Below are 57671 nucleotides of genomic sequence, written 5' to 3'. Positions count from 1 at the left end.
TAGAACAAACAGGCTTTTGACATTATGAATCAACTTCAACAACATCATACTCAACTCATCAAAGAGCAAGCAAAATTGCTTGGATTTGATTTTTGTGGAGTCTCAAAAGCTACTTTTTTGGAAGAAGAGGCACCCCGATTAGAAAAGTGGTTAAACAATAATTACCATGGTGCGATGACCTACATGGAAAATCACTTCGATAAACGTCTTGACCCGCGTTTGTTGGTCGATGATGCTAAGTCAGTGGTGTCGTTGCTTTATAATTATTACCCAGAGGAAAAACTTTCTGAAAAGGAGGAAGACTATAAAATCTCCAAGTATGCTTACGGAATGGACTATCACTTTGTGATAAAAGACAAACTAAAGCAGTTGCTTGACTTTATTCACGAGAGCATAGGTGAGGTAGGAGGGCGTGCTTTTGTTGATTCGGCTCCTGTGATGGATAAAGCATGGGCCAAAAAATCAGGTTTAGGTTGGGTTGGTAAAAATGCCAATCTGATCAACAAAGGTCACGGTAGCTTTTTCTTTATTGCAGAACTCATTATTGATTTGGAATTAGAGCCTGATGGTCCTGTCAAAGATTTTTGCGGTACTTGCAAACGCTGTATAGAAGCTTGTCCGACCGAGGCAATCGTAGAACCTTATGTGGTTAATGGTTCAAAATGCATTAGCTATTTTACGATTGAACTCAAAGACGCAATTCCCATCGAAATGAAAGGCAAATTTGATAATTGGATGTTTGGTTGTGATGTTTGCCAAGATGTTTGTCCTTGGAATCGTTTTTCAAAACCACATAAAGAACCCCTTTTTAACCTACACCCCGACTTGAAAGATTTTACCAATAAAGATTGGGAAGAAATCACCACAGAGGTTTTTAACCAAGTGTTTAAAAAATCACCAGTTAAGAGAACTAAACTAGAGGGACTAAAAAGGAATATTGATTTTATTGGATGGAATGAGAAGTAGGAAAATTAATTTCGTTTATTTCGAATATTTCGTTTATTTTGTTTAAAATTATACAATTATGTTAGTATTAGACGAAATAAAGATACCTACAAAGCTAGAACAATTAGTAGCCATCAAATCCTATTTGTCTTTAGCATCTGTTGTTGAGACTATCAGGTCAGAGCAAACAGAAATAGAAATAGAAGAAACAAAATCCAAAATTTCAATTCCAGTCAGTGCTTTAAAAATGCTTGGTGATATACTCAAAGCTATGGGAGAAGGAAAATCTATTTCTATTATTCCTGTATCTCATGAAGTGACAACTCAAAGAGCAGCGGAAATACTGGGATGCTCTAGGCCACATTTTGTGAAAATATTAGAAGAAGGGAAAATACCTTTTACTAAAGTTGGAAAACATCGTAGAATCTTACTTGAAGATGTTTTACAGTTTAAAGCGTCCATGAAAGAGGAACAGAAAAAACACCTAATTGAAATGATGAACCTAGATGAAGAAATTGGACTTTATGATTCATAATATAAGAACTAAAGCAGTTTTGGATACAAATGTTATCTACCCTATCATAATAAGAGATATATTATTTTGGTTTGCACACTATGATTTATTTACTCCCAAATGGACAAAGCATATATTTGAAGAGTGGTCAAATGTTATGTTGAGAAAAGGTCTAACTGTAGAACAAGCACAAAATAGAATAGCACGAGCACATCTCGCATTTCCAGATGCCTTGGTCGAGCATTATGAGATGTTGATAGAAACATTGTCGCTCCCCGATCCGAATGATTGTCATGTATTGGCAGCGGCTATTAAGGCAAAAGCCCAAGTAATTGTTACGAATAATAAAAAAGACTTTCCTAGTGACTATCTTGAGCAATTTGGAACAAAGGTTTTATCTGCGGATGAGTTTCTAGAAAATATCATCGAACTTAATCCTGACGTTTGCTTAGTCGCTTTCTTAGAAATGCTCAAGTATAAAAAAAAATCCACCACTACAAGCTAAAGATATTTTACATCAATTAGAAAAAGTTTATTTGCCAAATACAGTTAAGAGGCTAGAGATGTTACTCGAAACACATTCTTCAGAATAAAATAAGGCACAAAAAAAAGCAACAATCCAAGGGAAAGTTGCTTTATTATTTTCTAATATACCTTATTATAATGAATTTCTTAAAATGATTTGCATTGGCATCTGCGTACTGGTTTTTTTGCCCTCTACCACAACAGATGCTGCAATTTTGCCAACTTCTTCCAATGGACTTGAAATTACTGTGATACCACCTGCAAGGATTTCTTTGTAACAAGAGTCATTGAGTGAAATCAAGCCAACTTCTTTTCCTAAAGTAAATCCTTGTGTTGTACTCGACTTGATTGCATATACCAAATCGGTATCATCCATCGTCAAATACGCATTTCCTTCTTCTACTTCTTCTCCTTCTAAGCCATCCAACACTTGGAAGTCGAAACCATTATTTTCGCAGAAATTACGGAAACCTGTAATCAACTCAGCATCGAAGTATTCTTCTTCTGTTAGTACCAAGTTGAGTGTTTTATATTTCTTAAATACCTCTAATTGGCTTTGCATAACATTACAAATCTCCTCACCTGAATTATTTACGATTGAAGAGTTAGTACCGTTAAGATTTTGGAGAGATTTGTCCAACAAAATCAAGCGTTCGCCAGAGATTTTCTTGAGGCATTTGATATTTTCTTCGTTTTCTTCGATAAGATGAGGCATAATCACATAGTAGTGATAATTACCTAAATGGTTGTTGATAATCTCACGGAAATTATCACTCTTGTAGTTATAAGTAAAAATATCTACAATCACTTCTTTACCTGCTGCATTTACAAAAGCATTGAAGATGGCTTTGTTGCTTTCAGTAATCTTACCAACCAAGAAAAAAACTTTAGTTTTCTTTTGTGCAGATTTTCCAGAAATAAAATAACCTTTTCTGAAGATAGAGGTAATTACCCCCAAACGATGTAACTCGGCATAAGCACGTTCTACAGTGTCTCTTGAAAGATAGCATTCTTCGCTAGCCTCGTTGATAGAAGGGAGACGCTCTCCAACTTTCAGGACTCCCGATTCAATATCGGTCAAAAGCGAGTTTACCAATTGTTGGTACTTCGGGGTTTTTGAGTCGTGCTTAATTTGGGCAAATTCTACAAAAGTCTTCATTACGTTAATTTTTGGAAATACTATAGTTTTTATAAGGTATTGGGGTACTTGACGAAAAAGGGTTTTCAAAAAACTGGTATATCACTTTATAGTACTTGCTAAAGTTATTATAGGTTTTAAATGCCTTCGAGTTGTATTGAGGTAAGACTAAAAGGGCTTGATTTAATTTTTTACTGAATTGGATAAGTACCGAAAAATTATGATAAAATCCAGTTTTTTGATAAGTCAAAGATAGACCATTAAAGTTCGATTCTGTTAGGACACATTTGGCAAATACTAGTACATATCTTGCAAAAAGTTCTTTTTTTGAATCTGGTAGGACATATATTGCAGATTGTGTAAAAAATGTCAGAAGAAAATATGGTTTTAGACAAGTGAAGTATAGAAATTTTAAATTTGTATTTTTCTGTGAATCCCCCCGAAAACAAAAAAGTCCTATACCAGAGGTAAAGGACTTTAATTAACAAAAACTTTAAAACTTCATTGAATTGTTGAAGTAAGTTTTTGAACCAAAACTTTCCATCAAAGGTAGACTTTCGGTCATCCAAGCCCTGTCCTGAAATACCCTGCTGTGGGTGGCTGTCATGCTTCAGATATCCTTTACGGCACAGTGCAGGACATTACCTATATTACATACAGTGTATTTTTGGATAAGTAGAAAATAATAAAAATTTGAAAATAGATAGCATTCCATTGTACCCGCATATACACGTGACAAAACCTCAAACTATTATCGACAATCAGACTGGTGTTGCTTCCATGAAGGTATTGCTAGTCTTTAACAAACTGAGTGATTTCAAAGATAAAATCTACCAAAGTTTTCTCGAAAAATTGGGAGAAAAAGCTCATGTCGATGTATATGTTCATCAGGTTACGCCACTGTCAACCCAGCACTTTGATCAAGTGATTCGTGAAAGAATTACCGAATATGATCATGTGGCGGTGTTGTTGCATTCGTCCTATCTTCATGAAGATGTTCTGAAAACACTTAATAGTATTCCTAAGGAAAAACTACTAATTTTGGATAAAAGAAATGAATTTATCCGAGGCGAATATGCTTGTGTGTATCACGACTTCGAGGAAGGAATTCAGCGGATATTTACAGAAATGAATGATTCATTAAGTAAATACCAAACCATTAATTTGGTTGTAAACGAATCCAATACTATTGCTAAGTCACTAGAAGAAGGAATTCAGAAGTTTGCCAAACAATATTCTTTTGACTTTCATGTAATAAATGAGATAAAAGAAGAGGTTGTTAAACCAAATCAAGTATTTTTGGTCCTTTCAGAACAAGGACTTGCAGATATTTTGAAACTATGTACCAAGCTCCAATTATCATTAGGGAAAAATATTGGTATCATTTCATACAATGAAACACCTCTGAAAGAAGTTTTATTTGGAGGAATATCTGTTGTAACCATCAATTACGAAGAACTTGGTCGACAAGCAGCCGATTTAATTTTACAACGTAAAAAAGAACATATCAAAACACCTATTCGCTTTATTCAACGAAATTCACTTTAATACATTCGTATCTTATCGAGCGAACGATAGCAATGAACTAAGAGATTTAGTCAAAAGGCAAAAAAGCTTCGAAAATTGCGCTTTTCCCTTTAAATTGCATCAAGGAGGTTTAAATTAATGAGAGTCAGAAGTTTACTGATTATATTGATAATACTACAATACGTACACACAACCACAGGGCAACTGAGGTTTAACCGTATTGGTACTCAGCATGGTCTTTCTCAAAGTACTGCTTTCAATATTTTTCAAGACAGTAAAGGCTTTTTGTGGTTTGCTACTTCCGATGGTCTCAATAAGTACGACGGCTACAGCTTCACCGTGTATCGTCACGATTTCGACGACCCCAACTCTATTTCCAGCAGCAATATTTCTTGTATCACCGAAGACCCCGATGGTAATTTATGGATTGGGACAATCAATGGTGGAGTCAATAAATTAGATGTAGCTTCGGGGAAATTTATTCGCTTCAAACAAGCCAAATATCAATCTAATATCAGCGATAGAAGTATTTCGGGCATTGTGGCTACCAAAGACCGCAAAATTTGGGCTGCTACGTATGGCTATGGTTTGTTGTGCTTCAATCTCGAAGATAACACCATTGCTTGGCGATTAACCGAATCTCGTCAGCTCAATGCCAATGATATTACCCGTTTTTATAAAGACAAAAGAGATAATCTTTGGCTCGGTGGGCACTATGGCGTAATGACTATGCTCGACACCCAGCGTAAGGCACATACTTTCAGGTTAGAAAACGAGTTGCCTCCACAAAAAAATCAAATCAATTGTTTATTTGAAGATCTCAATGGCGATTTGTTAGTCGGGACTCGTGGCAATGGTCTTTATAAATTTGACATTCGTACCAAACAATTCACACGGCTACTGTACAATCCTTATGTAACGGACAAAGAAAATATCATTACCTCAATGGTACGTGATAAGGAAGGTACATTATGGATAGGAACAGACAATGGAGCTATTTTGGTAAAAAGCTCTGACTTTGCCAATATCTCTCGTGTTCAAGCAAATCTCGATTCAGATACAGGATTGAGTTCGTTTTCGATCATGTCATTATGTGTCGATAGAGACAATAATATTTGGATTGGAACTTGGGAAGGTGGTGTCAATGTGCATTATAGTCGCCATTCCAAGTTTGCTTTATATCGTCATAAATCTAATTCTCCTCAAAGTTTACTAAGTAATCGAGTAACTTCTATAAGTTGCGAAACTAACGATCGTATTTGGATCGGTAGCAATAGTGGTTTAACCTTACTCGACCGAGCTAATAACCAATTTACTCATTATATCAACGACCAAGAATCTGCCAAAATTCAGAATAACAATGATATTGTATTCCTTCAACATGACCGAGATGGCGATATGTTTGTAGGAGTTTGGGGTGTTGGTTTGAGATTATTGAAGAAGGGAAGTGGAGGTTTTGAAAACTTTACCTATTTGAGAGGTAAATACGGAATGAATATGACCGCCATTGCGCTGTCAAGATACCCCAATAAAGTGTGGTTGGGTACTCAAGGTTCTGGCGTTTTGCTTTTTGACAAACAAGCTAAAACGTTTACGCCTATTCCCGAACTAAATAAAGTAGGTCGCCTATTAGGAGTAAATGTCAACTCCTTGATGGAAGATTTTCTAGGAAATTTGTGGGTTGGTTCAAATAACAATGGCATTTTTGCCTACAATCCTCGTACACGTCGCGTGACTCATTATCAGCAAACTGACGCCGAAGGAAGTTTGAGAGGAAGTGCCGTATTTCGTATTTTTCAAGATTCTAGAAAAAGAATTTGGGTAGGAACCAATGGTGGAGGACTAAACTTGTTTTATCCCAACACCAGAACTTTCAAAAACCTAACAGTCAAAGACGGTTTGCCAAACAATGCCGTAAAAGGTATTATGGAAGATGGTCACCAGAACCTATGGCTTGCTACGAATGAAGGTTTGGCTGTTTTTGATACTAAAAAATGGAAGTTCAAAAACTTTGCTGAGTCGGACGGCTTACAAGGAAAAGAATTTTTGATTAATGCCTATGCCAAAAACCAGAAAGGCGATATGTTTTTTGGTGGAACAGGTGGTCTTAATGTTTTTAACCCTGATAGCTTAAAAGGAAGCAACGAGGTACCACATATTTATCTGACAGGCGTAAAGTTGTTTAATAAGCCTGTTTCTATTGGAGAAGATTCTCCTCTCGAGCAAGATATTTCGGTAACAGAGGAAATTGTTTTTAAATCAAGTCAGAATGTCTTTGCTATCGATTATGTAGCCTTGGATTTCCAACAGCTCAAAAATAATCAATATGCCTACATCATGGAGGGCTTTGACAAAGACTGGAACTACGTTGGAAAGCAGCGAACAGCCAGTTATACCAACCTTAACCCTGGCACTTATACCTTCAAAGTAAAAGCTACAAATAACGATGGTGTTTGGAATGAAAAACCAGCAGAGATACAAGTGGTGGTATTGCCGCCATGGTATCGTACTTGGTGGGCATTTTTCCTGTATGCCATGATGTTGGTGGCAGGCTTGGTATTTCTTCGAAGAATGATTGAAATGCGTGAGCGTTTCAAATCTGATTTGAGATTGAAGGAAAAAGAGAAAGAGCAAATTAGAGAATTAGACAAACTCAAAACCAATTTCTTTACCAATATCTCGCATGAGTTCCGCACACCTCTAACGTTGATTATTTCACCGTTGGAACGATTCTTTGCTGAAAATCCTGATTTGCCCGAAAAACAAAAATCTCAGTTTAAACTGATTCATCGCAATGCAAAACAATTGCTCAAGTTGATTAACCAACTGTTGGATTTGTCTAAATTGGAAGCAAGAAAGTTTACGCCTGAGATTTCTCAGAGTGATATCGTAGAGTTTTTAGAAAAACTTACTTTTTCTTTCAAAAACTTGGCAGAACAAAAACAAATCGATTTGACATTTGTGACAGAGCCAAAACAGTTGATGGCTTTTTACGATGCAGATATTTTGGAGAAAGTCGTAACCAATCTCTTATCAAATGCCTTTAAATATACTCCAGAAAAAGGGAAGATAGAGGTAAGCCTTGAGCCTATTTATCAGTTGGAAGGGCAGTTAGATAAGGTACAAATTTTGGTGAAAGATACTGGTTCAGGGATTTCACCACAGCATATATCCAATATTTTTAATCGTTTTTATCAAATTCAAGAGTCTACTCAACCACAAATCGTTGGTACTGGGGTTGGCTTGGCACTTTGTAAAGAACTGATTTTGTTACACCGAGGCGATATTTCGGTAGCAAGTATTCCGAAGGAGGGGAGTACTTTCAAAGTTATATTACCTGTGTCTGCCAATTCCTTCGAAAGAAGTTGGATTAAAGAAACAACCAAAGAAATAGGTATCGAGACGCCAACTATATTGAAAAAGGTAGTTTCTAAAAATGATAAGCCAAACACGAATACAGATAAACCAATTGTCTTAATTGCTGAAGATAACGAAGAGCTTCGTGAGTACATTAAAGAAGTGTTGAGTGAAAATTTTGAGGTATTAGAAGCAGATAATGGCAAATTAGCCTGGGAAAAAGCGCTCAATTTTATCCCAGATTTGATCATTTCAGACTGGATGATGCCAGAGTTGACAGGCGTTGAGTTTTGTGGTTTGGTAAAAGAAAATGTCAAAACAAGCCATATTCCAGTGATTATTCTTACTTCGAAAAGTAATAACGAAAGTAAGATTGTCGGTTGGGAAGTTGGTGCAGATGATTATATCACAAAGCCATTTAATGCAAATTTATTGGAAGTTCGTGTGAAGAATCTTTTGGAAATTCGTCGTAAACTCCGTGAACGTTTTACGCAAGAAGTAGAAATTCAACCAAAAGAGATTACACTGAATACAGCCGATGAACACTTCCTTGAGCGAGCCATTCGTACCGTTGAGGAGAATATCGACAATCCAGCTTTTGATATTCAGCAATTAGAAACTGAGCTGAAGATGAGTAATATGCAGTTGTATCGAAAACTCAAAAGCTTGACCAATCTTTCTGGCAATGAATTTATTAGAAATATTCGTCTGAAGCGTGCAGTTCAGTTGCTAGAAACAGAAAGTTATACCGTTTCAGAAATTGCGTACAAAGTGGGCTTTAATGATCCATCGTATTTTACCAGAATATTCAAAAAGGAATACGGTAAATCGCCTTCTGAAATGAGAGATAAGGTTTAGTTATTGAGTGAGTTGTGATTGAGTGATGTGATTGAGTGAATGAGTGATTACTTTCAAGATGAATTTTAAGTGTATAGAGACTATATTTTGAGTCTAAAAATGAGTCGCCTCAAATTTTATTTTCCAACTGTGTACCCAAAAAAAGGCGGTAGAAAAACTAATTTCGACCGCCTTTTTTGATACTATATTTCAGAATGACATATCTTTAGACGCAATCATTGCGTCTCTACTATTCAAAGAATAATCACTCATTCATTCAATCACAAATCACCCAATAGCCTAGTTCTCAGGAGTGGCTTTGCGAGATTGAAGTAAGCCATTCTTTAAAAGCTCATTTTTCTTCCAAGCTTTACTTTCAGTTTTGATTTTTTGCTTAGTAGCGTCCATGTTTTTGGCTATATCACTCAAATCTGGACAACCAGCGTCGACCCAACTAGTGTACCAAAAGTCAGCTACACATTGCGATGATTCTAATAAACGTTCATTTACTGAATTACCAAGACGTTTGGCATAGGCTTTGGCAAATTCAGGCGTGTAGTTTTTACGCATTTGTCCAAATCTTTCTGAGCGTTTGAATTTTTGAGCTTCAGTAAACCCTTCAGAAGCATTGATTTCTTCCTCAAAAACAGCCTTAAGCATTTCGCTTGATTTTTTCGCTACTTTCCAAATCTCAGCTTGAGGGTTTTTCAAATAACGAGCTTTATGTTTTTGATATAAATTATAAGAGTCTAAATGCAGTTCAGGAACCGTACTTTCCCACAAAGAATGCAAGCCCTTTTGGTTAGTCAACTGACCGTCATAATTGTAACTAGTGTGCAAAGGCACGTGTGCATCCGAAATATAGTGTCCCATATCGGCGGCATAATACAAAATACTATCTTTTTGTTTGTTCTTAAATGCGTTGGTGAGCTTATCTTTGAGCCACAAAACCTCCCAAGGTACAGTACCGTATTTGCGAAGGGTATCTTCCGAGTATTTTTTTACGGCATCTTCCCACTTGTGAGGAATATTGTCGAGACCTTCTTTGCCGAAAACTGGCGCATCGCCGTCGATAAAGTGTTTGGTTTCCTCTTTGGGGTCATCTTTACGACGAACATCAGGGCGAACAGAGTTGTAAACTAGATAATCCATTTCGCTTCCAAAGAATAACTGTAAAGGTTTTGGAAGTGAGTAAATTGAAATTTGGTGGATTGTGCGGTGGACCAAAAATCCCCATGAGCCAAGAGCCACAAGCAATACGATTGCTGAAGAAGTGATGAATAGTTTTTTCATTAAATTTTTAAAATAACAACTAATGAGCTGTAGGTAATGTGATAAATACAAATAACAAAAACAAAAAAATTGATTTTATGGTTATTTGAAAAGCTCCTCAGGTTTGGATTGAAAATAGTCCTTTAAGTTTAATTCAAAGTATAAAACATTGTCTAGCGGGTTGTAAACATAAGGCGCTGTTTCAACAAACTGCATCGAACGATACAGTCCGATGGCGTCTGTGAGGGTCGTGAGGGTATCTAATTTCATGGTCGAATACCCTGCTTTGTAAGCAAATAAGACTAATTCTTGGGCTAGTTTTTTCCCGTATTTAAAACCACGAAAAGCAGGACGAATGTAAAGTCTTTTCATTTCACAGACTCCCTCGGCGATGGGCTTTAGTGCAACACAACCTGCGGGTTGTTGTTCATGATACAAAATAATTATGCAACCTGTAGGAGCAGCGTAAACTTTTGAGAGTGTTTGAAGCTCCTGCTCAAAATTTTGAAAACACAAATCTACCCCAAGTTCGCGAGAGTATTCTTCAAATAACTCCTGAACGATGGCGAGTTCTTGATTTGAATAGTTTACATAGTGAAATTGCATAAAATCAACAAAGTGTTTAATTTTTTGACGAAGAAAACCTCGGCGTACTGCGATTAATATATTTTTGAATATGAAATTACAAGAAATTTTAGGAAAAGTCGTATCCGACAATGCAATTCATGCTCGTTTTTTGAATACTTTGTCGTTGATGGAAAACACTGGTGCTAGAAAAATTTCGGCATCTGAACACAAAAGAAAGGTTTCTTATATTGTGTTGAAACACGCAGCCGAGGAGGCTCGTCACGCTTTTTATCTAAAGAAACAAATTCAAAAAGTTGCCCAAATAAATGATTATGCAACCTATGATGATGAGTTCTTGATAGCTCCTTTTGCTAGTTATTCTTATCTAAATTTGCTTGATTTGCAGGTTTGTAAATACTTAAAATCTACTTTGCAATTATCAGGTGTTGAACTTAAATATGCGGCTTATTTATTGGTGACTTATGCCATCGAGGTTCGTGCAGATGAGTTATATCCTGTGTACCAAGAGGTATTAGATCAAGCCAAGTCAAAAGTAAATATGAAATCTATTATTGTAGAAGAGGAAGGACATTTGGCGGAAATGATTACTCAATTAAAAGAATTTTCTAGTAATTGGGAAGAACATGCTTCAGTAGCTTGTCAATTAGAGACTAAATTGTTCAATCAATGGATTGAGTCGGTAGGACAGTCTATCAATTAAGTTGTATGATAGATACAAGGCAATAGGTAAATCGTCTAATATTGCCTTGTATCTATCATATAAAAATCTTAATTATCAGATACATACATCAAAAACCCCATAAGTCTATCAAATGTTTGAAGTTCCTCTTCGGTGGCAAGTGAGAATATTAGGCCACGCTGATGCTTTTCAAATAAATCTTTAAAGTGTTGGTCATTGACTAGTTTTGCTACAATTAATCCTTTGAACCGTCTATGTGATTGATTGTAAACATATTTACATGAAAGCTTTGGCGTTGCATTAAACATAAGATTTATAGCTTCAAGGGTGGAATGAGTTTCTAAGAACTCAAAGCCGTGAGTAAGCAAAAAACTTCGTATTTCTTCACACGCATCATCCAAATCCGAATCAGTTTGGATCTTGTATCTAAAGTTTTTGGAGTCATTGAATTTACCAATAGAAATCACGAACGTGTTGGCATCCTCCCAATAATCACGAGCATTACCGAGATATTGTTGAGCAATTTGCTCAATCTTTTCATTTCGGCATCCCATATTTACATCTAGTAAAATTTCATTTTCGTAAGAAGTACAGGTAAAAATGACGTTCAAAAATCCTGAGGTTGTAATTTTTCTGTACTGCTTTTTATCTACCATTAGTAGGTAATCGTGCTCAAAGAAAAACTGGTTGAGTTTTTCATATAACTGTATTTCAAATGCTTGAATGCTCATATAAGGATTGACAGAATGTTGGGAAGTCTATAATTCTGAGATTTGGGATTAATCACTAGCCAATTTAAGCTTCTTTGGTCAATGAAAGTAATTCGTTATTAGGTTGTAATGCAAAAACGACTACATTATAACGCTTTGGTCTGTAAGCATAAGGTAAAATGATTCCAATTTTTAGCCTAAGGCATAAAACATTAATGACTAATGCGGATAAAAGCCTACCTACTTATATACCTAAATGTATAAAATAATCAGAAGAAGTGCTAACAAAAATATGATGGAGTGATTTTATGGAAAAGGTATTAATTATATCAGATACGCATAGTTACCTTGACCCAAGATTGATGGAGCACGTAGAATGGTGTGATCAAATATGGCATGGAGGCGATTGGGGCGATGTGTCTGTGTCGGATACATTGTCGGCAATAAAACCAATTTTTGGAGTCTATGGTAACATCGATGGGACGCCCATTCGTCAGACATATCCTCTAATAAATCATTTTTATTGCGAAGATGTTTTAGTTGGTATGACACATATTGCAGGTGCTCCTTCCAAATACAAACCAGATGCACTAAAATGTTTTGATATACAGTTGCCTGAAATTTTTGTCTGTGGACATTCACATATCCTACAAGTCAAACGAGACTTGAATAGAAAAGGGATGTTGTTTATCAATCCGGGCGCCGCAGGACAACATGGTTTTCATCCAGTGCAGACGGCTATTCGTCTAAAAATTGAGGGGAAGCGTATTTTTGATGTGGAAGTAATAAATATGCCAAGAATCAAGACAAGAATTAATTAGTTTTCCTTTGATCTGTTTCGAATTATTGGGTAAAAAATATTGTTTAATTTTGCACAGAAACAGAATACTTTACTTAGCAATACTTAAAAATATGATTACGACAATTGGTGGTATCAATACTTTGGATAAAGTGATTATGATGGGTGATAAGGTATTAATTCGCCCACAAGAAAGCAATGGTGTGACTCGTTCGGGTTTATTTTTGCCCCCAACAGTTCAAGAAAAAGAGGAGATATTGAAAGGATATGTCATCAAAATTGGACCAGGATTTCCGATTCCTGCGGTTCAAGAAGATGAGCCTTGGAAAGATTCAGATCAAGTACGCTACATTCCTCTTCAGGTAAAAGAGGGCGATCAGGCGTTGTTCTTGAAGAGAAATGGTATCGAAGTAGAGGTAGATCATGAAAAATATATCATCATTTCGCAGTCAGCAATTTTGATGCTTGTCCGAGAAGATTGGTAGCTAAGATGCAGTTCATAAATTATTTTAATAATTCATGTGTTTTTTTAGAATATTTTTCAATACTAAGAGCAAACATTGTAATTTTCGGTAGAATTTAATAATAACCGCCTCAATCTTATTTACTCGAATGAATGACTCCAATAATCTGAGCAAAGTTATAAAATTTGGATAAATTCATTTCTTTTCTGCCGTTTGGCATGATGATTGTACTTTAAACCAGTATAATCGCCCTAGAGTAATCTTGAGTCTTCAGTTATTCTAATTCTTATTCCATTCTTTTGCCGCTACAAAAGCTCATGGACTAGTTATTGATTTTTTGTGTTCGCCTAATAAGCAAAAAGTCTATTAGCTAAAACTTCTTTAAAAAAATATCTTTTGAAAAAGGTATTTACTTGCTTTAAAGAATACTTCAACTAATCTCAATCTTTGATTTTGTACCCAAAGTTAATTTGGACGTACATGAAATTTGTTTTGTCTTTAATTCCCCTTTCGCACAATAGCGGATAGGTAACAATATTTGGTTTCTATTAAGTAACCTTCAGTCTATATTTTGGCGACAATCTGTTTAAAATCGTGCTCTTTCATTGGCGGATGTTTGGAGCATATAGCAGTAATTGTCCCAATGTAGAACAGGTTTGAATTGGTGGGGTTTTATAAACATTGGCGGATGTTTTGACTTTGAACCCCATCTTTCATCCTTATCAAAAGCATTGTAATCCTTGCTATACAAATACATGATTTGTATTTATCAAAAGACCTTAATCCTTACTTTACCAGTAAATACCTAATCAAATAATAAACCTCGAAGAGCTAAACTTTTCGGGGTTTTGTTTTTTTGATTGTACCTTTATGCTTTGAGTTACAATAGTCTTAATGCAACCAAGTCAACCCTTCTTTTTCTATATAACACATGAAATACGTCCTATTTCTATTTTTAATTCCTTTTAGTATTCAGGCACAAAAACCTTCTCCGGATACGCTCAATATAGCCAAAGAATTAGCGCCAGTCACCGTACTTTCGTCACGAATTCTTCAAAAAGAAAACCAATTACCAGTATCAGTTACAACACTAGGAAAAGCTCGTTTGCAAATAGGGCAAACCAAATTGTCATTGTTTGATGCACTCAATACAGTTCCTGGGGTATTTGCCATGAACTCTGAGAACTTTGCTCAGGACTTAAGAATTTCGATTAGAGGATTTGGTGCTCGAGCTGCTTTTGGGATTCGTGGACTAAAAATTGTCCTTGATGGCGTGCCAGAATCAACGCCAGATGGAACCGCCAAATTGGGGAATATAGATGTGGGATTGATAGAAAGAATAGAAGTATTAAAAGGAGCAACAGCTGGCATCTATGGAAATGCCTCAGGAGGGGTAATTTCGTTGCAGACCGAAAGTATGCCCACTAAGCCTTACGCTGAAATATCGAGCACTTTTGGAAGTTATGGTCTAAAGCGCTATCAAGTAAAGTTTGGCTCTTCTTGGGGTGCATGGTCTGTATTGGGAAGTGTATCAAGACTAGAAAGTGTGGGTTATCGTCAAAAGAGTGCTTTAGAACGCAACTTGTTGAATCTCAAGATAGGATTTCGTCCCTCGGAAAAAACACAATTAAGTTTGTTGACCACCTATATCAATAGTCCCAAAGCTGAAGACCCAGGAGGATTGACTATTGAGGAGGTAAACAAAGACCGAACCCAAGCTCGAAAAGCCAATGTTGATTATAATACTACTGAATCTTTTAACCAGTTGAGGAATGCGTTAATTTTTGACCAAAAACTTGGAGAAAAAAGTGCTATCAACGCAAGAGCCTTTGTAATAAATCGTGATTTCAATACCAATCAAGCCTTTGAAGCAAGTGGACAAATAGCGTTTCAACGAGTATTTTGGGGTGGAGGACTTGCATATCAGTTTTCTACGAAAGGATATAAATTACGAACAGGTTTAGATTTGGAAAATCAAACCGATAATCGCCAACGATATGATAACAAATTAGGAGTACGCACTACGCTTCGCCTCGATCAAGAAGAGAGCTTTGATAACACAGGAGCATATATTTTACAAGAATTTGCCCCAATACCAGCTTTGAGAGTAGTATTAAATACACGCTATGACTGGATAAGAATAGGAGTTGCTGATAAATTTTTGTCAGATGGCAATCAGTCGGCTCAGAGAGATTTTCAACGATTTAGCCCTATGGTTGGAGTATCATACAGTCTTTCTCCTCGAAATACCTTATATGCCAACTTTACAAGTAATTTCGAAACTCCTTCTCTCAATGAGTTGACTAATAATCCAACTGGTCAAGGAGGATTCAATCCAGACCTGAATCCTCAAAAATCGCAAAATTATGAATTGGGGTATAAAGCGTGGTTAGGTAATAAAACCAGAATTGACTTAAGCATTTTTCAGATCAATATTCAGGGTGAAATTGTCCCTTATCAATTACCTAATCAAGTGGGGCGTACTTTTTATAGAAATGCAGGAGAGTCTGTCCGAAAAGGTGTAGAATTGGGATTAAGTTATCAAATTATCCCAGCACTGACTACCTATATAAATTATACTTACTCAGATTTTGTGTACTCAAGTTATAGAACTTTGGCAGGAGAATTTGCTGGAAATCTTTTGCCTGGGATTCCTAAAAATCAAGTGTATGCAGAGTTAAGGTATTTTCCAAAGTCAGGACTATTTGCAGTAGCGCAATTCCGAAGTGTATCGTCGATGTATGCCAATGATGCCAATAGTGTTTCTGTAGATGGATACCAAACCTTGAACTTGCGTGCAGGTTGGCAAAAACATTTGAAAAGAATTTTAATTGAGCCATTTGTGGGAGTAAACAATCTTTTTGATACTGCATATTTTGCCAATATTCAAATCAATGCCACTGCTAACAGATATTATGAACCAGCAGCAGGAAGGACGATTTATGCAGGTATAAAACTGGGAATTTAAAATGTTGAGGCTTTCGACAAATAGCCAATGTGAAATAATTAGTAATTAGAGCATTGAGGATTTTTTTAATCTCACCGATTATGAGATTTGCAGGAGCGATATACGCATAATTGATTTGAATTTTAGAAATTGATGAATTATTGTTATATTTGCACCTTAATAAGATAAAATACTGGGGACGACCGGTATTGACAGCTTGTGTATTCTGATAGTAAGCACGTCGGGAGTAGGGTAGACCTCCTGTTAAAAATCAACTCAAACAATAACTGGCAATACTTCGTATGCCATGGCAGCTTAATTCCTAATTTAGGATAAGTCATAGGTCGCTTTCAACTAGGTTGATGCTTCCTGCCACATCCCTCCATGCCAAACTCTGCCGTGTGGAATTGGGGTGACGACAAGCAGAGTCGGGTTTTACTGATGTCTCTGAGTAAAATTTAGTATACCGAGTCTAAGGAGTATTTTTGGTCCGGCTTGAACCAAAGTATTCCCGACAATTAATCAAGACTAAACGTGTAGAAAGCTATGAGTTTCCTTGTCTGGACGAGAGTTCGAATCTCTCCGTCTCCACCAACAAAAAAGCCTCTTGAAACATTTTCAAGAGGCTTTTTTGTTTTATTTGAATAACTTTTTAACAATCTTATCTTTTAATTTAATCAATTTTAAGATTTTTTTCACATCATCCAATCGATTGTTCAAAATTGCTTTGTCATTTGCTGTTTGTAATGGATTGATCACGTGCCCATTGAAGTTAGATTGAACACTTTCTCCAGTTTTGATATTCTTGAAACCATTACGTAAGTACAACTCGTTGGTAACCATATTTGACAACATCGGCGTATAATAAATACAATCTTTGAAGTAATAGTGAGTTACTTGTGAATAACGAGTACTACCTTCTGCCTCTACTTTTGAGCCTCCATGAATAATATTTGAAGACCAAATTAAAGCATCTCCTTTTTTAGCATAGAAGAATTTCTTGTCAAACTCCGAAACATTCATGATACTTTGCATGAAGTCTTCATACTGAACGTAATCGTTGTATGTTGTATCTTCAGGCGCATCTTTAATGTGCGCAAAGTTGTATTCTGGCATTCGGTGCGAGCCACTGTAGTAGAATACAGCACCGTTTTCTGGTGTCACATCTTCCAATGCTACCCAAACTCCGCACATATAACGCGCAGGAATCGAACTAAAGTGAATTGTATCAGAGTGCGCTCTTTGTTGAGAACCAAACTTAAAGTTGAGTGTTTGGAATGGTATTGGCTCACGGTCGTAAAGCATTTCCAAGGTTTTCATGATTGTGTCGTTCGATGAAATCTGCTTGGTGCTATCTGAGTACTGCCAAAGATCCTGAATACGAGTTTTATCTCGGTAAACAGTTACAGGGAAGTCTTCGTTAAAGCCTTTTTGATTCATATCGGCTTTTACTTGGTCGATTACATCCTCTGGAAAAACATTTCTTAGTACAACAAAACCATTCTTATGATATTCGGTTGCTAGTTGTTTCTCTTCTTCGGTGAGATTCTTGGTTTTGAGGATTTCGTTGAAAAAAGGTGATTCTACCCAAGGTAAATTCATATTATAAATGATTTATTATTTTTGATTAAACTAAAATCTTTAATAGAAGATTTTTTATAGGCCCCTCTGATAGCGATCGATATGTATGATTACTAGCTCAAAAGGAAAAGACTTTACAAGATAGCTTATTTTTCTGAAATTTTGAAAAACTACTTTACATCCTACTATTTCGAACTGATAGACGATGCTAATATGTATCTTTGCATAAAATAACACTTCGTGTTAAAAACGATTTTCATAACTTCAAAATTGATTAGAAAAAGTTAACTCCCTGTAAACAGCAGAATATGGCTTGTTTAATTTGATAAAATGTCAGAAATCTTAACCAAATATTTAACTCAAAGAGAATCTTCTCAGTTAGAGTTTAAAAGTAAAATAGATAGTCCTTTTAAAATAGCACGTACCCTTTCGGCATTTGCCAATACTGCGGGAGGTACCCTTTTGATTGGCATTAACGACGACCGTACCGTAAAAGGGTGCTCCGAGTTAGAAGAAATGACTAAGTTGGCTGAGGCTGCCGAACATTTGATCATTCCCTCTATCGATATTCGTTATCGCGCTATTATGTGGGAAAACAGGAAAAAAGTTTTGGTCGTAGAGATTGACGAAAGTTCTGATAAACCGCATGAAGCTTTGGACGAAAAAGGCAATCGGACTGTTTATGTTCGCGCCAACGACCAAACGACTCCAGTTTCTAAAGAAATGTCTCAAATTTTAGATAAGACTGACAAAACGGTAGAAAGCGAATTGTTGGAACAACAAAATGTAAAATACTTGATGGCGTTTTTGAAGAAAAATAAAAGAGTGTCGGCAAAAGAATATGCTAAGTTGGTCAATATTTCGGAATACCGCGCTAAAAAGCTATTAGAAACCTTAACATACGAAGGCATTTTACTGATGTTATCCAAACAGCGACCTCCGCAGTTTGTGCTAAAACAACTATAATCTGTGCCTTATGACAAATATCTAACTATTTCAGATTTGGGATTTCTGTTTTTTGCCATTGTTGGTCTTTTGACCATAGCCGTCAGGATATGGTCCAAAGACCAACAATGGCTGAGAAGATTTTCTGCCTAGTGCTTACAGCTTATTGCCTACAGTAAAATTTAGTGTATAATCAGCTTGGTATTTACTACAATATCTTCAGGATCAAGCGTTTCTTTTTCTGCGTGGATAATTTTTAACAGCAGTTGTGCTGCCTTTTCTCCCATTTGATACGCAAACTGTTCTACCGAAGCTAGCGGAGGATTGTCGAGATAGGTAGTAATGGGAAGATTCGCAAAGCTTACAAACATGATATCTTTGTTGGGAACAAGACCTTTTTGTTTACAAGCTTGCATGGCATACAATGCTACATAGTCATTGAAGCAGAAAACGGCCTCTGGCAATTCATCTCCATTCAACAACTCAATCATCTTTTTTGTCGTATCTTCTTTACTCAAATCTGTAGATTTGATATAGTTTTGAATAATTGGAAGATTGAATTTTTTCATAGCTCCCCAATAACCCATTAAGCGTTCGTCAGAGATTTCTAAACTGGCAGGACCATTCAGAATAGCTACTTTTTTAATCCCTTTTTTTGCCAAAAAATCAATTACTTCAAAAGCAGCATCGGCAATATTGCCTCTTACTTTATTGACAGCAACATCTTTGGGTGCACGATCAAAAAATACAATTGGGATACCATATTTTTCTAATTCTCTAAACTGGTAATACTGAGTAGTTTCGGCCGAAATAGAAGCAATAACGCCATCGACACGGCTACTGATGAAGGATTTGATTGCTCTATTTTCTCTTTCTAATTTATCACGAGATTGACTAACGACTACATTATAATTTTCTGCTGAAATAACATCTTCAATGGCTGTAATCGCTTGTGAAAAAAACTCTTCTTGTAAGTGAGGAAGAACAACGCCAATTGTATAGGTTTTATTCTTTTTGAGCAAAATCGCTGCAGGGTTTGGGACGTAGTTGAGTTTTTGTGCCATTTCAAAAACTTTTTCTTTTGTTCTCAAACCAATTCGTGGATGATTTTGTAATGCGCGTGAAACCGTCGAAATCGAAATATTCAACGCTTGCGCTATATGTTTGATAGTAACTTGTGTCTTTTGCATATTTTTCAGGAAGTCCCAAGCCTTGGCTTATGGAACTGCTAAATTACAAACATTCCTGCAATAGTCTTAGTAGGAATTACGATTCCCTGAATTGTGCAAATCTGTGCAAATGTTTGATTATACCCTTTACAGCCCATTTTACTTAAGATTTGTTAAAATGAGACTCTACCCAATCTGCTATGTTAGTTTTTTGCTCAAAAAATTGATTCCTTTGAACATCCAATTGTGCCAATTGATAAAAAAGTCTTTGCTTTGAAGGCTTTTCCTCTTGTTTGGCCTACGGTGACAAGCGTGTTGTTTTTAGAAGGTATGAACTTTTCTTTTTGAAAATCACCGAAAAGTACCAACCAAATGTCATCTTACCTTATGCAATCTTTTTGAAACAAATTAACATGTATCCGGAATCAATCATCAAAAAATTTGTCGATACTTTCTCGGCTGAACCAACTATTACTGTTCGTGCTCCTGGTCGTATCAATCTCATTGGCGAGCACACCGACTACAACGATGGCTATGTATTGCCTGCCAGTATCGACAAAGCTATTTACTTTTCTATCTCTCCACGTGCCGACAAGGAATGCCATGTAGTTGCTTTCGATTTGGATAGTGCCACCGTTTTTTCGGTCGATAATCCTGTTGCATCAGAGTATTCTTGGTGTAATTATTTGATTGGAGTGGTAGACGAGCTTCAAAAAGCAGGTAAGCAGTTTGGTGGTTTTAATTTGGTTTTCGGAGGCGATATTCCTTTGGGAGCGGGAGTTTCTTCATCAGCGGCTGTCGAAACGGGTCTTTCTTTTGCAATCAACTATATCTATGAATTAGGCTTGTCGACTTTGCAAATGGTGCAAATTTCGAAGGCTGCTGAAAATAATTTCGTTGGTGTAAACTGTGGTATTATGGACCAGTTTGCTTCAATGTTTGGTAAAAAAGACTCAGTAATTCGTTTGGATTGTCGTGACCTTTCTTACCAATATTTCCCTATTGCTTTGCCTGAACATGCTGTTGTTTTGTGTAATACAGGTGTAAAACACTCTTTGGGAGATTCTGAATATAATACTCGTCGTTTGGAGTGTGAAGAGGGTTTAGGTTTGATTGCAACTCATTTCCCTGAGGTTAAATCTTGGAGAGATGTATCATTCGATATGTTGGCTCAAGTGCAGGCTTCAATGACTGACGTTGTGTATCGTCGTGCCAAATATGTAATTGGAGAAATTGAGCGTGTGGAGGTTGCTTGTGAGGCGTTATCGCAATATGATTTGGCAACTTTTGGACAAAAAATGTATGAAACCCACCATGGTTTACAACATGATTATGAAGTAAGTTGCCCAGAATTAGACTTTTTGGTAGACCAAACCAAAGATAACCCTGCTGTCATTGGCTCTCGAATGATGGGAGGTGGTTTTGGCGGTTGTACTGTTAATATTGTCGAAAAAGCTCAATTAGACGCTCTTATTGCACAATTAACAGAGGCTTATCAAAAAGAGTATAACCGTGAGTTGGTGTATTATGTAGTAGCACTCACTAACGGAACAGAATTAGTTTAAAATCAGTCTTGTAGATTAGTAAAATTTCGACTTGATAAAAAATAAAAAAGCTCAAAGCTTTTTGCTAACAGCTTAAAACTATTTATGAATTTCGACGAAAATCCACATCGTAGATATAACCCACTTACCGAAAGTTGGGTATTAGTGTCACCACACCGTGCCAAACGTCCTTGGCAGGGTCAGGTAGAAAAATTAGCGAATGACGAACGTCCAGCACATGATCCTGATTGCTATTTGTGTGCAGGAAATACCCGTGCCAATGGCGAAGTAAATCCAAATTATGAGCAAGTGTACGTTTTCGACAATGATTTTGCAGCTTTGCTAAAAGATACGCCAGACGAAAAGTACGAAGATGGCGAATTGTTTTTGGCAAAAACTGAAAGAGGTGTAGGTCGTGTGATTTGTTTTTCACCTGCTCACAACCTTACTGTTCCAGAAATGTCAGAAGAGGGAATTCGTGCGGTAGTTGATGCTTGGGTTGACGAGTACAATACTTTAGGTGCAAAGGATTTTATCAATTACGTTCAAATCTTTGAAAATAAAGGCTTTGTCATGGGATGTTCAAACCCACATCCACACGGACAAATCTGGGCGCAAAGTGGTATTCCTGACGAACCGTTAAAGAAACAAAATGCACAAGCTAAATATTGGGCAAAACACAACCGTTCGCTTTTGGCGGATTATTTGGAAAAAGAGTTAGAGAAAAAAGAGCGTGTATTGTTCGAAAACGAGCATTTTGTTGCTTTGGTACCTTTCTGGGCGGTGTGGCCTTTCGAAGCTATGTTGATTCCAAAGCGTAAAATGGCACGTATCAGCGATATGACTTCCGAAGAGCGTGATGCCTTGGCAAATGCTTACAAGCGTTTGACCGTGAAATATGATAATCTTTTCGAAACATCATTTCCATATTCGGCGGGTATTCACCAAGCACCAACCGATGGTTTGCCTCACGATGAATGGCATTGGCATTTTGTGTTTTATCCGCCTTTACTACGCTCGGCAACTGTGAAGAAATTTATGGTAGGTTATGAAATGTTAGCCAACCCACAAAGAGATATTTCAGCAGAAAAAAGTGCATCAATTTTAAGAGATTTACCAGAAGTGCATTATAAAAACTGAGTGAGTTAGTGCATTGTGATTGAGTGCTTGAGTATTAATTATTTGAATAATATCCAAGCACCCAATCACAAAATGCTCAGTATGTTTATATTTCTGAAGTAAATTTTACCACCTTATTTTTTACAGGTTTTATACTTTTAAGATAGGTATAAATTGCCTCTAAATCTTTTACCTTCATACCACTGTACATCGTCCAAGGCATCATAGTCTGAAATTGTCCTTTCTCTACTTTCTGTGATTGATAGGTGCTATCAGAGTATGCTTTAAATCTTGCGACAAAAGCTTCTTTGGTCCATTTTCCTATACCCGTTTCGTTGTCTGGGGTAATATTTGGTGAAACCAACTTGCCAAATCCTGGCATTGGAAACTCAAACCCTCCTGCGTAATCCATTTCTGGAACTTTTCCTCCTTTACCATCTGGTTTTGTATGACATTCTCTACAAGAAGCCACTGTAATCAAGTACTCGCCATATTTTAAAATATCATTTTCACTAGGTTTGGACATAGCTTTAGCTTTTTGAGGAATAGTATTAATGATAAAATTCATCGGAAAGTCCGAAGTAGAAGAAGGAGGAGTATTGTCCAGAGGTTTTAAGGTCCTGATATAGGCAATAATATCATTGGCATCTTGTGGATCCATTGAGGCATAGTAAGGGTATGGCATGATAGGAAAAAGTGCATGCCCATCTTTACTCACACCAGTGGTCATAGCTCTGTAAATTTCACCATCAGTCCAATTTCCTATACCTGAGGGAGTGATATTTTTGGCAGTATAACTTCCAGGAAAGCCCAATCGATGATCGAAGGTCTCTCCGCCTTTACCTTCTGTACCTGCAATAGGAGGGGCAGCGAATAGGGTATAATCTCTCGTACTATGACAATCAATGCAAACTGCCACGTGATTTGCCAAATATCGACCATTTTCGATGGAAGCGGCGTTGGGTTTAATACTTATTTCTGGGGGAGGTCCTACATCGGGTAAAGCAAAGGATACATAAGAGAGGATTCCGACGATGCCAATCAGGACTACTGTTAAAAGTAATACAAGAATTTTTGCTAGTTTCTTCATAGTTTTTGGGGTTATACTTTGTAGGGTTTATGAGAGACATTGTCTTAAATACCTAAAAAAAGTATAAATATCCAACCAAACTATTTGAATCTTATTAAGTGGTATCTGTTTGTAAATGAGTTGATTGTGTTGTTGTAGGGCGGATTCTTATTGTTAAAAAAAGGAACAAAGGCAGTTCAATTCATCAGCGCCGTAGGTGCGACAGAAATCAAACTATTTTGAAGTCTTTCGTACCTACGGCGCTTTTACAAAGGGAAACAAGGTGATTTTGCTTATTAAATTTTATTTTGCACAGATAAGTTTTAGGCAAAAATATATTCATAGTTTCATTAGAAACACTTTTAAACTTTTAGCTTAAAGCCTATTGCTGGGAAAATTAATATTTACAAAATATCCTTTTTTATTCTTACCGAAAATTCTTCTAAATCTTGGTCTGTAAAATCTAAATGCGTCACAAAGCGGACTTGATGTTTGCCAAAAGTAGCAGCTTTGATGCCTACATCGGCTAATTTTTTGACATAGTCAGAAGATAAAATACCATTGTCCAAAGTAAAAATGACAATGTTGGTATCCACAGGTAATACTTCCAATACCTCTGATTTTTGAGACATCAATGCACCAATAGCTCTTGCACGCTGATGGTCTTCAGTGAGTCTATCGACATGATTATCCAAAGCATAAATCCCAGCTGCCGCCAAATAACCAGCTTGACGCCAACCGCCTCCCCAACGTTTACGCACACGACGAGCCTTCTTGATAAAGTCTTTAGTACCCAATAAAATAGAACCTACAGGAATACCAAGCCCTTTTGAAAGGCAAATCGACATAGAGTCAAACAGTTCACCATATTGCTTGGGAGATTCCTTCGTTTCGACTAAAGCATTAAAAATACGTGCCCCATCTAAGTGAAGAGCCATATTGTGGGCATCACAGACTTCCTTAATTTTAACAATCTCTTGAATATCGTAATACGCACCACCACCTTTGTTTACTGTATTTTCTAAAGATACCAATCTAGAAACAGGGTGATGTAAATTGTCTGGCTGAATCACATCTATGATTTGCTCAGCCGTGATTCGTCCCCTATTGCCATGAAGCAAATTCACAGATGCCGATGAGTTAGAGGCAATACCACCGCCTTCATACAAATACACATGCGAAAGGGCATCACAAATCACCTCGTCACCTTGGTTGACGTGGACATTGATGGCAATTTGGTTGGTCATAGTGCCCGACGTACAAAACAAACCAGCTTCATAACCAAACATTTCAGCAGCTTTGGATTCTAGTTTTTTGACGGTATAATCTTCCTCAAAAACATCATCGCCAACTTCAGCGCTAAACATGGCTTCGAGCATGGCTGGAGTGGGCTTGGTAAAAGTATCGCTTCGTAATTCTAAAGGTCTTAATTGACTCATGGGGAAAGTAGTTGATGATAATGAATTGTTTACAAAAATTGCTATCTGGATTTTCGGCAATTTACTTAATTTTGGAGAAGTGAAAAAATTACAACTTCTGTTTACAAACTAATCAATACCTTGAATCAACTTACTAAAGCTTATCTATGCCTATTATTGGGCGTATTTTGTATTGCCTGGTCGGCAATATTTGTCAAAGTGGCTCATGCGCCAGCGTTAACTTCGGGTTTTTACCGCTACTTTTTTTGTTTTGTAGGACTGCTTCCTATTTGGTTTATCAAGGGGGTGAAAGTACCTTCTACCAAAACGCTGAGTTGGATTGGTCTGGGCGGTCTTTTGTTTGTGCTCGATATGTCTTTTTGGAATATCTCTATTCTCAAAACATCTGCCTCAGTATCTACTTTATTAGCCAATAATGCCTCTGTTTTTGTGGGCTTGGGGGCTATGTTTTTCTTCAAACAATCCCTTTCAAGACGTTATTGGTTTGGATTAGGAGTTTCTTTGCTAGGTATTTTTATTGTAGCAGGAAAAGATTTAGCCCAAAATCAAAGCGTAGGCATTGGACATTTAATGGCGATAACGGCGGCTGTATTTTATGCTGGGTATATGCTAGTGACGCAAAAAGTCAGAGGAGGCATAGATACCGTCAATTTTATGGCTTGGTCACTCATTCCTTGTTTGATACTTTCTTGGGGAATTTGCTGGTTTGGCGATTGGCAATTACTCCATTTTGATACCCAGACATGGTGGGCTTTTGTCGGAATGGGAGTGATATGTCACTTGATTGGTTGGTTATCAATCAACTACGCTTTAGGGCACATTCCTGCGGCGGTAGTGTCGCCTACCTTATTACTTCAACCTGTATTAACTGCTATTATTTCTTATTTTTTACTCGATGAGGTTTTAAGAACTGAACAAATTGTGGGTGGTTTGATAGTAATGCTCGGTATTTACCTAGTTAACAAACGTAGTTGAGATTGTAATCTTTGCACCAAAAGATTGATAAGACGCTTGGTCAATTCTTCTTCATTTTCTAAAAAAAGTCGATATTCTTCAAGTGTAAAATGCCCTGAAATGATACCTTCAAGGTAATGCTTAAACTTCATATCTCTTTTCACCGAATGACTAATATATTCTAGTTGTTCTGTTTCGGATAATTTATAAAACGCACCCTTTCTAACGGAAATATATTGTTGAAAAATGGCTAGTAATAGCTCATTTTGTTGCTTGAGAATGGGTCTGAGTGTTTGATTTTGAAAGTTTTCTACAACAGACTCGCTGGGTTGTGTGATGATTTCTGGACGCATAAGTACTTTTTTATACTTCCAAAGAGTCTTTACTGCTAGTTAATATTTAGGGAGAAAAAGCTAATTTTTCTCCCTAAAATTTTACCTAAAACTGCTTCAAATAAGATATTTTACTAATCAAATGTTGTTCTTGCTGTTTGGTAAAATCGGTGCCTGTAAATCCTCTTTGGTTGAATACTAAATAAATGTATGATAGTGGGCGATATTCCCACGAAAATCTAACATTGAAAGTATCTCGATTGTTTTGGGTATTTTTTTGATAAAAACCAATCAATTGCAAACGTGGATTCAGCGCCAAACGTCCTTCTATGCTATAAAGCTGCACGCTTTTAGATTCTTTGAGAATACCCACTTCTTTAAAATCATTGTTTTCAAAACCTAGATTAAAGGACGAATGAGGCGAAGGCGCAAGTCTCAAACTAAAAGAGGTATAGTTCAAACTTCCATCATAATATCCTCCTCGTTCGTGGTTTAGGAAATAAGAAATCTTTTTCGACTGGTCGCTACCCAAATAAAGTGTGTAGCGATTGTAATTGTATTCAGCAGGTTTGATCTCGATGTCCAAAGGAGCAAAAGATTCGTCAAGTCGCTGGTAATAGTTGGCATAAAAAATACCTGCAAACCCTCCAGATTGAAGATTGACCCAAATAGGGTTAAAATTAAGTTGACGCTCCTGCAAATGCCCTGTGGAGGCTTGGTGATAATATTCGATAAATACGCCAGGCTCGAAGCTACGTACCCATTTTGGCAACCACGGTTTACGAACGGTCAAATAAAATCCTGGCGTATTGCTCAATACATCGTTTCTGGACACAAAGCCCATTTCAGGGTTATAGTCCTTGCTGACGTATGATTGCGTGTACCACGCCACCACCTGATTATTACGATAATGCAACTGATTATACGCTGCTAAACCTGTGTTTGATTCGTTGGAGTTTTTAGAAAACATTGCCATCGAACTCAAAGAAAGTACGTTGGACAGACGGAAAAAGCCATCTACAGCACCAGTCAGGTTGTTATAGTCGTTGGTATTTTTGAGGGTAAAAAGTGCTCCAATACGGTTTTGAGAGCCAATATTTTCAGAAAATCTTCCTACAAAAAAATCGGTATTACCAATACTTCCTCCATCGTTCTGACGGATTGCGATGGCACCAAAATTCCTTTTTTCAGAGCGATATACCATTCTTGCACCAACTTCTATTGGTACAGGACGAGCGTTGGCATCTAAGCCAATTCTTCTACTAAAAAATGGTTGAATACGCATAGCGCCACCCGCCAAATCTTCAATGGGTGACAAGCCTACGCCAAATAAAGAAGCATTTTCAAGAAAAAACTGACGACGTTCTGGAAAGAAAACTGAAAAACGTGTGACATTATTAACTTGTCGATCGGCATCTGCTTGGGCAAAATCAGTATTAAACGTTAAATCCAAAACGGTGTTGGGATTTATCGCCCATTTGATTTCTCCGCCAGGTTTAAAAGTCCCAGAACCACCTTGTTTTTCATAGTCGGTTCCTTTGTAGTTATCGTAAGCATAGAGCATATAAGGAATAGCTCGGATATTTGTCACAGAGGGTGGAGGCGCCAAGAGGCTATCCAAAACCCCAGCGTATTCCATACGATTGACTGAAAAAGAGCGTGGATATGGCGACCAAGAATACGTGGAGTTACTCGAACGACGATTTCTGAAAAAGTTAATTCCCCACGAATGCGTTTGTTGATTTTTAGGATAACGAAGTGTTTGCCAAGGAATGGCCATTTCGGCCACCCAACCAGAGTCGGAGCGAGAGGTACGTACACGCCAAAGCCCATCCCAGTCTACATCATAAAGACGGTCGTCGAAGGCAAGCAAGTCACGCTGCGTACCATAAGGATTGGTAATCATCGTCATGGCATTGCGTTTGTCGTTGAAACCGTCAATTGTAATACCAAAAGAATCGTGATTGCGAGGTTCAAAATCTCGACGAAAATCAGGTGCTCGTAATAGCTTTTTCCCTAAAGAATCATGACAAATACCAGCGATGTACAAGAAATCTTTGTTGTAAAGCAGCTTGACCGAAGTATTTTGTTTGGCTTTTTGTCCTTGATGTGGCTCTACTTCAAATTCAAGATTTATGGTGGGGGCTTCACTCCATTCTGCTTCATCGAGCTTACCATCTATTTTTAAGGGTTTGGCAATGCTCTTTGCTATGGTTTTTTGTCGAGGTTGTTGTGGCGTGAAGGTATTTTGAGCCAATGCCCATGATGAAAAAAGCAAAAGGCTTCCTAGCTGTAAAAGCTTTAACATACTGATAAAATTTACTTGTTGATGGAAGAAAGAGGTTAATTTTTTGGAAAAGTAAAGTTCTAAAAACTTATTAAAAGACGTTTCAAATTTGTGTTGAATGGCAATTAGAATAGAGGAGTAATCGTTTGTCAATTAACGTACTAACTCTTTTTTTTGATTTGAAATTAGCATGCGTAAAGCGGCAACTTCTCAAGGAAAATTATGACCGTCGCCCACAAGCTAATACCTGAATGCTACAAGCAAATTGCGCATAAAATTAGGGACAAAGCAAAGCTAAGTCCCTAACCCCTAACCAAATTAATTTTAATCTTTTAACCAAAGTTGAGATTCACAAAATGGATGTCTCACCAGTCCATTCGCTACGTTCAGAAGAACCTCAACAAGTTTGTTAAACGAAGTGTAACCAAAAAACTTCTTGCAAAAATCATATTATTAGGACTAACCGCTAAATTTATTCGCCAAGCTTGAATAAGTACTCGACCAATGACGTTTTGAGCCCAGAAGGCACTTATCATTCCTTCGGAGTTGTTTGTCGAAAAAGCTTTTATTTTTTGACCTAGGGCGTTTTTTACACAAAGGATTATTCTTAATTTTGATAAACAAGATTACCAAGAAATAGCCTTAGGTAAGATTTTGGATACAGACAAAATAGAATTGGATTTTTATACGAAGTTGAAATACAGAATTTTATCAGAAATTCTTGTTTACACATATTAAAACATTACTTTGGAAACATCAGCCGCTCTCAATCATACACGCACTGTTATTTTACAGGATATCCCGCTAAAGAAAGTTCTGGCCAGACGAGCTGTTTATCATACGCTTTTCTGGATAGTAATTAGCTTGTACAATACGCTTTATCTAGGTTTTTTGAAGGACGACTATTCAGAAGCTTTTTTTGAGTTTGCTGTCAAATTTCCTTTTTACCTGACCCTTGTATACGGTAATATCTATTATTTCATTCCAAAATTTTTATTGAAGGGCAAATATCTTCAATATGTGGTCTTGTTGACAGGCTCTACTTTGTTGGCGGTAGCCTGCTTTCAAACATTGATTAACCATTTGATTTATATCAACTATTGCCCTGTTGGTTACCGTTCAGATATTTTGTTTGACCCAAAGCCAACCGTAAAGAGAATGTTTGATATGATTTCGGTATTTGGGATGACCACTGGTATTAAGTTGACCAAAGATTGGATTGGGCATCAAGAAAGGATTAAGGACCTTGAAAAACAGAATCTTAAGAATGAATTGGAGTTCTTGAAATCGCAGATTCAACCACACTTTTTCTTCAATACCCTGAATAATTTATATTCATTGACCTTGAAAAAATCAGATCTTGCGCCTGAGGTTGTTGTGAAGCTTTCAGATTTGATGAGCTATATGTTGTACGAGTCAGATAGTTTGGAAACCACTCTCCGTAAGGAAGTAGAACATATCAAAAACTATTTGGATTTGGAGGGACTGCGATTTGGAAAGCGCCTACACTTAGCATTTGACATTGTGGGTGAGGTAGATAAAAAGAAGATACCTCCTTTGTTGCTATTACCATTTATTGAAAATGCGTTTAAACATGGCACTTCACACGAGACAGGTGAGATTCATTTGAAAATCTTACTGAATATAGATGCAGATAAGCTGGTTTTTGGGGTTACAAATCCACGTTTTGAAAATCAGTCTTCTCGAAAAAAACATAAAGGCTTAGGACTGAAAAATGTAAAACGCCGTCTTGATCTTTTGTACGGCAACAACTACAAGTTAGAAATATTACCAACAGCCAAGGAATATTCTATCAGTTTAGAGTTGCCATTTGAGCCGACTATATTAAATGAATCACGGTCAGTTAAATAGAGAAGTAATGAGTTTGAAATTGGATTTAAACCCAATTTTAGGTCATTTAGCTGAATGTTGTACCGTAGATGGTTTGAAGATATTTCCCAAAACTAGATTTATATGAAATTAAAAACGCTAATTGTAGATGATGAGCCATTAGCCCTTGACGTGCTTGAGACTTTTATCCAGCGAGTAGAGGGATTGGAGCTTGTAGGGCGTTGTGAAAATGGCATTCAGGCATTTAATCTACTCCAAAAGGGAGGTATTGACCTTTTGTTTTTGGATATAGAAATGCCAACCTTGGATGGATTAGAACTACTAAGAAGCTTACATAACCCTCCAAAGGTTATTATTACAACTGCCTACCGCGATTACGCAGTAGAAAGTTATGAATTAGATGTGATTGATTATCTGGTAAAGCCGATTCCTTTTCAGCGATTTGTGAAAGCTGTAAATAAAGTTCAACAAAAATCTGAAGAGATCGACTTAGTTACCGAGGCAAATGCCTTTAAACCACAAGCGCCTGCGGGTAAGCCCGAAGCGATGTTTATTAAGGTTGATAAACGTATTGTAAAAGTATATTTCAATGAAATTTTGTTTATCGAAAGCTTGAAAGATTATATACGCGTTCACACGACTACCGAATCTTATGTGACTTATCAAACTATGAATGGGATTGGAGAGATACTACCAGAAGATGACTTTGCTCGTATTCATAAATCTTTTATTGTGGCTATTCATAAAGTTACTTCTATTGAGGCTAATGACCTGATTGTCAACAATCGCTCATTGCCTATTGGAAGAAGTTTTAGAGAAGATATTCTTGAAAAAATATATAAAACAGGAGTTTTGGCAGTGAAGTAAGTTCTTAGGCGTATTATCGAAAAATCCTAACTAGGAGATAAATCCAACATCAGAAATCTGAAATAGATAATTCTCTTAATATCATCAAAAAAGCGGTCAGAAATTATTTTTCTGACCGCTTTTTTGATGATACTACGGTATATCCAACTCGGCTCAAGACGCAATCATTGCGTCTCTACTGCTAGAATACAAATTTTTATAATTCACTCTATCTCAACTCACTCAATGAAGAATAACTCATGTTTTGATGGTATAATGCTGAATATGAATCGTATAAGTAAGTAAAGTATGACATTTCTACAGCAGCAAATACGATATTTAGCATAATCGCTCAATCACTAAATCACAAATCACTCAATTCTATAAGCAGGATAAGCTCTTTAAAAAAGTAACACTAATTGCAGTTATTATACAATTTACTGGTAGTTTTGCGCTGGGATGTAAAGAGGAATCTATGGATAGTAATCTAAGGAATACACAACTTTGGCTGGCATTTAAAAGTGGCGATAGTGAAGCACTAGGGCAGTTAGCTAGTGAGCATTACCGTGTACTTTACAACTATGCGACGAAGTTTACAAAGGATAGAGAGCTCATCAAAGATTGTATTCAGGACTTATTTTTATACCTCTGGGATCAGCGCGAAAATCTACAATCTTCACCTTTTGTGACCATCTATTTATTAAAATCACTAAAGCATAATCTGTTCAAAAAGCTCAATCAAGAAAAGAAATGGGTCTTAGATGATTTTGATACAGAGTCGCCCTTTTCGGAAAATACCAATGTAGAGTCTACCATTATTGCGTTGGAGCTTTTTGCAGAAAATGAGCAAAAAGTAAGAAGTGTCTTAAATAACCTTCCTAAGAGACAACAAGAAGTGATTTTTCTCAAATTCTACGAAACACTAAGCATCGAAGAAATTGCTGAAATTATGGATATGAATAAGCAATCTGTTTCTAATTTATTACAAAGAGCAATTCATAATCTAAAACAAAATTGGCAATTGGCAGTCTATCTTCTTTATTATCTGCACTTTAACGTCAGACTTCAATAGTTTTTTCTTTTTTAGAAAAAATATTTCAAAAAAATAACTTCCAAAGTGAGTATCTGAGTATGAGCAAAGGCTATTACTAGCAAAGTGCGAAAAATACAAGATATTCTATGTTCGATTACAAAAACTTTTCAGCTAATGATTTTGCAATGGACGCATTCTTTCGGGAATGGGTATTGAAGCCTACGCCCGATTCTTCAGCGTTCTGGAAAAACTGGTTATCGCAAAATCCAGAAAAATCAGAAGTAATTGAGAAGGCTCAAAAAATTGTAATCACGCTAAAAAATGCTCAAGAGGAAATTTCTGAAGATGAGATAGATCATGCTGTGGCGCAAATAGTAGCCGCTGCCAATCAGCGAGAAGCGCAAAGCAAGCCTATCATTCGCCCAATTTGGTCTACCACGAAGTTAATCCGTTGGGCTGCCAGTATTATTGCCATTGTGGGACTTACTTGGTATGCCTATGATTACTGGGGCAATAGACCATCAGAGCTATATACCAAAACTGTTGCAACGATAGTGAATAAATCCAATATGGTTGAAATGTTCAATAAATCATCCGAACCAATGGTGATTACGTTACCTGATGGCAGTTCGGTGATTTTACAACCCAAAAGTAGACTAAGTTATCCTTCTCAATTTGATGATTCTGTGCGTGCGGTGGTGTTGTCTGGAGAAGCTTTTTTTGAGGTAGCTAAAAATCCTCAACAACCTTTTTTAGTATATGCCAACGAATTAATAACCAAAGTGCTCGGAACGAGTTTTACTATTAAAGCATTTGCCAATGATACACAAGTAAAGGTAATTGTAAAGACAGGTAAAGTGTGGGTATATACTGCAAAGGACGCTCAGCAACCTCAAGCAATAGAGGCGATAACTGCCCAAGCTACCTTGATACCTAATCAACAAATTACTTTAATCAGAGAAAAATTAGCTTTACAAAAGGCCAATGTTTCAGCACAAATGATTCATGACTTACCAAGTATCCAAACCCAAAGCTTTGAGTTTAAACACACTCCATTGTCAGAAGTATTCGAAATGTTAGAATCAACTTACCATGTAGAAATTGACTATGATCAACAACTGATGTCGGCGTGTGAACTTACAGCATCTTTGGGTGACGAGCCTTTACCTGAAAAGCTAAAATTGATTTGCTCTGTAATTGAGGCTACTTATGAAGTACAAGATGGAAAAGTAGTCATTCACGGAAAGGCTTGTAATTAAGAGGCTTTAGGCATTAAGCTGTAAGCCATAAGCACAGTTTTGTGCATTCTTGAAAAAGTTTTTCCGAGAGCCCATAGCTGAAAGCCGAAAGCCCAATAGTTGCTAGCTAAACTTATTTTTTATCAATCAAAAACAATCTACAATCTCAAATTTACTCTAAATGCCTTTTTTCTATAAATCAAAATCACCTCCTATGAGTGGAGAGATAATTGAAATCTCGCTCAAATAAAAAAGCCGACGGTGCTACCAACACCATCGACTTATTCATGTACATCCGAAAGTTTCTCAGGCTTTTCATCAAGATTTTTGATGGACAGGATGCTTTATGTCAGTTTTTCAACTAACCAATCAAAATTATGTCAAAAAAACGACAATTCACTAAGATTCCAATCAAGATTATGCGAATCTCCTTCGTGCAGATGATTGTCTCAGTTTTGTGCATGTCAATTGCCAATGCTGGGAATGTAAAAGCTCAAGATTTACTAGACCAAAAAGTGAGCATTGTCTCTACTAATCAGGCTTTTGAAAAAGTGTTGGAAACACTTGAGCAAGAAGCTCATGTGAAATTCATGTATAGCCCTCAGCTTATTGCTTCTGGGCGAAAAGTCTCTATTTCAGCTAAGAAAGAAAAGCTTTCTACGTTGCTAGAAAGTCTTTTGAAACCTCTTAAAATATCATACGAAGTTGTTGATCGAAAAATTCTACTAAAGCGTACAGAGTTAGGAGGTTTTTTAGAAAACAAAGTGACCACAGCAATAGCTCAAACCATCAAAGGAAAAATTACCGACGCCGAAAAAGGTGATGGAATTCCCGGGGTGAGTATTGCTATAAAGGGAACTAATCAAGGTACTGTATCTGACGAACAAGGTAATTACACTTTGACCGTTCCTGATGAAAAGGCCGTTTTGGTGGTTTCTTCAGTAGGGTATATCAAAGCTGAAGTAGTAGTGGGTAATAGATTTACCGTGAATATTAGCCTAAATCCCGATACTCAAAATTTGGGTGAAGTAGTGGTGGTTGGATATGGTACTCAAAAGGTTACAAACGTTTCTGGGGCTATTGCCACAGTGAAAGGTGCTGATATTGAGCGCCTTCGTCCTGTCCGTCCTGAAGATGCTTTGCAAGGTCGTGCATCTGGTGTAACGATTATTTCCAATGGTTCTCCAGGTTCAAAGCCAACGGTGTTGATTCGTGGTATTCCTTCATTCTCGGGTACCGACCCTGTAGTAATTATCGATGGTGTTCCGCAAACATTAAATGATTTGAATGCTATTAATGCGGCAGATATTGAGTCAATGAACGTATTGAAAGATGCTGCAACTACCGCAATTTATGGGGTAAAAGGCGGTAATGGGGTAATTGTAGTAACAACCAAGAACGGAGCGAAAAATCAGAAAGCTGAAGTTTCGGTAAGTTCAAACTACGGAGTACAACAAGTGATGAAAACCATTGGCGTGCTTAATGCCACAGAATATGCAGCTATCCTCAACGAAGGAAGTACATTGGCAGGTGGAGGTTTGATTTTCAAAGACTTGTCAAGTGTAGGTGTTGGAACAAACTGGCAAAAGCAAATTTTTAAAGAAGCTGCTTTACAGTCGCACAATGTAACGGTCCGTGGAGGTAGTGAGCAAGTTCAGTATTTTGTTTCTGGAGGTTATACAGGTCAAGATGGTATTGTAGGAGGTGGAAAAAACTCCAATTTCAACCGTTTGAATTTGACTTCTAATTTGACTTTTCAACTTAGTAAAAAGGTTAAATTATTATCCAATACTAGCTTTGTAAACATCCAAAGCGTTGGCGTTCAGGAGAACTCGTTTAACTCGATTATTGGTAGTGCACTCAATTTTGACCCAACAGTTCCTGTGTTGAATACAGCTCCAAACACTGTGGGTAAATATGGGTTTAGTAATTTGTTGTTATCGGAGATTTTTAACCCTTTGACAAAACTTGACAATAACTACAACCAAAGCAATGGTAACAAATGGTATGGAAAATTAGAGTTGCAATATGAGGTAATCAAAAACCTAACGCTCGCTTCTAGATTTGGCTATACTAATTGGAATAATACTTACAAATCATTTACTCCTTTGGCTTTCTACGGTCCACTCAATGTTGAAAACACCATGAATGCCGATGGTTCAACCGTAACAGGTCGTCATAATAGCGTCTATGAATCAAAACGTACCGATAATACTTACACTTTTGAAACCTTTGGAACGTATAATTTTACCTTACCAAATGAACACCATTTCGAAACTGTTGCAGGTATTTCTTTAGCGAAAGTTTCTGGTGATGAAACCAATGGTTCTCGTCAAGATGTACCATTTAACTCATGGGAGTTTGCTGATATTACTGCCGCAACTGGTGTCAATACAGCCGATAATGTAAATGCTATTTCGATGGGAAATAGTCAATATTTCCGTAAAAACCTTTCATATTTTGGACGTGTCAATTACGATTGGAAAGACAAATATTTGGTGTCCTTCTCTGCTCGTCGTGATGGTTCTTACGCATTTGGTGTCGATAATAAGTTTGCCAACTTCTATGCTGGTTCGTTGGGCTGGGTTGTTTCTAGCGAAGACTTTTTCAATGTAGATTTTATTAACTATCTCAAAATCAGAGGAAGTTATGGTACAATTGGTAACGAAAACGTTAGCCCTCAATATGTTGGAATTATTTCGGGTGGACCAAGCTACGCTGGCGATGCCAACAGTAATGGATATACCTTCGGAAATTCTTTTGTGAGTGGATCAACGGTTGGTTCTTATGCCAATACTACTTTGCGCTGGGAAAAGCAGATTCAAAGTAACATAGGTTTTGATACTCGTTTTGGCAAATATTGGTCACTTTCTGCTGATTATTTCGATAAATCTGTGGACGGTCTTTTGTTTACGCCATCTGTTTCGTTATATCTGGGTACAGCAGCCCCTCCAACAGCCAATATCGGTTCTACGAAAAGTAATGGTATTGATTTGAACTTAGGTTTTACCTATCCCATCTCGAAACAAGGGCAGTTTAGCACGAATATTACTTTTACAACAGCTAAAAACCTAGTAACTGCTACTAACTCAGACGGTACTGCGATTATTCCAGGAGGAAATTATTTCAATGGTCAATCTCAAAGCGTTACTCGTTTCCAACAAGGCTATGCGCCAGGGTATTTCTATGGATATAAAACAGCAGGTTTATTCCAAAATGCTGCTCAAATCAGTGAAGCACCTACTCAAACAGGAGCAGTGCCGGGAGATATCCGTTTTGTGGATGTAAACAAAGATGGTAAGATTACAGACTTAGATAAAACAGAAATTGGTAATCCATTCCCTGATTTTACGATGGGTTGGAACCTTAGTTTAAGTTTGAAAAACTTTGATTTTACAATGTTTACCTACGCTTCTGTTGGAAATGATGTATATCGTGCCTACGAAAGAAATGCTATTTACTCAAATAAGGATAGAAGTATTTTGGGTCGTTGGACAGGCGAAGGCTCAACAAATGATGCCAAATTCCCTCGTTTTTCTTTTGTAGATGCCAATAGCAATATCCGTGTGTCAGACAGATACGTGGAGGATGGTTCTTTTGTAAAAATCAAAAATATTCAGGTAGGATACACTTTGCCAACAAGTTGGGTATCTAACAAAGTATTTAGTAAGATTCGTGTTTATGCGCAAGTGAAAAATGCTTACACATTTACTCGATATTCAGGATTTGACCCAGAAATCCCAGGAGGAATTTTGGATACAGGTGTTGACCGTGGGGTATATCCACAGGCACGTACTTGGTCAGTGGGACTTGACTTGAAATTTTAGTTTAATCTTATTAAAAAACACTGAGAACAATAACTCGGTACTGGATTATGAATACGAAAAAATACATATATACATTCTTGGTCATTGGGGCACTTTGTGGAGGATGCACCCAATGGGTTGACTACAGTCCAAAGGACGATTACAAGGTAACAGATGCTGATTACCTTAAATCTGAAACCGACTATAGAAGTATGGGAGTAAGTGTTTACACACCAATTCAATGGCTAAATCAGGTGGTTCCAATTGGGGATATTGCCTCTGATAATGCAGCCGCAGGCGGTGAGAATGCCTCTGACATACTGAATTTACAACAAATTGATGACTTTTTAGTAAACAGCCAAAATGGAACTTTAACCGAAATCTGGAAGGCTGCTTACGAAGGCATAAACCGTGCTAATTATCTCTATCAATATAAAGATACCAATCCGTCAGGAGTAGCTGTCAACTTTACAGGAAAAGACGCATTGTATGGTGAGGTGGCATTTTTGAGAGCCTATTACTACTTCACTTTGGTTAAAGTGTTTGGTAATGTTCCATTGTTTGTAGATAAAAAATTGGGTATTGCTGATTCTAGAACGCTCAAGCAAGCTAAACCTGCCGAGATTTATGCTCAGATTGAAAAGGATTTGACAAACGCTATTGCGGTATTACCAACTACTGACCCTAAGAATGGACGCATTACCAAATATGCAGCTCAAGCACTTCTTGGTAAGGTATATCTCTATCAGAATAAGTTTGACGCCGCTGCACCAGTACTCAAAAGTGTGGTTGATGGTCCTTATACTTTGGTCAGTAATTTTGGAAATATCTTCTTGCAATCTGGCGAAAATGGCTCTGAAGCTGTATTTGAAATTCAATATTCTAACGCTTCACCTTATTACAACTGGGGTGGTACTACTCGTGGACAAGGTAACTATGCTGTGCAACAATGTGGGATTCGTGGATTGACGGGCAATAGTCCTTACGCTGCAGGTTGGAGTACTAATTTGCCTACTCAAGATTTGGCGAATGCCTATGAAGCAGGCGATACACGCAAGGCAGTTACCTGTTTAGATATCGAGGCATATAAGACTGCTAATCCAAGTATGAATATTACGTATCAGGTGGCTCCATACAAAAATACGGGTCTTTATAATCAGAAATACCTTCCTCGTAAAGGAGAGTCGAGCGGACAAATTGAATTGAACTACTTGAATAATCAGCGTATCATTCGCTTGTCGGATGTGTATTTGATGTACGCAGAGGCATTAAACCGCAAAGCATCTCCAGACGATGCAACGGCTTTGGTATATCTAAATAAGGTTCGTCAAAGAGCATTTGGCGATAATAACCACAATTTGTCTGCTACTGGCACAAGTCTTCGTGATGCTATCTGGAAAGAGCGCCGTCTCGAACTTGGTATGGAAGGCGACCGCTTTTTTGACCTCGTAAGAACAGGTCAGGCAGCTACAAAATTGACGGGTTTTAAAGTGGGTAAAAATGAAATCTTCCCAATTCCTCAAGTCGAAATAGAAGTTTCTGGTCTTGTACAAAACCCCGGTTATTAATCTCAATCTCCATTTTTTCTTTGAAAAACATGAATCTTAAAAATATAGCATCCAGCATTGGATTGGCATTGGCAGTATTCGTATTGCCATCTTGTCAAGACCGACTCTATAATGATATTGCATTTGTGGATAAAGCAAGTGCCCCAAGTAAGCTTTCAGCTTTATTTGAAATCACCCAAGATAATACGGGTCTGGTAACCATAACACCTAATGGCGAAGGGGTTGCCTACTTTTCGGTTGCTTCGGGTTTAGCAGGTGCTACACCAGCTACAGTCAACCCTGGTGGAAAAGTTCAGTGGAAATATCCTGAAGGCAATCATAGTGTTGTAGTGAAAGGCTTTAATGTAGGAGGAAAAAGCACCGAAACGACTTTACCATTAACGGTATCTTTCAAAGCTCCAGAAAACGTCGAAATGACTGCCACCATTGATCCAACTAATCCTAAAAAGGTCAATGTTACAGCTAAAGGTTTGTACGAAACTAATTTCAAAGCCTATTTCGGTGAAACTGCAAATGAGGTGCCTGTTTCATTCAACGAAGGGCAAACCATCAGCTATACTTACAACTCTGTTGGCACATTCACTATCAAAGTCGTAGCGTTGAGTGGCGGTGCTGCTAGCACAACGGTTACCCAAAATGTAACAATTGTGAGTCCTGTGATGCTTCCGCTGGATTTCGAAATTGCTGGACAAGAATATACTTTCTCAAACTTCGATGGAGGTTCTGTAAGCATTATCAATAACCCTCAGAAAAGTGGTATCAATACTTCTTCAAGAGTGGGTAGAATGATCAAATTCGCAGGTCAGCCTTGGGGTGGAAGTTTGATTACTTTAGGCAGCGCGATAGATTTTTCTGTGAATAAATTTTTTGCTATGAAAGTGTTCTCTCCAAGAGTGGGCGCGAAGGTGTTATTAAAGGTTGAAAATGCTACCGATGGAAGCATTAGTTATGAAAAAGAAGTAGTGACCACAAAAACCAATGCTTGGGAAGACCTAAGTTTTGATTTTAGTGCTATCAATACCACGAAGTCATACCATAAAGTTGTACTCATTTTTGATTTAGGGACAATGGGTGATGGCTCAGCCAATTACACTTTCTTATTTGATGATATTCGTTTGTACAAGCCAGTCACGGCTGAAAGTCTGACGGTGCCGTTGACATTCGAATCTTCTAGCTTGAAATACGATTTCGTCAATTTTGATGGAGGAAATGCGAGTGTTGTTGACAATCCACAAAAGACAGGTATTAATACTTCCTTGAAGGTAGGTAAAATGGTTAAATCTGCTGGACAAACTTGGGGAGGTTCATTTATCACTTTAGAATCGCCAATTGATTTTTCTGCTAAAAAAACCTTTAAAATGAAGGTGTATTCTCCACGAGTAGGAGCTAAAGTCCTTTTGAAAGTAGAAAATCTAACCAATGGAGCTGTCAGTTTTGAAAAAGAAGTAACCACCACCAAAGCTAATGCGTGGGAAGAACTAACCTTCGACTATAGCGGTATCAATGCAAGTCAGTCATATCAAAAAATAGTGCTGATTTTTGATTTGGGAACAATGGGAGATGGGTCAGCCAATTTTACTTATTGGTTTGATGATATTATTCTTCAATAAAATGGAGTAAAAAAGGAATATGTCTGAGTAATAGTGCGACATGAGCAATACATCATTTCCACTATTACTCATTAGACTAATTTTCTAGAATTATTTATTCATGTTTAGATTTTGACTCTTATGAAATATACAATAAAATCAATCACAACGCTTTTGTTTGCAAGCGCACTTGGTCTAACAGCCTGTAAGCAAACAGAATTTGGTTTTGGTGATATTATTACTCCAAGCAACTTGACTGTAGTTGCTGATGTGATTGGAGTAGATGCTAATAATCCAAATGGTAATGGAACAGGAAGTGTTAATATCGCTGCACAAGCAGGGCAAGCACTTTCTTACAAGATTGACTTTGGCGATGGTAATTCACAGATGGTTCCTTCGGGAAAGGTCGCTTACAAATATGCCAATCCTGGAACTAACGAATATGTGGTTTCAGTAAATGCGATTGGTACAGGTGGTGCAATGACAACACTTAGTAAAAAGGTAAAAGTGTTCGTAGCATTCGAAATACCTAGCAATATCCTAACGGCAATGACAGGTTCAGGCTCGAAAGTTTGGATTACTGATAATGAGGCAATAGGTCATGTGGGTGTAGGTCCTTCGGATGGTTTTACTCCAAGTTGGTATGCTGCCGATCCAAACCAAAGACCAGCTTGTTTGTATGATGATGAAATTACTTTTGCCAAAACTGCCAATAATCAAATTACTTTAAATGTTGATAATAAAGGTCAGTCATCTTTGATAGGAGCTGCTACTTCATTCTACGGTGTTTCAGGACCAGATGGTTGCTATGATATTAGTACAGGAGGAACAAAAGCGCTGACTTTTTCACCAGCAACTTCGGCTTCTACTTCCACAAACTCGACAAGAGTACAGTTTAAAGTCCCAGGAAATGGAATCGTAAATTTTGGAACAGGTGGTACCAGTTATGAAATTTTAGTACTTTCAGAAAACAACATGACGCTCAGAAGTATCGGCTCTGATGGTAATGCTTGGTATATGAAACTAAAACCTAAGTCAGCTACGACGCCAGTCACTGAAAAGAAACTAGTTTGGTCTGACGAATTCAATACTGATGGTGCTCCGAATCCTGCCGTATGGGGATATGATTTGGGCAATAATAATGGCTGGGGAAACAATGAAGTTCAATATTACACAAATCGTGCAGATAATGCGGTTGTACAAGGTGGTGTTTTGAAAATTACGGCAAAAAAAGAAAGCTATCAAGGTTCAAACTACACATCTGCACGTTTACTGTCGCTCAATAAGTATTCTTTTACTTACGGCCGTGTTGATATTCGTGCAAAATTACCATCCGCAGGAGGTACTTGGCCTGCATTATGGATGTTGGGCTCTAATATTCAGACGGTGGGTTGGCCAGCTTGCGGTGAAATAGATATCATGGAAATGGTTGGTAACAAACCTAATGTTATCTTAGGAACTGTTCATCATCCAAATCACTCAGGTGGCAATGCTGATGGCGGAAGTACAACGATTACAAATGCTTCCACAGAGTTTCATACCTATTCTTTGGATTGGTCGGCAAGCAGCATTAAGTTTTATGTTGATGATAAATTATTTTACACTTTTGCCAATAATAGTTCATTGCCATTTAATAAAGACTTCTTCTTTATTATGAATATTGCACTAGGAGGAAATTTGGGAGGAACCATAGACCCAGCCTTTACTACTGCGACTATGGAGGTTGACTATATCAGAGTTTACCAGTAAAAGGAAGATTCAATAGCACGATGTCATTTCTCATTGAGCGGATGAGTAATTATGTTAAAATTAGTATTCTAGCCGTAGAGACGCAATGCTTTGCATCTTAAGCTGAGTAAAATCATGCATATTAGCACCAAAAAAGCGGTCGAAAAGTATTTTTCGACCGCTTTTTTGATAAAAACGTGGAGAATAATCCCAATCCTAAAAATTAGGGATGACTCATGTTTTTGGTAATATCAACGCTTTAGATGCAAATCAATGAGTTTCTACAAATAAAATTTAACTGAAGATAATTACTGATTGCACAATCGCATTTTAATAAATCCTAGTAAGCTCTCGCAAAGATTACACGACGAGATGAAGGATTGCCTGTATAAATACATTTGCCTTCTTCTTCTTTTGCATCCAAAGGAATACAACGAATGGTAGCTTTGGTTAACTCTTTAATTTTTTCTTCTGTTTCTGGCGTACCATCCCAGTGAGCAGATATAAACCCTGGTTTTTCGTCCAACGTTTTTACAAACTCATCCCACGAGTCAACTTCAAGGGTATTTTCTGTTCTGAAAGACAGAGCACGGTTGTAAATATTTTCTTGGATTTCTTCCAATAGATTTTGAATAACCTCTACTACGCCTTCGATTTCATACGTCTTTTTCTCTTTTGTATCACGACGTGCAATTTCAACAGTGCCATTGGCAAGGTCACGAGCACCAATTGCCAAACGTACTGGAACACCTTTCAATTCGTATTCAGCAAATTTGAAACCTGGAGATTGTTTATCTGAATTGTCAAATTTAACTGAGATACCTAATTTCTTCAAAGCTTTAACGATAGGTAATACTTTTTCAGAAATAGCTTCTAATTGTTCAGCACCTTTAAAAATCGGAACAATTACCACTTGAATTGGTGCCAATTTTGGAGGCAATACCAGGCCTTCATCATCAGAGTGAGCCATAATCAAAGCACCCATCAAACGCGTAGATACACCCCACGAAGTACCCCAAACATAAGCTTGTTGGTTTTCTTTGTTAGAGAACTTTACATCAAAAGCTTTTGCAAAGTTTTGACCCAAGAAGTGAGAAGTACCTGCCTGAAGTGCCTTTCCATCTTGCATCATTGCTTCGATACAGTAAGTATCATCTGCACCTGCAAAACGCTCGTTGGCAGTCTTTTTACCACGAATAACTGGTACAGCCATAAATTCCTCAGCGAATGTGGCATACACGTCCAACATTTGCTCGGTTTCAGCAATTGCTTCCTCTTTAGTAGCGTGCGCTGTGTGACCTTCTTGCCACAAGAACTCCGCAGTACGCAAAAACAAACGCGTACGCATTTCCCAACGCACAACGTTAGCCCATTGGTTAATCAAAAGTGGAAGGTCACGGTATGACTGAATCCAGTTTTTATAAGTACTCCAAATAATAGCCTCAGACGTTGGGCGAACCACTAACTCTTCTTCAAGGCGAGCATTTGGGTCAACAATTAATTTTCCTTTATTTTCAGGGTCGTTTTTCAGACGATAGTGTGTAACTACAGCACATTCTTTAGCAAAACCCTCTGCATTTTTTTCTTCAGCTTCAAATAAACTTTTCGGTACAAAAAGTGGGAAATAAGCATTTGTATGTCCTGTTTCTTTGAACATATCGTCCAAAGCACGTTGCATTTTTTCCCAAATAGAATAACCGTAAGGTTTGATTACCATACAGCCTCTAACGGCAGAATTTTCGGCTAAATCGGCACGCTTAACAAGTTCGTTGTACCACTCAGAATAATTTTCGCTACGTTTTGGTAAGCCTTTGCTCATGGGTTGTTTTATGGTTGGTTAATGCCTATTAGCTTAAAATAAAATTAGAATAACGCTAAATCGGCGAAAAATGTACAAAACTAATGGGGGAAAACGTTCTTTTAATAGTCTAAATACCAAAAATGAATATAAAATAAGTATTTGTTATCCATTCGGTTAGGTTTGAGACTATGGTAATGGTATGCTGAAAAGTAGTACCATAACTATTACTAAATAACAAAACTCTAACCTCAACTAAGCCTTATTTAGTTCATTTTCAAAGTATTGGATAATTGGAACATTTAAAGATTTAATTTTGTTAATGTTGTGTTAATTATCTTGCAAAGATAAGTTTTTGTAGTAAGTTTGTTACAAGAAATTTTTGCTAAGTTGTTAATCTGTCCAGTTTGTCTTAGAAAAAGACAATTCAATGCATTATTAATAGCATACTGGCAACAATTTGAAAACCTAGCAAAATTCACTGATTGCTGATAAATATTAATAAATTATTTGTTTTATTGACAATACTCCTACAATCTAAAATTCAAACAGCTATGAGCCTTCAGCATTCAATAAAGCACCTTTCAGCTATAGCGTTGATAGGTTTAGTTTGGGGTTGTAATACCTCCAAACAAGCAATTGTTTCAAAAAGCTCAAGTGGTGAAGTTTACGACGACTTGTACGCTTCGACAAGTGACGTAAGACCCACTACTTTGGGTGGGCGCATATACAATGAGCAAGGTTACGACGAATCAACCTATCAAGCTCCAGTATATCGCAATGGTAGTTCTACTAACAATTCGGCAGAGGGTACCAATGAATATTATTCTCAGAATTGGTTAAACTCTCGTTCTGTTTATCAAAACCAAGACGACTATTCTGCTGGCTATAATAATGGCTACAGTAATGGTTTTGCTAATGGTTTAAACAACGGATATGGCAATTATGGTCTAAATAACTGGTATTCAAATCCAGCCATTTCATTCGGACTTGGATATAGTCGTTGGTCTCCTTTTGGTTATTCAACTATGGGATACTACGATCCATTGTATTCTAATTTCTATGATCCATATTGGGGCTGGTCAAGTAGTCGTTGGATGTACGGTAACTCATTTGGTTATGGATACAGTCCTTATGGCTATGGAGGTTTTTATGATCCTTATGGTTATGGATATTCATCGTTGGCTTATGGTGGCTATTATGGAGGTTACTACGGCGGCTATTACAACAACTACAATAGCTATGTAGGTTCTGTTATTGGCGCTGAGACTCCAGCTAAGTATCGTTCAAGACCAGCTTATGCAGCTTCGGCATATAACTCGGATTTCAACAATAATAGAGGAGCAGCCTATAATCGTGGTAGTCGTACCAATGCAGATTATTCAAATACCAACTCAGACTATTATTCACGTCCGAGAAGAGATGGTAGCAGTGCTAACTACAACTCGGGTACTACTACGAACTCTTCAAGAAGTGCTAACAGTAGCTATTCTAACGGTCGCAACAATTCTTGGGATTGGTCTTCCAACAATAATAATAGCAGAACAACCAACACGAATACCAATTCGACTTGGAACAATTCTTCAAGTGGAAGTTCATCAAGCGGTAGCTCAGGTGGCGGAGGCGGCGGAGGTCGTTCACGTGGTCCAAGATAATATTAACAAATGATTAACACTCGAAGCCTCGCAGAGTTGTACTTTGTGAGGCTTTTTTACGTTAAATTAGCAACAAAGTCCGTTAGACTACCTCTGAATGATGAGGGGTAATTCTTCTAGAACTGTCCTTATTGTAAAGAATATGATTTTAAACCGTAAGAATAACATGAAAGATATTCGTAAAGTATTACTTGCGTCTCTACTTATGAGTTCGATAAGCGCTAGTTTTGCACAAGATAATAATTATGATGCACTGTCGAGACTCTTTTCACAAACAGCACCAAGCGGTTCTGCTCGATTTCAAGCATTAGGAGGTAACCATTCGGCTTTGGGAGCAGATATCTCTTCCAATTCAAGTAACCCTGCTGGTCTGGGTTTTTATACTCGCTCTGAATTTTCTATTTCACCATCCTTCCAAATCAATTCAAACGCTAGTAGTTATATCGACACCAAGAAAACTAACGCTAATACCGATAATTTTAACATAGCCAATATTGGGATTGTATTTGGTGGACAAGAGCCAAGATATAAAGATAGCTGGAGAGGTAGTTGGTCGATTTCTTATAATAGACAAAGCTCATTATACAACAAGGTGAGTTTTGCAGGACGTAATCTTCAGAGTTCACTAATGGATAGTTTTGGAGAAATTACAAACCGAGATATTAAAGACAATGGTTTAAGCTTACAAGATTTTAAGGATGGTTTGACCAATGATGCACCTAATTTTTACTACCAATCAGATATGTACTATTGGTCATTTTTGATTAATCCAAATGGGACTAGCTCTGACCCATTTGTTGGCGCAGAAGGAGGAAAGTCAGTTGACCAGCGATATGATTTTCAAGCATCTGGTAGAACAAGCCAGTGGACGATTGGGTATGGAGGAACTGCCAATGAGAAGTTCTATATTGGTTTCTCTTTGGGATTACCTAGCTTTAGATACGAAACTCAAACTGATTTTAGTGAGAATATCGTAAACTATGATGCCATTCGTTCGTTTGCGTTTTCTAAGTATCTAACTACAACAGGACAAGGTATTAACTTAACGGTTGGAACGATTATTAAACCTACCAATAATTTCCGTATTGGAGCTACTATTACTACGCCAACTTGGTATTCGATAGATGAAACTACATCATCCACGCTGAATGTCGATGTTGACCCAAGTAAAATGGGAGGGATTAAGCTATCTTCTGATGTAATATCAGGAGGGAATACGATAGGTAGCAAATTAGTTTCTTTGGGCTATGGCATTAATACCACTGGAGGAACTTCATATATCACACGTATTCCTAAATTATCTACTCAGCCAGTGAGTTCAAATTATGAGTTGAGAACTCCGTTCAAAGCTAGTGGAGGAGTTGCCTATTTCTTTGGTAAAAAAGGCTTTCTATCGGCAGATGTTGAATATGTAGCTTATAAAGGCATGAAATTAAGTACGAATATGAACGATGCTTATTTCAAAGGAGATTTAGATTATTACACTAAGTCGATTCAGAATACATATAAAAATGTCTTGAATATAAAAGTGGGTGGAGAATATCGTATGGGCTTATTTGCAGCACGTGGAGGCTTTGCTTATTATCAAAACCCTTACAATTCAAATTTTGACAACGATGCAGTCAACCGTGCAATGATGGTGTATTCAGCAGGTGTTGGTATCAAAACAGGAACATTCTACGTAGATTTGACAGGCTTGTATGGTAAAACACAACAAGCATATAACCCTTATGTGTTGAATGATTCATCTTTATATGCAACAGCCATTATGGACCAAAGCTGGATCAGAGGCGTGTTGACATTTGGGGTGTATTTCTAAGAAATAAAATCATTAAAAAAGGGTCTCCAGTAAATCTGGAGACCCTTTTTTTGTTTACGATTGTTTTTCCTTTATTTCATCCAACAACCAAAGTAATTGCTGTACTTCTATGCTTCCGTCTATTTTAATGTCGGCTCTCATATAAAAGGGAAGGCGAGTTTCATGACGCTTTTTAATGTCCTCAAGTAAAGCTTGATTATTACTACTCTTATTAATGAGAGGTCGATTATTGGCATCAGATAGTTTGATGCGTTTGAATAAATCTTCAGGCTGTACATTGAGAAAGACACTGATACCATTTGCTTTGATAAAATCCATATTATCAAAAAAACATGGAACTCCACCGCCAGTAGCAATGACCAATTTTTGATTAGGAGAAAACTGCTTTAAAATTTTACTTTCTACTTCTCTAAAATGGTTTTCCCCATTCCATTTAAAAATTTCAGGAATAGTTTGATTTTCAAGGCGTTCAATCAACTCATCCATATCTACAAATTTATATCCTATGGCTTTGGCTAATTGTCTTCCAAGGGTACTTTTCCCTGAAGACGGCATTCCTACTAAAAATATATTTTTCATATTGGTTAACATCGAATGGCCTTTGGGCAAAAGCTATTGCAATTTTGATAAAACTTCTTCTTTATCAGGCGTTGCCTTATTAGACCACTTGCCTCTTACAGTACCATCCTGCAACAACCAGATTACAGGGTTGGCACGAGCAATGGTTTTTAAAACTTTAACATCAGCATTTAATACTGTAACATTTAACTGATTTTGTTTGATAAAATTTTGAGCAGCATCATCTGTCGAAGCGGTTACAAACCAAACTGTTACATCAGATCCTTTGAGTCCTTGAATCAACTGCTTAATATCATCAATATGCCCTAAATTCGCTTTTTCAACAAATGGACTCACAATCATTAACTTCTTTCCAACAAAACTTTCTGCTTTGTAATCAATAGAATCACCTGTTCTGTAAAGGTTATAATCTGTAATACGGGCTTTGGCAGCATCCTCATTCAACTGAATCATCTGTTTGAATTTCCAAGTTGTATCTGTTGGATACTCCATAAATTCTTGCTCTTTGCCATCTTTCTCCATGATATACTTAAATTTAGGAGCTTCGGCAGGCTTCATGTTGTTCTGGATATTCTCACCAATAGCATAAGGAAGTCCATCATTTACTGGCAAATAATTGACAGCGTATGTGCCTAGTGCCAAACAAAATACTAAAGAGGCAGCTACTACCCAACCTGTTTTTTTGTCAGCAAAAATATGACGTTGCCACAATATAATTAGGATAAAAAACATCAAAACCATGTCCTTGATAAATGATGTCCAAGGTTTTAGTTTGATGGCTTCTCCGAAACAACCACAATCGGTTACTTTGTTGAAATAAGCAGAATAAAAAGTCAAAAATCCAAAGAAAACAACTGTGGCCAACAATATCCAAGAGGCACTTTTGAGTTTGTACTGAACCAGTAAGCATACGCCTAATACCAACTCTAGTGTACACAAGAAAATAGATACATATAATGCTAAAGGTACCCAGAAATGCCAAAAGCCAGCCATCCAAGGAAAATCAGTTGCGAATACATCGAAGTATTCTTCGAGCTTAATTTCAGTACCAATAGGGTCGTTGAGCTTGATGAGTCCTGAGAAAATAAATATTACACCAACAAAGATTCGGGAAAAATGTGCGAGAAATTTCATGATAGATAAAAAAGGGATTCTTGTATGTATTAGGGCTAAAATGTGAAATGTTAGATCGGATAGAAAACTTTAAAACAACCAAAAATATGCCATTTTTGAAAGTATAGCTAAATATACAAGTATTCAACCAAAATACATTTCAATTATTTTCTAGATGAAAGAACAAAATTAAGACAGCTCATTACATAAAACTGTTAATGAACTGTTAAAATGGAAATGAAAATGAGAAGATTATCGAGTTTTAAATGGATGATCGTTAATAGTCTTGTTTTGTAGAAATATTAAAATCACTTTCAAATTATCAAATCTTCACATTTTCAAATTCAAATTCAAATTCAAAGAAACTACTGTTGCTGTTGTTGCTGTTGCGCCATACCCATTTGAATAAGACAAAAAACGGCATAATTCAACATATCTTGATAGTTGGCTTCAACACCTTCCGAGACAAGGGTTTGACCTTGATTATCTTCAATTTGTTTCGTTCTGAAGATTTTCATCAATATTAAATCTGTCATCGAGCTTACACGCATATCGCGCCACGCCTCACCATAATCGTGATTTTTGTTTAATAACAAATTCAAGGTTTTAGTTACTTGTTCATCGTACAAATCACCTAATTCTTGCTCAGAGAACTCCATTTGTGATGAATTATCCAACTGCTTTTGAATCATCGCGATAATACAATAGTTGATGATGCCGATAAATTCACCTTCAATACCATCATCAATTTTCTGAACACCTTTTTCTTGAATAGAACGAATACGTTGTGCTTTAATAAAAATCTGGTCTGTCAGACTAGGCAAACGCAGAATACGCCAAGAGGTGCCATAATCTTTATTTTTTTTCTGGAAAAGCTCTCTACAAATCGTAATTATTTGACGATACTCAAATTCTGTTTTTGTCATTTTGGAAAAATCTGTTGCTAAATATCTGCCATTTATTGAATCTAAGCTGGATACAGATGGGTTATCTATGTGAAATGTTTTTGCAAAAATACCTCATTCAGTTCAAAATTCTAATAATATTCTTTGAATCAGTTCTAGAATCTAGTTTAAGGATATCATTGTGTGCCAAGTTTAGATTTGCTTTTATCTTTGCACCATTAACTTTTATATGTGCGTATGACTACTTTAATTAATTGCCGTGGCAAACTTATAGATCTTGCTCAACCTCGTGTCATGGGGATTTTGAATATTACTCCTGATTCTTTTTTTGAAAGAAGTCGTGTGCATACCGAGGAGGAAATACTAAAACAAGCAGAGAAAATGCTCTCTTCAGGAGCAACTTTTCTGGATTTGGGAGGACATTCTACTCGTCCAGGAGCAATGCCTGTGTCGGAGGAGGAAGAAATCAAAAGAGTTTTACCTGCCACCGAAGTTATCCTAAAACATTTTCCAGAGGCATTAATTTCTATTGATACTTTTCGGTCGAATGTCGCCAAAGCTTGTGTCGAAGCAGGAGCAGTGATCGTCAACGACGTATCAGGTGGTTTGTTGGACGATAAAATGTATGAAACCGTAGCCAGTTTTGGCGATGTGCCCTACATCCTTATGCACATGCGTGGAACCATCGAAACTATGACGCAGTTGACGCATTATAATAATCTAGTGTTGGATGTTTTGGATGACTTACAACAAAAAGTTGCCAAATTAAGAGCATTCAACCAACGTGATATTATCTTAGATTTGGGTTTTGGTTTTGCCAAAAACCTTGATCAAAATTATGAATTGCTCAATCACTTAGCAGATTTTGAGGTGATGAATTTGCCAATGTTAGTTGGTGTTTCAAGAAAATCTATGATTTGGCGAAAATTGGATATTTTGGCTTCTGAGGCGCTCAACGGAACTACGGCGCTCAATGCTGTCGCTTTGATGAAAGGAGCAAATATCCTAAGAGTTCACGACGTAAAAGAGGCAATAGAGACAATTCGATTAGTTGAGGCTGTTAATGCGAAGTAAGAATCTTCTATTAAAAGCAATAAAACTATTTGTTTAGTTTTGTAATTAAAAATTTAGTTATAAATTCGAAGGGTAAATATCATAAACCTTATTACCCTTCGAATTACTATGAAGAAACTCCTATTACTCCCTCTTTTTATTCTTCTATTTCATACCTTGACTATTGGTCAAAGTGGCGCAAATTCTTGGCAAGATTTGATTGCTAAAGGTCAATATGCTAAGGCCATTCAGTTTTTATCAGCTAAAGAAGATACACTTTCTCAAAATAATTTAATGACCTTGGCTTTTTGTCATCAAAAGTTAGGGCATCTTCCTCAGGCCAAAAAGTATTATTTACAGCTATTGGAAAAAAATCCTGAATCTCAAGAACTCTTGATGAGCTTGGCTGGCATTTCAGACCGAGAATTAAATGCTTCTCAATCCTTAGTGTATTACCAAAAATTGGCATCACTTGATACAACGAATCATTTTTATTTGAAGGAAGTGGCAAGAAATATGGTAAAGCAAAGAAAAATTGAAGAAGGAATTGCTTTACTTGAAAAAGCTGTAAAATTAGATTCTTCTGATATCGATGCATTGGCAGATGTTTCCAATCTTCTGCTCAATGAGATGCACGAGGAGCAAGCAATTATATATATTAAAAAAGGGATGAGGCTAGATAGCAATTCAATCAAGTTACGACAATTGCGTGCTAGATATGCCTATCGGAACTTCGATTATGAACAAGTACGAAAGGATTTGAAGTACACCCTTTCAAACGGTGATTCTACTGTTTTGTATCAGCGATTATTGGCAACTTCCTATTTTTATTTGGATAGTTTGGCTCAGTCCATATTTCTCTTCAATCGTCTGATAGAAAGGGGGGATGATAATGAATTGGTTCGTGCGGGCTTAGGATATGCTTTACTCGCTACAACAGATCAAAATATGATTATCAAAGGAACACAAAGTATGTTTACCGCAATTAAGCTTGGAACTTCAGAAAAGATTTCAGATTATCGGATGTCCATTGCCGACGCTAACGTTCGATTGAAAGAATATAACTGGGCAGCAAAAGAGTACAAACATATCATAGATACTTATCAACGCCCTAAAGCCATATTTAAACTAGCAGAACTGTATGAAAAGCATCTAAAGGATGCTGAATTAAGTAAAATCTTTTACCAAGAATACGCTAGAACTTGTCAGCTAGAAAAAAGTAAGAAGAATATAGATTGTTCAAATCTAAATGTAGCCTTACAAAAACTCAACCTAGCGCCAATGCCCAAAATCTATGCACAGGATGTGAAAGGAATCAAAGCTGATTCATTAAGAATCGATACTACAGATTCATTGCAGGTGGAGGATCATTAGTATTTTAGTGGTAAAGTGAACAGGCACAAAGGCACAAAGTGTATGATATTTCAGTGGCAAAGTGAAAAGATACAAAAGCGCAACGTGTAGGTAACTTCAGTGAAAAGTTAATAGGCACAAAGTGTACAATATTTTCACTCTGTGCCTTTGTGCCTGTTCACTACTTATTAACTCTCTTATGCTTAAACCTCCTATGCGACCAGAGCCAGTCGGATGGGTTTTCTTGAATAGATTTTTCCAAAGTTCTTGCATATATCTCTGTGATTTCACCCATCTGATATTGCTCATAAGGTCGTTCTACCAATAGCGAATAATTGATTACATATCTTCCACGACGCTTACGAACCATTTCTCCATAAAGAATCGGATAGTTGAAACTACGAGCCATTTTCTCGGTACCTAAAAAGAAATCAGTTTCTTGGTGTAAAAAGGTAGTCCAATAAGCCAAATCAGGTGTTTCAGCAGCTTGGTCTGAGATAATCCCTACTATACGAGGTTGGCCTTTCTTTTTTACCATCTCACGAAAAGTTTGCTTCATCGGAATGGGCGTAATATTAAAACGAGAACGGATGGTGTACATCAGTTTGTCAAAAAACGGACTTGAAAGTGGTTTGTAAATCACATCGATAAGTACGCCTGTTTGCGTTGTTCTTGGCGGTACAAGTTCCCAGCAATTGATATGACTCGACATAATTAGCATCACCTCATTATTACGCAAGCATTCATCAATCACTTCTTGTCCATTGATCTCCACCATTTTCTCTAAGTCTTTTACCGAAATTGTGAGTAATTTTAGGGACTCAACAATCACATCGCACAAGTTATGATAAAAAGCCTTGGCAAGTAGTTCATGTTCTTTAGCTGTTTTTTCTGGAAAAGAATTTTGTAAATTTATTAGAACTACCTTTCTACGATACTTAATTAAGTAGTAGGTTACAAAAAATAGGAAATCCGAAAAACCATACAAAAGCGGCATAGGAAGCCTAGAAAGCATTCTAAAAAATAACATATAAGAGAGTTGATAAAAATCAGATTACTACTGAATTATGGTAGTGTATTTATTTTAATAATATTCGAAACACTCAATATTTTAGAATAACAAATTCCAAATAAACATTGGTAAATTCTGCGAAAAAAGATTTTTTAACTTAAAAAATCGGCAAAAAGTTGCTTAATATTTGAAAAATTACCCCAAATTCATTATTTTAGATAAATGATTATTGATTTACATTATCTGCCAAGCCTAGAGTATTTTGCTTGCATATTGCAACATGACACTATTCAGATTGAGGCTTACGAACATTACGAAAAGCAAAGTTACCGAAATCGTTGTAAAATACTTGCTTCAAATAAAATTGATGTACTTTCTGTTCCAGTACAGAATGGAAACTCAAAAATTCTGGTGAAAGACATTAAAGTAGAATATCATCAAGACTGGGTACGTCGTCATTGGGGAGCTATTTATTCGGCTTACGGAAAAGCACCATTTTTTGAATACTATGCAGACTATTTTGCAAAAATATTTGAAAAGAAACCTGACTTTTTGTTCGATTTGAATATGGAGTTGCTGACAATTTGTCTTAAACTTTTGAAAGTCGAAAAAAATATTATATTTACGAATGAATACGAAAAAGTAGCTCAAAACGATTACAGAGGGCAAATACATCCGAAAAGGTCTTACAGCCAAAATAATATTTATGAGCCAGTAGAGTATCGGCAGAATTTTGGCAGTGATTTTGAGCCAAACTTATCAATCCTCGACTTATTGTTTTGTCAGGGAAATCAAGCCAGAAAGATACTTGAGCAATCAACTCTCAAATGAACAAACTTGGCGAATTTAGTGTTATTTAGGTAGTTTGAAAGTCTCAGTTGTCATTGCTTTTAAACTATGAACCAGAAAAACAGAAACTCTTTCGCATGGAGGCAAAATTTTCAAACAGAGTTAAGGAGGTAATCTCTCTAGCCCGCGAAGAAGCGATCAGGTTAGGACATGATTACATAGGCACGGAACACCTCGTTTTGGGTATGATTCGTGAAGGCGAAGGAATTGCACTCGAATTAATCAAGAAGTGTGGGGTAAATCTCGAAGACCTACGTATTACCATCGAAAAAGCTACTCAAGGAGTGGCTCGCTCTAATTACACCATTAAAAACAAACAGGATATCCCTTTGTCTCGTCAAGCAGAGAAAGTCCTTCGTGTGACTTACCTAGAAGCACGTATATTTAAAACAAATCTCGTTGGAACTGAGCACCTGTTGATGGCGATTCTCAGAGATGAGGATAACTTGGCTCGCCAAATTTTGGAGAAGTTCCAAATTAACTATGATATGATTAAGGACATGGTCGAATATCAATCTAACCCAAATATCAAATCGGGGCCGTCTGATACAGACGATAACGATGATGACGCAAGATCTTTTGCGAGTGGCTCGGGCATGGGTAGTGGTGCAACGGCTAATAAAGGAGCAGAGAAATCTAAAACTCCAGTATTGGACAACTTCGGTCGTGACCTTACCAAAATTGCAGAAGCTGGAAAATTAGACCCAATTGTAGGTCGTGAAAAAGAAATTGAACGTGTAGCTCAAATCTTGTCTCGCCGTAAGAAAAATAATCCAATTTTGATTGGTGAGCCAGGGGTAGGTAAAACGGCTATCGCTGAAGGTTTGGCACTACGTATTGTTCAGAAAAAAGTATCTCGTGTACTGTTTGGCAAGCGTGTCGTAACCCTCGATTTGGCTTCTTTAGTAGCTGGTACAAAATACCGTGGTCAGTTCGAAGAACGTATGAAAGCGGTAATGAACGAACTAGAAAAGTCTCCAGATGTAATCTTATTCATCGATGAGCTTCATACGATTGTAGGAGCTGGTGGTGCGTCGGGTTCTTTGGATGCTTCGAATATGTTCAAGCCAGCTTTAGCTCGTGGCGATATCCAAGTTATCGGGGCAACCACTTTAGATGAATATCGTCAATATATCGAGAAAGACGGTGCTTTGGCTCGTCGTTTCCAAACAGTAATGGTAGATGCTACAACTGTGGAAGAAACTATCGAGATTTTGAACAACATCAAGGATAAATACGAGGATCACCACCACGTAACTTATACTCCAGAAGCTATTGAACAAGCGGTTAAGCTGTCAGAACGATATATTTCTGACCGTTTCTTGCCAGACAAAGCAATCGATGTATTAGACGAAGTAGGTGCTCGCGTACATATTTCTAATATCACAGTTCCTGATGATATCGTGCAATTGGAAGGTGCTATTGAAAATATCAAGAAGGAGAAAAACGCTGTAGTTAAATCTCAGAAATACGAGGAGGCTGCTCAATTGCGCGACCGTGAAAAACGTTTGTTAGAGCAATTAGATAAAGCTAAACGTGACTGGGAAGAAGATACAAAACGTCGTCGTTACACAGTTGCTGAAGAGAGTGTAGCAGAGGTAATTGCACAAATGACTGGTATTCCAGTAAGTCGTGTTGCCGCTACTGAAGGTCAGAAATTGTTGAATATGAACGAGGAGTTGAAAGGCAAAGTGATTGGTCAAGACCAAGCTATTGTGAAGTTGGTAAAAGCAATTCAACGTACTCGTGTAGGTTTGAAAGATCCGAAAAAACCAATTGGTTCATTCATTTTCTTAGGCCCTACAGGTGTTGGTAAAACTGAGTTGGCTAAAGTATTGGCTGGATACCTTTTCGACAAAGAAGACGCTCTTATTCGTATTGATATGAGTGAGTACATGGAGAAATTCAGTGTATCGCGCCTAATCGGAGCACCTCCAGGATACGTTGGTTATGAAGAAGGTGGTCAATTGACTGAGAAAATTCGTCGTAAGCCATACGCAGTTGTATTATTAGATGAAATCGAAAAAGCTCACCCAGATGTGTTCAACTTGTTGTTGCAAGTATTGGATGATGGTATCTTAACAGATGGTTTGGGTCGCAGAGTAGACTTCCGTAATACAATCATCATCATGACGTCAAATATTGGTGCTCGTGATTTAAAAGACTTTGGAACAGGTATTGGTTTCTCAACAAAATCTAAAGCTGATAGCTTAGACGAAACAGTAAAAGGAACTATCCAAAATGCTTTGAGAAAAGCGTTTTCTCCAGAGTTCTTAAACCGTTTGGACGATGTAATTGTGTTCAATTCACTTGAACGTGAACATATCCACTCGATTATCGACTTGATGTTGAAAAAATTGTTTACAAGAATTTCAGCATTGGGTTATACAGTAGAGTTGACTGAAAAAGCGAAAGATTTCTTAGCTGAGAAGGGATATGACCAACAATATGGTGCTCGTCCATTGAATCGTGCTATCCAACGTTATTTGGAGGATCCGGTAGCTGAAGAAATTCTGAAAGGTGATTTAGCTGAAGGTGATGTTATCTTGGCTGATTACTCAGGAGAAGGAGACTCATTAACACTGACTCGTACTTCTGCCGCAGCTCCTGCTACAGAAGAGTAGAATAAATGAAATAGTTAAAAGAGCTTGGTGAAAACCAAGCTCTTTTTTTATGGATATTGATATGAGTATTTTCAATGGAGAGATTATTGCACTTTACAGCTGGAGATGCAATGCTTTGCGCCTAAAGATTGACAATTAAATAATAGTAACATTTTTATAGGTACTAAAAAAAGGCGTTCGAAATAACTTTTTCGAACGCCTTTTTTGATATTATCTTTCAAAACTCAACTTCTTTAAACGCAAAACATTACGTCTCTACTACCTGAATATAATTTTGTAAAACAACCAAGAAAATACAAATCCTTTTAGAGAGTATTTATTCTTTATTTACTTTGCTTCTTACCTCATCAAACTTAGCGCAATTACTCAAACAGTCGCCTTGTTTATTGAGCTTAAATTTATTTTGACTACTATCTGTTAGGTCATAATTTCCTCCAGAATCTAAACTTACTGTGCTGAAGATACAAGGAGCTACTTTTGCATTAAACTTATTGATTAAACCTACTTGATT

43 protein-coding genes and 1 other RNA gene (1 of these 44 running past the window's edge) are annotated in these 57671 nt (G+C 37.1%); 28 read left to right on the top strand and 16 right to left on the bottom strand.

Features of this window, described 5'->3' with window-relative positions:
* Positions 1 to 24: 24 nt before the first annotated feature.
* Genes queG through QM481_RS07670 form a run of 3 tightly spaced genes read left to right on the top strand, consistent with a single transcriptional unit; the run spans position 25 to position 1964 of the window.
* A complete protein-coding gene (gene queG / locus QM481_RS07680; RefSeq protein ID WP_283381311.1) occupies positions 25 to 966 on the top strand; it encodes a tRNA epoxyqueuosine(34) reductase QueG in 942 nt (313 codons plus the stop codon).
* Positions 967 to 1024: 58 nt separating this feature from the next.
* Positions 1025 to 1480 carry a helix-turn-helix domain-containing protein gene (locus QM481_RS07675; RefSeq protein ID WP_166549138.1) on the top strand — a complete coding sequence of 152 codons (456 nt, stop codon included), beginning with the start codon at positions 1025 to 1027 and terminating at the stop codon, positions 1478 to 1480.
* Positions 1452 to 1964 carry a PIN domain-containing protein gene (locus QM481_RS07670; protein ID WP_283381310.1) on the top strand — a complete coding sequence of 171 codons (513 nt, stop codon included), beginning with the start codon at positions 1452 to 1454 and terminating at the stop codon, positions 1962 to 1964. The genes QM481_RS07675 and QM481_RS07670 overlap by 29 nt, the downstream gene beginning before the upstream one ends.
* A gap of 153 nt (positions 1965 to 2117) precedes the next feature.
* On the opposite strand, the gene QM481_RS07665 is transcribed toward QM481_RS07670, so the two are convergent.
* Positions 2118 to 3143 carry a GntR family transcriptional regulator gene (locus tag QM481_RS07665; RefSeq protein WP_166549137.1) on the bottom strand — a complete coding sequence of 342 codons (1026 nt, stop codon included), beginning with the start codon at positions 3141 to 3143 and terminating at the stop codon, positions 2118 to 2120.
* 672 nt (positions 3144 to 3815) lie between these two features.
* Between QM481_RS07665 and QM481_RS07660 the strand changes: the two genes are divergently transcribed.
* Positions 3816 to 4670, top strand: coding sequence for a substrate-binding domain-containing protein (locus tag QM481_RS07660; RefSeq protein ID WP_283381309.1), 855 nt, complete (start codon positions 3816 to 3818; stop codon positions 4668 to 4670).
* 117 nt (positions 4671 to 4787) lie between these two features.
* Positions 4788 to 8864, top strand: a complete 4077-nt coding sequence (locus QM481_RS07655) for a hybrid sensor histidine kinase/response regulator transcription factor (protein WP_283381308.1) — start codon at positions 4788 to 4790, stop codon at positions 8862 to 8864.
* Between the two features lie 279 nt (positions 8865 to 9143).
* Here QM481_RS07655 and QM481_RS07650 read toward each other — a convergent pair whose 3' ends face one another.
* Together QM481_RS07650 and QM481_RS07645 are read right to left on the bottom strand one after the other, a co-directional pair.
* The gene (locus QM481_RS07650; RefSeq protein ID WP_283381307.1) at positions 9144 to 10136 is read right to left on the bottom strand and encodes a zinc dependent phospholipase C family protein; all 993 of its coding nucleotides are present in this window, start codon (positions 10134 to 10136) and stop codon (positions 9144 to 9146) included.
* Between the two features lie 81 nt (positions 10137 to 10217).
* Complete coding sequence (locus tag QM481_RS07645) at positions 10218 to 10721, bottom strand: GNAT family N-acetyltransferase (RefSeq protein ID WP_283381306.1); 504 nt, start codon at positions 10719 to 10721, stop codon at positions 10218 to 10220.
* Between the two features lie 70 nt (positions 10722 to 10791).
* Here QM481_RS07645 and QM481_RS07640 point away from each other — a divergent pair, with 70 nt between their 5' ends.
* Positions 10792 to 11403, top strand: coding sequence for a hypothetical protein (locus QM481_RS07640; protein WP_283381305.1), 612 nt, complete (start codon positions 10792 to 10794; stop codon positions 11401 to 11403).
* A gap of 68 nt (positions 11404 to 11471) precedes the next feature.
* On the opposite strand, the gene QM481_RS07635 is transcribed toward QM481_RS07640, so the two are convergent.
* Positions 11472 to 12113, bottom strand: coding sequence for a hypothetical protein (locus QM481_RS07635; RefSeq protein WP_283381304.1), 642 nt, complete (start codon positions 12111 to 12113; stop codon positions 11472 to 11474).
* A 287-nt stretch (positions 12114 to 12400) separates the two neighbouring features.
* On the opposite strand from QM481_RS07635, the gene QM481_RS07630 reads away from it, so the two are divergent.
* The 4 genes from QM481_RS07630 to ssrA all read left to right on the top strand — a co-directional run bounded on the left by QM481_RS07630 (position 12401) and on the right by ssrA (position 16896).
* Positions 12401 to 12913 (top strand): metallophosphoesterase family protein, encoded by a 513-nt coding sequence (locus tag QM481_RS07630; RefSeq protein WP_283381303.1) that lies wholly within the window; start codon positions 12401 to 12403, stop codon positions 12911 to 12913.
* A gap of 91 nt (positions 12914 to 13004) precedes the next feature.
* A complete protein-coding gene (locus tag QM481_RS07625) occupies positions 13005 to 13376 on the top strand; it encodes a co-chaperone GroES (RefSeq protein ID WP_166549129.1) in 372 nt (123 codons plus the stop codon).
* A 910-nt stretch (positions 13377 to 14286) separates the two neighbouring features.
* The gene (locus tag QM481_RS07620) at positions 14287 to 16323 is read left to right on the top strand and encodes a TonB-dependent receptor family protein (RefSeq protein ID WP_283381302.1); all 2037 of its coding nucleotides are present in this window, start codon (positions 14287 to 14289) and stop codon (positions 16321 to 16323) included.
* 174 nt (positions 16324 to 16497) lie between these two features.
* Positions 16498 to 16896: a transfer-messenger RNA gene (gene ssrA / locus QM481_RS07615) on the top strand.
* A gap of 42 nt (positions 16897 to 16938) precedes the next feature.
* On the opposite strand, the gene QM481_RS07610 is transcribed toward ssrA, so the two are convergent.
* Entirely contained in the window at positions 16939 to 17904 is a 966-nt protein-coding gene (locus QM481_RS07610) for a phytanoyl-CoA dioxygenase family protein (protein WP_283381301.1), read from the bottom strand.
* Positions 17905 to 18213: 309 nt separating this feature from the next.
* Between QM481_RS07610 and QM481_RS07605 the strand changes: the two genes are divergently transcribed.
* Positions 18214 to 18849, top strand: a complete 636-nt coding sequence (locus QM481_RS07605) for an AlbA family DNA-binding domain-containing protein (RefSeq protein WP_283381300.1) — start codon at positions 18214 to 18216, stop codon at positions 18847 to 18849.
* Positions 18850 to 19010: 161 nt separating this feature from the next.
* Here QM481_RS07605 and QM481_RS07600 read toward each other — a convergent pair whose 3' ends face one another.
* A complete protein-coding gene (locus QM481_RS07600) occupies positions 19011 to 20018 on the bottom strand; it encodes a LacI family DNA-binding transcriptional regulator (protein WP_166549074.1) in 1008 nt (335 codons plus the stop codon).
* Between the two features lie 392 nt (positions 20019 to 20410).
* Here QM481_RS07600 and galK point away from each other — a divergent pair, with 392 nt between their 5' ends.
* Together galK and QM481_RS07590 are read left to right on the top strand one after the other, a co-directional pair.
* Positions 20411 to 21562: a galactokinase gene (galK, locus tag QM481_RS07595; protein ID WP_283381299.1), complete on the top strand. Its 1152-nt coding sequence runs from the start codon at positions 20411 to 20413 to the stop codon at positions 21560 to 21562.
* Positions 21563 to 21646: 84 nt separating this feature from the next.
* On the top strand, positions 21647 to 22681 hold the full coding sequence (locus tag QM481_RS07590) for a UDP-glucose--hexose-1-phosphate uridylyltransferase (protein WP_205690736.1): 1035 nt from the start codon (positions 21647 to 21649) through the stop codon (positions 22679 to 22681).
* A gap of 85 nt (positions 22682 to 22766) precedes the next feature.
* Here QM481_RS07590 and QM481_RS07585 read toward each other — a convergent pair whose 3' ends face one another.
* Positions 22767 to 23750 carry a c-type cytochrome gene (locus tag QM481_RS07585; protein WP_166549072.1) on the bottom strand — a complete coding sequence of 328 codons (984 nt, stop codon included), beginning with the start codon at positions 23748 to 23750 and terminating at the stop codon, positions 22767 to 22769.
* 383 nt (positions 23751 to 24133) lie between these two features.
* Positions 24134 to 25168 (bottom strand): threonine aldolase family protein, encoded by a 1035-nt coding sequence (locus tag QM481_RS07580; protein WP_283381298.1) that lies wholly within the window; start codon positions 25166 to 25168, stop codon positions 24134 to 24136.
* Positions 25169 to 25288: 120 nt separating this feature from the next.
* On the opposite strand from QM481_RS07580, the gene QM481_RS07575 reads away from it, so the two are divergent.
* Positions 25289 to 26143: a DMT family transporter gene (locus QM481_RS07575; RefSeq protein ID WP_166549070.1), complete on the top strand. Its 855-nt coding sequence runs from the start codon at positions 25289 to 25291 to the stop codon at positions 26141 to 26143.
* Here QM481_RS07575 and QM481_RS07570 read toward each other — a convergent pair.
* Positions 26119 to 26475, bottom strand: a complete 357-nt coding sequence (locus QM481_RS07570) for a glyoxalase (protein ID WP_283381297.1) — start codon at positions 26473 to 26475, stop codon at positions 26119 to 26121. The genes QM481_RS07575 and QM481_RS07570 overlap by 25 nt on opposite strands.
* A gap of 85 nt (positions 26476 to 26560) precedes the next feature.
* Complete coding sequence (locus tag QM481_RS07565; RefSeq protein WP_283381296.1) at positions 26561 to 28762, bottom strand: DUF5916 domain-containing protein; 2202 nt, start codon at positions 28760 to 28762, stop codon at positions 26561 to 26563.
* A 726-nt stretch (positions 28763 to 29488) separates the two neighbouring features.
* Between QM481_RS07565 and QM481_RS07560 the strand changes: the two genes are divergently transcribed.
* The 8 genes from QM481_RS07560 (at position 29489) to QM481_RS07525 (ending at position 42421) form a co-directional block, all read left to right on the top strand.
* Entirely contained in the window at positions 29489 to 30613 is a 1125-nt protein-coding gene (locus QM481_RS07560) for a sensor histidine kinase (protein ID WP_166549067.1), read from the top strand.
* Positions 30614 to 30715: 102 nt separating this feature from the next.
* Positions 30716 to 31459 (top strand): LytR/AlgR family response regulator transcription factor, encoded by a 744-nt coding sequence (locus QM481_RS07555; RefSeq protein ID WP_166549066.1) that lies wholly within the window; start codon positions 30716 to 30718, stop codon positions 31457 to 31459.
* 454 nt (positions 31460 to 31913) lie between these two features.
* Positions 31914 to 32510, top strand: a complete 597-nt coding sequence (locus QM481_RS07550) for an RNA polymerase sigma factor (protein WP_283381295.1) — start codon at positions 31914 to 31916, stop codon at positions 32508 to 32510.
* 107 nt (positions 32511 to 32617) lie between these two features.
* Positions 32618 to 33730 (top strand): FecR family protein, encoded by a 1113-nt coding sequence (locus tag QM481_RS07545; protein WP_283381294.1) that lies wholly within the window; start codon positions 32618 to 32620, stop codon positions 33728 to 33730.
* 356 nt (positions 33731 to 34086) lie between these two features.
* The gene (locus QM481_RS07540) at positions 34087 to 37536 is read left to right on the top strand and encodes a SusC/RagA family TonB-linked outer membrane protein (RefSeq protein WP_283381293.1); all 3450 of its coding nucleotides are present in this window, start codon (positions 34087 to 34089) and stop codon (positions 37534 to 37536) included.
* 47 nt (positions 37537 to 37583) lie between these two features.
* On the top strand, positions 37584 to 39083 hold the full coding sequence (locus QM481_RS07535) for a RagB/SusD family nutrient uptake outer membrane protein (protein WP_283381292.1): 1500 nt from the start codon (positions 37584 to 37586) through the stop codon (positions 39081 to 39083).
* A gap of 29 nt (positions 39084 to 39112) precedes the next feature.
* On the top strand, positions 39113 to 40693 hold the full coding sequence (locus QM481_RS07530; protein WP_283381291.1) for a PKD domain-containing protein: 1581 nt from the start codon (positions 39113 to 39115) through the stop codon (positions 40691 to 40693).
* 120 nt (positions 40694 to 40813) lie between these two features.
* Positions 40814 to 42421 (top strand): family 16 glycosylhydrolase, encoded by a 1608-nt coding sequence (locus tag QM481_RS07525; RefSeq protein ID WP_283381290.1) that lies wholly within the window; start codon positions 40814 to 40816, stop codon positions 42419 to 42421.
* Positions 42422 to 42740: 319 nt separating this feature from the next.
* Here the strand turns inward: QM481_RS07525 and proS are convergent, their stop codons facing one another.
* Positions 42741 to 44219 (bottom strand): proline--tRNA ligase, encoded by a 1479-nt coding sequence (gene proS, locus QM481_RS07520; protein WP_283381289.1) that lies wholly within the window; start codon positions 44217 to 44219, stop codon positions 42741 to 42743.
* Between the two features lie 533 nt (positions 44220 to 44752).
* On the opposite strand from proS, the gene QM481_RS07515 reads away from it, so the two are divergent.
* Complete coding sequence (locus QM481_RS07515; RefSeq protein ID WP_283381288.1) at positions 44753 to 45853, top strand: hypothetical protein; 1101 nt, start codon at positions 44753 to 44755, stop codon at positions 45851 to 45853.
* A gap of 166 nt (positions 45854 to 46019) precedes the next feature.
* Entirely contained in the window at positions 46020 to 47672 is a 1653-nt protein-coding gene (locus QM481_RS07510; protein ID WP_283381287.1) for a hypothetical protein, read from the top strand.
* Between the two features lie 54 nt (positions 47673 to 47726).
* On the opposite strand, the gene QM481_RS07505 is transcribed toward QM481_RS07510, so the two are convergent.
* The 3 genes from QM481_RS07505 to QM481_RS07495 all read right to left on the bottom strand — a co-directional run bounded on the left by QM481_RS07505 (position 47727) and on the right by QM481_RS07495 (position 50290).
* Positions 47727 to 48251 (bottom strand): shikimate kinase, encoded by a 525-nt coding sequence (locus tag QM481_RS07505; RefSeq protein ID WP_283381286.1) that lies wholly within the window; start codon positions 48249 to 48251, stop codon positions 47727 to 47729.
* 33 nt (positions 48252 to 48284) lie between these two features.
* The gene (locus tag QM481_RS07500; RefSeq protein ID WP_283381285.1) at positions 48285 to 49385 is read right to left on the bottom strand and encodes a BT_3928 family protein; all 1101 of its coding nucleotides are present in this window, start codon (positions 49383 to 49385) and stop codon (positions 48285 to 48287) included.
* Positions 49386 to 49729: 344 nt separating this feature from the next.
* On the bottom strand, positions 49730 to 50290 hold the full coding sequence (locus tag QM481_RS07495) for a DUF1599 domain-containing protein (RefSeq protein WP_166549055.1): 561 nt from the start codon (positions 50288 to 50290) through the stop codon (positions 49730 to 49732).
* A gap of 216 nt (positions 50291 to 50506) precedes the next feature.
* Here QM481_RS07495 and folP point away from each other — a divergent pair, with 216 nt between their 5' ends.
* Positions 50507 to 51343, top strand: coding sequence for a dihydropteroate synthase (gene folP, locus QM481_RS07490; RefSeq protein WP_283381284.1), 837 nt, complete (start codon positions 50507 to 50509; stop codon positions 51341 to 51343).
* A 108-nt stretch (positions 51344 to 51451) separates the two neighbouring features.
* Positions 51452 to 52696, top strand: a complete 1245-nt coding sequence (locus tag QM481_RS07485; RefSeq protein WP_283381283.1) for a tetratricopeptide repeat protein — start codon at positions 51452 to 51454, stop codon at positions 52694 to 52696.
* A gap of 160 nt (positions 52697 to 52856) precedes the next feature.
* On the opposite strand, the gene QM481_RS07480 is transcribed toward QM481_RS07485, so the two are convergent.
* Complete coding sequence (locus tag QM481_RS07480) at positions 52857 to 53705, bottom strand: lysophospholipid acyltransferase family protein (RefSeq protein WP_283381282.1); 849 nt, start codon at positions 53703 to 53705, stop codon at positions 52857 to 52859.
* 204 nt (positions 53706 to 53909) lie between these two features.
* Here QM481_RS07480 and QM481_RS07475 point away from each other — a divergent pair, with 204 nt between their 5' ends.
* Both QM481_RS07475 and QM481_RS07470 read left to right on the top strand, forming a co-directional pair.
* Positions 53910 to 54518 carry a WbqC family protein gene (locus QM481_RS07475; RefSeq protein ID WP_166549051.1) on the top strand — a complete coding sequence of 203 codons (609 nt, stop codon included), beginning with the start codon at positions 53910 to 53912 and terminating at the stop codon, positions 54516 to 54518.
* A gap of 95 nt (positions 54519 to 54613) precedes the next feature.
* Positions 54614 to 57160 (top strand): ATP-dependent Clp protease ATP-binding subunit, encoded by a 2547-nt coding sequence (locus QM481_RS07470; RefSeq protein WP_166549050.1) that lies wholly within the window; start codon positions 54614 to 54616, stop codon positions 57158 to 57160.
* A 316-nt stretch (positions 57161 to 57476) separates the two neighbouring features.
* Here QM481_RS07470 and QM481_RS07465 read toward each other — a convergent pair whose 3' ends face one another.
* Positions 57477 to 57671 carry the 3' end of a WG repeat-containing protein gene (locus QM481_RS07465; RefSeq protein WP_283381281.1) on the bottom strand. 1671 nt of this gene lie beyond the right edge of the window, so 195 of the gene's 1866 nt are visible here — the last part of the coding sequence; the start codon falls outside the window, past its right edge; it ends in the stop codon at positions 57477 to 57479.

Source organism: Flectobacillus rivi, from assembly GCF_030056655.1.
GTDB classification, from domain to species: Bacteria; Bacteroidota; Bacteroidia; order Cytophagales; family Spirosomataceae; genus Flectobacillus; species Flectobacillus rivi.
This window is presented reverse-complemented; position numbering and strand designations above follow the sequence as displayed.

Coding starts and splice junctions, on each gene's coding strand:
- QM481_RS07495 (WP_166549055.1), bottom strand. CDS start 50,290: ATGACAAAAACAGAATTTGAGTATCGTCAAATAATTACGATTTGTAGA.
- QM481_RS07565 (WP_283381296.1), bottom strand. CDS start 28,762: ATGTTAAAGCTTTTACAGCTAGGAAGCCTTTTGCTTTTTTCATCATGG.
- QM481_RS07535 (WP_283381292.1), top strand. CDS start 37,584: ATGAATACGAAAAAATACATATATACATTCTTGGTCATTGGGGCACTT.
- QM481_RS07645 (WP_283381306.1), bottom strand. CDS start 10,721: ATGCAATTTCACTATGTAAACTATTCAAATCAAGAACTCGCCATCGTT.
- QM481_RS07605 (WP_283381300.1), top strand. CDS start 18,214: ATGTCAGAAATCTTAACCAAATATTTAACTCAAAGAGAATCTTCTCAG.
- QM481_RS07630 (WP_283381303.1), top strand. CDS start 12,401: ATGGAAAAGGTATTAATTATATCAGATACGCATAGTTACCTTGACCCA.
- QM481_RS07665 (WP_166549137.1), bottom strand. CDS start 3,143: ATGAAGACTTTTGTAGAATTTGCCCAAATTAAGCACGACTCAAAAACC.
- QM481_RS07475 (WP_166549051.1), top strand. CDS start 53,910: ATGATTATTGATTTACATTATCTGCCAAGCCTAGAGTATTTTGCTTGC.
- QM481_RS07640 (WP_283381305.1), top strand. CDS start 10,792: ATGAAATTACAAGAAATTTTAGGAAAAGTCGTATCCGACAATGCAATT.
- QM481_RS07500 (WP_283381285.1), bottom strand. CDS start 49,385: ATGAAATTTCTCGCACATTTTTCCCGAATCTTTGTTGGTGTAATATTT.
- QM481_RS07485 (WP_283381283.1), top strand. CDS start 51,452: ATGAAGAAACTCCTATTACTCCCTCTTTTTATTCTTCTATTTCATACC.
- folP (WP_283381284.1), top strand. CDS start 50,507: ATGACTACTTTAATTAATTGCCGTGGCAAACTTATAGATCTTGCTCAA.
- QM481_RS07505 (WP_283381286.1), bottom strand. CDS start 48,251: ATGAAAAATATATTTTTAGTAGGAATGCCGTCTTCAGGGAAAAGTACC.
- QM481_RS07540 (WP_283381293.1), top strand. CDS start 34,087: ATGTCAAAAAAACGACAATTCACTAAGATTCCAATCAAGATTATGCGA.
- QM481_RS07655 (WP_283381308.1), top strand. CDS start 4,788: ATGAGAGTCAGAAGTTTACTGATTATATTGATAATACTACAATACGTA.
- QM481_RS07510 (WP_283381287.1), top strand. CDS start 46,020: ATGAAAGATATTCGTAAAGTATTACTTGCGTCTCTACTTATGAGTTCG.
- QM481_RS07610 (WP_283381301.1), bottom strand. CDS start 17,904: ATGAATTTACCTTGGGTAGAATCACCTTTTTTCAACGAAATCCTCAAA.
- QM481_RS07580 (WP_283381298.1), bottom strand. CDS start 25,168: ATGAGTCAATTAAGACCTTTAGAATTACGAAGCGATACTTTTACCAAG.
- QM481_RS07625 (WP_166549129.1), top strand. CDS start 13,005: ATGATTACGACAATTGGTGGTATCAATACTTTGGATAAAGTGATTATG.
- QM481_RS07600 (WP_166549074.1), bottom strand. CDS start 20,018: ATGCAAAAGACACAAGTTACTATCAAACATATAGCGCAAGCGTTGAAT.
- QM481_RS07590 (WP_205690736.1), top strand. CDS start 21,647: ATGAATTTCGACGAAAATCCACATCGTAGATATAACCCACTTACCGAA.
- QM481_RS07480 (WP_283381282.1), bottom strand. CDS start 53,705: ATGTTATTTTTTAGAATGCTTTCTAGGCTTCCTATGCCGCTTTTGTAT.
- QM481_RS07585 (WP_166549072.1), bottom strand. CDS start 23,750: ATGAAGAAACTAGCAAAAATTCTTGTATTACTTTTAACAGTAGTCCTG.
- QM481_RS07555 (WP_166549066.1), top strand. CDS start 30,716: ATGAAATTAAAAACGCTAATTGTAGATGATGAGCCATTAGCCCTTGAC.
- queG (WP_283381311.1), top strand. CDS start 25: ATGAATCAACTTCAACAACATCATACTCAACTCATCAAAGAGCAAGCA.
- QM481_RS07650 (WP_283381307.1), bottom strand. CDS start 10,136: ATGAAAAAACTATTCATCACTTCTTCAGCAATCGTATTGCTTGTGGCT.
- QM481_RS07550 (WP_283381295.1), top strand. CDS start 31,914: ATGGATAGTAATCTAAGGAATACACAACTTTGGCTGGCATTTAAAAGT.
- QM481_RS07515 (WP_283381288.1), top strand. CDS start 44,753: ATGAGCCTTCAGCATTCAATAAAGCACCTTTCAGCTATAGCGTTGATA.
- proS (WP_283381289.1), bottom strand. CDS start 44,219: ATGAGCAAAGGCTTACCAAAACGTAGCGAAAATTATTCTGAGTGGTAC.
- QM481_RS07635 (WP_283381304.1), bottom strand. CDS start 12,113: ATGAGCATTCAAGCATTTGAAATACAGTTATATGAAAAACTCAACCAG.
- QM481_RS07470 (WP_166549050.1), top strand. CDS start 54,614: ATGGAGGCAAAATTTTCAAACAGAGTTAAGGAGGTAATCTCTCTAGCC.
- QM481_RS07545 (WP_283381294.1), top strand. CDS start 32,618: ATGTTCGATTACAAAAACTTTTCAGCTAATGATTTTGCAATGGACGCA.
- QM481_RS07670 (WP_283381310.1), top strand. CDS start 1,452: ATGAAGAAATTGGACTTTATGATTCATAATATAAGAACTAAAGCAGTT.
- QM481_RS07620 (WP_283381302.1), top strand. CDS start 14,287: ATGAAATACGTCCTATTTCTATTTTTAATTCCTTTTAGTATTCAGGCA.
- QM481_RS07675 (WP_166549138.1), top strand. CDS start 1,025: ATGTTAGTATTAGACGAAATAAAGATACCTACAAAGCTAGAACAATTA.
- QM481_RS07570 (WP_283381297.1), bottom strand. CDS start 26,475: ATGCGTCCAGAAATCATCACACAACCCAGCGAGTCTGTTGTAGAAAAC.
- galK (WP_283381299.1), top strand. CDS start 20,411: ATGTATCCGGAATCAATCATCAAAAAATTTGTCGATACTTTCTCGGCT.
- QM481_RS07530 (WP_283381291.1), top strand. CDS start 39,113: ATGAATCTTAAAAATATAGCATCCAGCATTGGATTGGCATTGGCAGTA.
- QM481_RS07525 (WP_283381290.1), top strand. CDS start 40,814: ATGAAATATACAATAAAATCAATCACAACGCTTTTGTTTGCAAGCGCA.